Below are 57,671 nucleotides of genomic sequence, written 5' to 3'. Positions count from 1 at the left end.
CGTGCCGATTCGCCCTACCAGAGCATCGACGACCTGCTGGCCGCAGCGCGCAAGCAGGAAGGCGTCGTATCGATGGGCAATGCCGGCAGCGGCACGATCTGGCACCTCGCTGCCGCCGCGGTCGAGCAGAAGACGGGCGTCAAGTTCAACCATGTGCCGTTCCAGGGCGCGGCGCCGAGCGTGCTGGCGCTGGTGGGCGGCCATGTGGACGCCATCACCGTGAGCCCGGCCGAGATCGGACCCCACGTTGCCGTGGGCAAGGTGCGCGTGCTGGCCGCCATGGCCGACAAACGCCTGCCGCCGCCCTACGACAAGGTCGTGACGTTCAAGGAGAAGGGCATCGACCTTGTGCTCGGCACCTGGCGCGGCCTGGGCGTGCCGCTCAACACGCCGCCGGAGATCGTGAAGTACCTGCGCGACGCCACCCGCAAGACGGCGCAGGACCCGGCGTTCAGCGATGCGCTGGTGAAGGCCAACCTGCAGCCGGCCTACATGGAGGGCGAGCAGTTCCAGGCCTTCATGAACAGCCAGGCCGCGTACTTCAAGACGCTGCTGGCAGGCGTCGATCTCAAGAAGTAGCCCGCAGGCGCGAGCCGGTCCGGAGTCGACTACGGCCGGGCCTCGAATACCAGGTTGAACGGCGTCTCGGCCGCGCGCCGGAAGCGGGTGAATCCTCCCTCCTGCACGACGACCTCGCGAAGTCGCTGCTCCCCGGCCTGCGCGCCCAATCCGCGCCCCACTTCCTGCGAAAGAGAACACGGCGTGCAGACCATCGTCGAGGCGGAGTAGAAGATGCGCCCGACCGGGTTCAGGTTGTCCTCCAGCCGATCGTTGGCGAAGGGCTCGACGATCATCCACATGCCGTCCGGCTTCAGCGTCTCGCGCACATGACGCGCCGCACCGACGGGGTCGCCCATGTCGTGGAGGCAGTCGAAAAAGGCCACCAGGTCGAAGTCCTTGCCCGGATAGGTCTTCGCGCCCGCCACTTCGAAGCGCACCCGGTCGCCCACGCCCGCCGCCGCGGCGCGTTCGCGCGCGGCGTTGATCGAAGGCTCGTGGTAGTCGTAGCCGACGAAGGTCGACTTCGGGTACGCCTGCGCCAGCACGATCGTCGAGGCGCCGAAGCCGCAGCCGACATCGGCCACGCTTGCGCCGGCCTGGAGGCGTTCGCGCATGCCGTCGAGCGACGGGATCCAGCTCGGTTCCAGGTTGGCGCTGTAGCCCGCCCGGAAGAAGCGCTCGGTGCCGCTGAACAGGCTCGGATGGTGTTCGTGCCAGCCCAGGCCCGTGCCGTCGCGGAAGCTCTTCTGGACCTTGTCGAGGTCATGGAACAACGATGCCAGGACTTCAAACCCGCCCACCATGAAAGCCGGGCTGCTGTCGTCGGCCAGCACCATGGCCGCCTCGGGCGAGAGCGCAAAGGTCTGCGCCTTCGGGTCGTAGTCGACGAAGCCGCTGGCCGCCTGCGCGCTGAGCCACTCCTGCGCGTAGCGCAATCGCAAGCCCGATTTTTCGCTGAACTGGTCGATCGTGATCGGCCCGGCGCCCGCCATCGCCTTGTACAACCCGAGCCGGTCGCCGAGGATGACCAGTGGCGCGCTCGCCAGCGCACCGAATTCCCCGACCATCCGGCCCATCAGGGCGTTGAGCTTGTCTTCATCGATCTGCATGGCATCACTCCTCTTGTTGGCGTGGCGCTGCATCGCGGTCCGCGAGGACAGTCATGCGCGCGCCGCAGCCCTGGTTGGATCAAACGACAGCGAGGCCAACCCATTCCGCCCTGCATCGTCAGCCGGCCAATGGTCAGCCTGGAAACAGCCCGGTTGCGTCGGCCTGCATTATTCGAGTCGTGATGCCGGGCGGTTACGTCGGATTACATGAATCAACGGGTGCAACGTGCGGTCACGTGGACTCCGGCAGATTGGCGTGCGCGCCGGACTGAAGAGGTCGATGGGAGGTGTGAGGACGGATTCCCTGCACGGACTGGCAGGACTGGACCAAGGCATCCGCACTGTTTGACAGGGGTCACGCAGGCCTGCAACCGGGCAGGACTGAAGCGCCGGATGTTGCGCACCCGGCGCGTTCGGCGACCGGCGCCGGCGGAACGCGATCGTCACGCCGGCGCCGGGATCTTCGACAAGGGAAGGTGTGGTGCCTCAGGGACCTTGCTCGCCCGTGGCGCGGATTTCCACGCGACGGTCCGGCTGCAGGCAGGCGATGAGGTCGGCGCGCTTGCGGGCCTTGCCCTGCGCCTTGCAATCGGCTTCCGTGACCTTGAGTTCCGTCTTGCCGCGGCCCTCGGTCTGGATCACTGTCGCCGGCACGCCGCCGCGGCTCACCATGTAGTCGCGCACGGCATTCGCACGCGCAACCGACAGGCGCTGGTTGTAGTCGACGCTGCCCAGCGGGTCGGTGTAGCCGACGATCTGGATCGAGCGCGGACGGAACCCGACGGACCGGAGTTCCTGCAGCATGGCGTCGATGCGGCTTCGGCCGGTCGCGGTCAGGACCGCCTTGTCGAACTCGAAGGTGCCGTCAGCCGCAAGTTCGAAGTTGCGCACCGGCGGAGGCGGCGGCGGTGGTGGAGGAGGGGCCACCACCACCGGTGCACGCGGGGGCGGTGCCGCCTGCGCTACCTGCGGGACGGGGCCGAGCGGGATCTGCAGGCCCACTGTGACCAGCCAGTCGTCCAGGTGCCCCTGGTTGTTGACGAAGCGGCTGCGGTTGTCGTCGTAGCGGTAGCGCACGTCGGCCGTCAGGCGGCCCCAGGACGCGAAGGGCCAGACGACGCCCACACCCGCATTGGCCATGAAGCTCGTCTTGTTGTCGCTGCCGAATTGCGTGTGCACCTTGTCGTTGATGGCGCCGATGCCAGCGACGAGGTAGGGCTGCACACTGCTCATCGACCAGGCGCGCATGCCCTGCCGGCCCAGGAAGAACCACTGGGCATCGAGCGACGCGCTCCAGTTCTTGTACTTGTAGTTGACGAGGTTGCCCAGGTTGCCAAAGGGCCCCGGATTTCCATCGTACTGTTCGTACCCGCCACGCAGTTCGATGTTCCAGTAGGGACTGATCGGCTTGCCGACGGCGAGGCCTCCGCCCCAGCCATCGTCGGCGAGGCGGCCATTGTCCGTAAAGGTATAGCTGCCGAAGGGCGTGATGTACCAGCGGTTGTCGAAGTACTGGTCCGGTCCGTATGGTGTCTGCGCAATGCAGGCGGCATACGGGGCGGCAAGCACAAGGCAAGCCGCAAGGGTGCGTCGGTCGAGCATAAGAGCCTCACGAAGAAGGGTTGATGAAACCGCAGCGGAGACCCATTGAAGCCCAAAAAACATCAGTGGCCGCTCGCGTTGGTCGGCGACTCGCAACCAAGTGTGTTGCCCTGTGAATGGGAGTGAGCACTTGCGGTTTCAAATCTTGCAGCGTTCGTACCGTGTGAGTCGTGGGGCGGCAACGTTGAATTACGTGGGCTCGGGAAGGAAGTTTCTTGCGCCTGCGCGCGTCTTGGGAGCGAACCGTGGTTGCCGCACCGCGGCCCGCGGCCACGGACGCGCGAGCGCGGCGACGCTTGCGCTGCGCTCCGGATCCGCGAAATACTCGTCGGTATCGCGCGATGCCAGTGGCTCTGCGCAGGCCGGCCTGTGCATCACTTCACTCACCATGCGGGCGACATCCGGTGGATCTCTCACAACGCGTCCTGGGCTTCATTCCGCGCAGCCGCCGCGACCTGCGCCTGGCCAGCGGCCTGGTGCTTTTCACCTATGTGGCGACGCATCTTTGCTGCCACGCGCTGGGACTGGTGTCGCTGGACACCGCGGAGGAAGCGCTGCGCAACACCGTGCGCTTCTGGCACAGCTTGCCAGGCACGGTCCTTCTTTACGCTGCCGCGGCCATCCATGTCTCGCTGGCGCTGTTTGCCGTCTACGAGCGGCGGACTTTCCGCATGCCGCCGGTCCAGGGGATTCGCATCATCCTGGGGCTGGTGATGCCGATCGGATTGATCGCGCACTTCGTGGTCACCCGCTATGCGCATGACAGGTTCGGCCTGTCCGCGGAATACGCGCGCGTCGCGGGAGGACTCTGGGCCGGCGGCGCCTCGGGCCTGGCGCTCGGGCTTCTTGCGCCCGGTTGGATTCACGGATGCCTGGGGCTTCGCTTCGCCTTCGGCCACCGCGTCACGTCGCAGCGCGTCAAGCTCGCGCTGTTCGGCGCGGCGCTGCTGCTTCCGGTGCTGGCCGCGCTGGGATTCATCAACATGGGACGGGAACTGTACGCACCGTCGTCGGGGCATGTCGTCCCGCCACCCTACGGGGACGCCGCGCAGGAAGCCCAACTGGACCGGTCGGGCGGTGACGCGCGCTGGACGTACCTTTCATTGCTGCTGCTGATCCTGGTCGGCCGCATGGCGCGCAGCCTGAACGAGCGCCGGCGCAAGTCGGTGGTCTGGATCTCCTATCCGAGCCGGACCGTCAGCGTGCCGCGCGGCTGGTCGGTGCTGGAGGCGAGCCGGAGTTTCGGCATTCCGCACCAGGCCCTGTGCGGCGGGCGCGCCCGGTGCACGACCTGCCGGGTGCGCGTCGTGGAAGGCGCGTCGCATTGCCCCGATGCGAAGGTGGACGAGGCACGGGCCCTGCACCGGCTGGCCGGGGCGAAGGGGACGATCCGGCTCGCGTGCCAGTTGCGGCCCACGGGCAACGTGGAAGTCGTGCCGATCCTGTCCGGCGCGCGCGCGGGACGGCCGCCCGTGAGCCAGCCGTCATCCGATGCGGCGGAACTGGAGGCGATCCTGCTGCTGCTGGATGTGCGGCTCGACACCGCCTCGGTCGCGCCGAGCGCAGCCGCGCACGACGCGATCTACGCACTCAGCCACTTTCAATCCATCGCGGAAGCGGCAGCGGGCTCGCGCGCCGAAGTCTTCAGGCACGCGGCGTCGAGCTGGATCCTCCTGTTCCGCTGCGGCAGCGACCCGGCGGCGGTCTCGGCCAACGCCTTGTCGGTCGCTCGGCAGATCGACGCCGACGCGGCAAGTCTGTGCCAGGAACTCGCCAGGGACCTGGGACTGCATGCCAGCGCATCGTTGGCCATGCACGCCGGCAGGGTCGTGGTCGGGACGCTGGGCGCCGCGACGATGGCGATCGTCGGCGGGCCGGTCGAGGATCTCGAACGCATCCGCGGCAGACGGTCGGTGGCGAGCGGCAGCTTGCTCGTCTCCGGGAGCGCTGCAAGTGCCGCAAGCATTTCGCGGGAAGGCCTTGCCTGGCATCCGGGTCCACTTGGAGAGGGCGAGCCAACGCGCGGTGAAGCGTGGGCCGAAGTCCGCCTGACGGATCAGTGAAGCTCGACTGCTGTACCTCGAAACTTGACCTCCGCAGGTCCCCTGTGACGGCCAAGCGGCATCGCATTGAACGGCCGGCGCGGCATGTCGCGAACTGGCGTTCGGCCATGGGTGACATCCAAGGTTTCGGATGGATTGCCGCACAACAATCGTCCGACTGACGCCGTTCTTGCAGAGTTCGGCTTCGGGATCACGCATATGTCTTGAAGCGTGCGCACCGACGGGGTGTGCTCCCACAGGAGATGCGCACATCGTGTGGCGTCAGTGGGTGAGCGGGTGGGCCATCGAACCGGATGTCGATGCCGGCGTCGACCTGCAAGAGACGCAGCAAGCAATCGCGCAGACCCAGTCGATCCGCTATCGGGGCATACCCTGAATTGCGTGACGGCGGAACGACAGCTTCGATTTCTAGCATCAAGGCAAGGGCCCGCTCAGCGGCGCCAGTTCAGCAACTACCTGGAGACCTTGAAATGCAAATCACCGGAATGCTTCACGGCGCGCGCCTGCTCGAATTCGCAGGCTTTCCCACCACCGATGTGCTTGGCCCCGCGGCCAGCGAAGAGGAGATCAAGGCCATGCTCGACAAGCACGGCCTGATCTTCATCAAGCCCGTGTTCAAGGGCGGCATCGGCAAGAAGGGCAAGGCGGGCCTGCTGGGCCGCGCGAAGGACCTTCAGACCGCGCTTGCCGAGAAGGAGCGCCTCTACTTCGCCGAGCACCAAGTCGGCCACGTCAAGGCCAAGGCCAACGGCGTGACCTTCGAGGCCGGCGTGCCGGCCAAGCACGAGGTCTATTTCTCGATCAGCGATTCGACGCACTTCCGCGCGCCCACCATGACGCTCACGCACATGGGCGGCATGGACATCGAGGAGCTCGACAAGAGCCAGGTCGCGATGGTGCCCTTCGATCCGCTCACGGGCCTGAAGGCCTTCGTGGTGGCCAACGCGCTCACCGAGATCGGCGCACCCAAGGAAATCATTTCCCCACTGGTGCAACAGTTGCCCAAGCTGTGGGAGCTGTTCCACAACTTCGGCATGACCACGCTGGAGCTCAATCCGATTCGCATGCGAGAAGACAAGAAGGGCCGCCTGACGCCGGTGGCCTGCGACTTCAAGTGCGGCTTCGACCGCGACGACCCGCGCTGGCTGCGCCTGAAATTGCCGCCGCACCTGTTCGCGGCCGACTACTCGAACTTCGAGCAGGAGATCAACACGCTGCGCACCCACCAGGGGCAAAGCGACGTCTACGTTATCAACGACAAGGGCACGGTGCTGGCACCGACCTTCGGCGGCGGCGCCAACTCGCTGGTGACCGAGATGCTGGGCGATGCGGCCATCATCAGCTCCGACTTCGGCGGCAACCCGCCCTACGAGAAGATGAAGGAGGTGGCGCGCATCTGCTTCAAGCACTGGCTCAAGCAGTCCAACGTGCTGTTCATCATCGGCGGCAAGAGCAACAACACCGACATCTTCGAAACCCTGCGCGCGATGGCCGATGCGCTGCGCGAGCACTTCAGCGCGCATGGGCCGACGCCGCTCTACGTGGTGGTGGGACGCGGCGGTCCGAACCTGGTGCGCGGCATGGGCGCGCTGCGCGACACCTGCGATGCGCTGGGCCTGCCCTATCGCCTGTTCGGCTTCGACTCGGACATGAGCGAGGTGATCCAGTTCGCCAAGAAGGTCGACCTGTGGATGCGCGACGGCGGTCGTGAACAGATCGCCAAACGCCTGGGACTGGGTCCCGTCGTCGAAGCCCCTGTCACTGAAATCGCAGCCTGAGGAGAACACGCCATGCAAGCTACATCATTCCAGCGCCAGAGCGTCGGCGGCTTCAAGTACCACGTGGGCGTCAGCTCGCTCACCCAGGTCGCCTCGCGCGACGATCGCGTCTGCGTGCTCAACATCCTGGGCGGTGAATCGAGCGAGGTGACGCCGGTGAGCCACGTCTACTCGGGCGGCAACGTGGTCTGCGGCACTGCACCGGGCAAGGGCGGCGCTGTGCTCGAAACCAGCATCGGCAACATCCCCGTCTACAACAACGTGCGCGAGGCGCTGGCCGCGGGCCACCGCTTCAATTGCGGCGTGGTGTACCTGCCGCCCTCGGCGGCGCGCGACGGCGTGGCCGAGCTGATCCGCGTCAATCCGGAGCTGCGCAAGATCTTCATCATCACCGAGAAGATCTCGGTGCACGACGCGCGCGAGATCCGCGCCATGGGCCAGCAGAACGGCATCGACATCTTCGGCGCCAACGGCCTGGGCGTGGCCGATTCATGGAACCAGGTGCGCATCGGCGGCGCGCTGGGCGGCGACAAGCCGGGGGACTCGCTGCGGCCGGGCTCGATCGCCATCTTCTCCAACTCGGGCGGCTTCTCCACCACCATCGCGCAATACCTGCGCATGGCGGGCTGGGGCACCACCACGGTCGTCTCCAGCGGCAAGGATGTCTACATCCATTACGCAGCCCCCGAGTTCGCCTTCGCCCTTGCCAACGATGCGCGCAGCAAGGCGGCCGTGCTGTACTGCGAGCCGGGTGGCTACTACGAGGACGACGCGACCTTCACCAAGCCTGTCGTGGCCTGCGTGGTGGGTCGCTGGAAGAGCAAGCTCACGCGCGCCGTGGGCCATGCCGGCGCCATGGCCGGCGGCAACGACGACGCGCAGGCCAAGGAGCGCTGGTTCATGAAGAAGTTCGGCGTCGATGCGCTCTTCACGCCGGACAACCCCGTGGTCTCGGCCAAGGGCGCGGTGGTGACCAACATCGCCCACATCCCCGCCGCGCTGACGGCGGTGATGCGCGCCAACGCCACCATGCCGGACTTCGCGCCCGAGGGGAACCTGGCACTCAAGCCGTGGTTCGGCTCGGATGAAGGACTCGACCTGCCAGCAGAGCTTCGCCTGCCCGTGGTCGAGGCGCTGACGCCCTACAACGAACAGGTCGCGCTGCTCAACACGCAGATCGGCGGCGTGGTGCCGCGCCAGACCATGAAGGACGCGTCGGGCGCCTCGCAGATGGACCCCAAGACGCAGGTCAGCAGCCTGCACGGCACCACCATGCTGAACGCCGCGACCTTGTCGCTGGAATCGAACGTGGCGCTGGCCCTGGTGCACGACGCCGGCGGCGAGAACGACCGCAAGCTGATCGCGCCGGCCGTGGCCGCCTACATCAACCTGCACGGCCAACCCGAACTGGCCGCCGCGCAAGCCAGCCGCGAGGCCGGCAATGCGCCCAACGCGGTGCTGGCGACGGCCGCCGGCATCGTCGGGCCGCAGCGCCAGGAAGCGGCGCGTGCGGCGCTCAAGTTCATGATCGAGCGCTTCCACGCGGCCGGGCTGGGCATGGAGTTCGGTGCGTCATTGAGCGAAGACTTCGACATCACCAAGGTCGAAGCCGGCGACCAGGCGGGCCTGACCACCGGCACGCCGGACGCTCGCGCCCAGGCCTTGATGGAAGGCGTCGAGGCGCGCGGTGGCCGCTCGGTGTTCCTGCGCTGGCTCAAGAGCCTGCCCGGCCATCCGACCGAAGCAGCGGCACTGGCCGCAATCTCGGCCACGCTGGCCTGGGGCCCGTTGTCGCGCAAGCGCATCTCGCGCGCCACGGCCGAGAGCTTCCCGTGGTGGCTGCAACTGTTCGGCACGCTGATCGGCGCATCGGCCGACGCGAGCAAGCACGAGCCGGGTCGTTTCTGCGGCATCGAGCAGCAACAGTTGCTCGGACGCCTGAGCCTCGGCGAGATCGCCTTCGCAGCGCTGCTGGGCCACACGCCGGGCGAAGACGACTTGTTCGCCTTCCAGACACTCGTCGGCCTGCTCCTGACCAATGGCCCCGGCGCCATCTCCGCGCAAGGCGCCAAAGGTGCGGTCTCGGCCGACGGACCGGAGCAGCCCGATCGCGTGCAACTCAACAAGGCGCTGATCGGCTTCCTCACGCACACCGGCTATGCGCATGGCGGCAACGGCTACGAGGGCATTGCCTACCTGGTCGACCAGTTCAAGGACAGCGGGCTGAAGGACCCGAGCAGCACCGACCACGGCATCGACCTGCAGGCGCTGGCTGTGAAGGCGGTCGAGCAATATGCGCAGTACAAGACGCAGAAGAAGACGCTGGGCAGCCTCGACATCGCCAAGCTGCCGGGCGTCAATCATCCGGTGTTCAAGGACAAGCCGGTCAACCACGATCCGCGCGAGGTGTTCATCGGCCAGTTGTTCGAGCAGCGCGGAGAGACCAACGTGTTCCACCAGTTCTACCGCGCGCTGGTGCAGCAGCTGTACGAGGCCGGCGTGTCGCGCAACGTCTACTGCGTGAACATCGATGCAGTGATCGCCGCCTTGCTGCTCAAGATGCTGTGGAAACCGCTGCAGGCCGGCAAGATCGGCGAGCGCGATCTCGAGACGGCTGCCTTCACCATCTTCCTGTACCCGCGTATGCTGGGCTGCGCCGCCGAGATCGACGATCACCTGAACCGCGGCCGCAACATGGACACGCGCACGGTGGCTTTCAGCTGCAAGTTCGTGGCCTGACACAGTCTGGAGCCCCACGATGCTGACCGCACTCGCCTACCTGATGATCATCGTCTTCATGGCGCTGATCATGACCAAGCGCCTGTCCGCGATGGTCGCACTGATCCTGGTGCCCATCGTGTTCGGCCTGATCGGAGGATTCGGACTGGGGCTGGGCCCGATGATGCTGGACGGCATCAAGAAGCTCGCGCCGACGGGCGTCATGCTGATGTTCGCCATCCTCTACTTCGGCGTGATGATCGACGCGGGGCTGTTCGATCCAGCCGTGCGGGCGATCCTCAAGGTGGTCGGTGGCGACCCGATGAAGATCGTGGTCGGTACCTTCGTCCTCGCGGTGTTCGTCTCGCTCGACGGGGACGGCTCGACCACCTACATGATCACCTGCGCGGCCATGCTCCCGCTGTACAAGCGACTCGGCATCAGCCGGCTGGTGCTGGCGTGCGTGATCATGATGGCGGGCGGGCTCATGAACATCCTGCCCTGGGGCGGCCCCACGGCGCGAGCCGCGAGCGCGCTGGGTGTGGACGTGGGACTGATCTTCGTGCCGATGATCCTGCCGATGGTCATCACCGGGGCTTGGGGGGTCTTCGTCGCGTACATCCTCGGGCGGCGCGAGCGTACCCGGCTGGGAAGCCTTGCGATGGCGGGGGGCACGCTGGACGAGCCATTGCCGGAGGTCCACGCCGGCGACCCGAGCATCGCCAGACCCAAGCTGCTCTGGGTCAACTTCGCGCTGACCGTCGCGCTGATGGTGTTGCTGATCCTCGGCACCTTCCCCTTGCAGGTGTTGTTCATGGTGGCATCGTCGCTCGCGCTCATGATCAACTACCCCAGCCTCCAGGACCAGAAGGAGCGGCTCACCGCCCATGCCGCCAACATCGTGCCGGTGGTGTCGCTGATCTTTGCCGCGGGCATCTTCGTCGGCATCCTCTCGGGCACCAAGATGGTCGACGCGATTGCCGCCAGCGTCATCAGCGCCGTGCCCGACTGGATGGGCCCCTACCTGGCCATCGTGACGGCTGTGTTGAGCGTGCCGTTCACCTTCTTCATCTCCAACGACGCGTTCTACTTCGGCATCCTGCCCATCCTGGCCAAGGCCGCTGCGGTCTACGGCATCGGTGCGGCCGAGATCGGGCGTGCATCGTTGATCGGCCAGCAGGTGCACCTGTTGAGTCCGCTGGTGGCTTCGACCTATCTGCTCGTCGGGTTGGCGGAAGTCGAGTTCGGTGACCACCAGCGCTACACGCTGCTCTGGGCGCTTTCTGCCGCCCTGGTGATGCTGCTGGCGACCATCGTGCTTGGGGTTGTCCCGATCATGGGTCACGCTGGATAGCCGGAGGTCCGCCATGCCCAACGAGATCAAGACCATCCTCTACGCAGCCGACGTCAGCGACGATTGCGAGCGCGTGCTGGCCTATGCCATCGACATGGCCAACCGCCTGGGCGCCCGGTTGCAGGTGCTCACCGTCCTGCCGGACCAGCGCGAGAAGTCCCTGATCGAAGTCGATTCGCATGTGCCCCAGGATCTGCTCGACCAGTATCACGACGCGCGGGCCGTGCGCGCCAGGCAGCACATCGAGGCCCAGGTGGCGGCCTTCTACGCGGTGCGCGCCGACAAGACACCCCGTCGGCCCATTGCCGAGATCATCGTGAACGAGGGAGACGACGTTGCCGAGTTGATCCTCGACGAAGCCCGCACGGGATCGGCCGACATGATCCTCATGGCCTCTCGCGGTGAGGGGCTCCTGATGGGACTGCTGTTCGGTTCGGTGGTCAACGAGGTGACCCGGAAGAGCCCCGTGCCCCTGCTGCTGGTGCCGATCCGCGAAGAACCGGCAAGCGGAGCGCAGCCATGAAGCGCCTGATGTGCCTGGGGCTGGCGCTGCTGGCCTCGCTCTGCGCGGCCCAGGAATCGGAAGAACTCATGAGCTACGCGCCACGCGCGCAGGCGCCGCGCGGCTACCCGGCAAGCTACGCCGCGACGGTCAGGGCCGCAGAGGACGAAGGCAGGCTGGTGGTCTACGCCACCACCGATACGGCCGTCGCCCGACCGCTGATCGACGATTTCAAGTCGATGTATCCGCGCATCAACATCGAGTACGAGGACTTGACGAGCACCGAACTGCACTACCGTTTCGTCGCCGAGACGCAGTTGGGCGGCGGCTCGGCGGACGTGGTCTGGAGTTCCTCGATGGACTTGCAGTCGTTCCTCGTCAGCAACGGCTATGCGCAGACCTACGAGTCGCCCGAGAGCGCCGGCCTGCCGGCATGGGCGAAGTGGAAAGGCCAGGCCTGGGCCACGACCTTCGAGCCGATCGCGATCGCCTACAACAAGGCCTTGTTGCCAGCCGCCGAGGTGCCGCGCACGCATGCCGACCTGGCAAAGATGTTGAACGGGTCGGCCGAGCGCTTCAAGGGCAAGGTCATGAGTTACGACATCGAGAAGTCGGGCCTCGGCTTCTTCCTGGCCACGCAGGACGTGGGCGTCGCACCCGTGTTCTGGGACATCGCCCAGGGCTTCGGCAAGGTCGACGTACGCTTCGCGTCGACGACCGACGCCATGCTCAAGCAAGTCGCATCCGGGAAGACCACGATCGCCTACAACGTGCTTGGCTCCTACGCCGTGGCGCAGGCGCGCAAGGACCCGAACATCGGCTACGTCTTTCCTTCGGACTACACGCTGGTCATGTCGCGCCTGCAGCTCATCAACAAGAAGGCGGCCCATCCGAACGCCGCCCGGCTGTGGGTCGACTACATCCTCTCGCAGCGCGGCCAGACCGTGATCGCCAACCAGGCAGGCCTTTACTCGGTGCGCGCGGATGTGAACGGCGAAACGACCGCCGCGCGTCTGACGCAGACGCTGGGCAACAGCCTTCGCGCCATCGCGGTCGGGCCGAGCCTCATCGGCTACCTCAACAACCAGAACTATCGCGACTTCATTGTCCAGTGGCGCAAGGCGACCGAGAATGCGGCCGTCAATTCACGTTAATTGACATTTCGCGTCAACAACCAGGAAAAATTAATGAACTACACAAGTCCTGAGTTCTGGATCGCGCTGCTGCAGATCATCGGCGTGAACATCGTGCTGTCTGGCGACAACGCGGTGGTCATCGCCCTGGCCGCGCGCGGATTGCCAGTCGATCAACAGAAGCGCGCCATCCTGTGGGGCAGTGCCGCGGCGGTGGTGATGCGGATCGGCCTGACGATCGTCGCTGTCGAACTGCTGCGGCTGCCCTACCTCAAGCTCGTCGGCGCGGCGCTTCTGCTCTGGATCGCGGTCCAGTTGCTCGTCCCCGAGGAAGAGGGGGAAGGCCATGGCGGCGGCGGCACCAGCCTGGCCGCCGCGATCAAGACCATCCTGCTCGCCGACCTGGTGATGAGCCTGGACAACGTCATCGCGGTGGCAGCGGCGGCCAAGGGCAACACGGTGCTGCTGGTCGTCGGCCTGGCGATCTCGATTCCGCTGGTGGTGTTCGCCAGCCGCCTGCTGCTGACCTTGATGGATCGCTTTCCGGTCATCATCACGCTCGGCGCCGCACTGCTCGGCTGGGTGGCCGGCGACATGGCCGTCACAGACCCGATCGACAAGCCCTGGGTCGACCTGAACGCCGCGTTCCTGCATTGGGGCGCGCCGGCGGTGTGTGCGATCGGGGTGGTGCTGGTCGGCAAATGGCTCGCGGCACGCAAGGCCCCTGCCGTCGTGGAGGCGGCGCATGCGCCGGTCGCGAGGGCTGCCAGCGCCCCGGCGCTGCAGAACGTACTTCTCGCGTCGGACGGCTCGGAAGGCGCCTTGCAGGCCGTGCAGCGGCTCATTGCACTGCGCGGCGATCTGCGCGAGGGCGCAGCACTGAACGTGCATCTGCTCAACGTGCAGCGCCCGGTCTCGGGCGACGTGTCACGCTTCGTTGCCAGCGGCACGCTCGAGGACTATCACCGGGAGCGCAGCGAGAAGGCGCTGGTGCCGGCACGTGCGCTGCTCGATGCCGCAGGCATCAAGTACACGGATCATCGCCGCGTCGGCGATCCGGGGTCGGTCATCGCCGAACTGGCGCGAGCCGAGGCCTGCGACTTGATCCTGATGGGCGCGCGTGGCATCGGAACGAACACCGGGGCGCTGCTCGGCTCGGTGGCGCGCAGCACGGTCGAACTTTCAGCCGTGCCGGTGATGCTGGTCAAGTAGTTCATAGCGTCGCAAGGCAACTATCCGCTCGCCGGATAGCTTGCAGAGGCTTGTGGGAGCGCGATCAAGCCGAGCGACGACCGTACTACCTTGTGTCCGGGCGTAGCTGCCGCGGTCATGTTCACGCTGGGAAGACCGGAACGAGCTCACAGCGCGAGTTCGCCCCGCGCCCGGGAACCACCGCAATCGCTGCGCTGCTTCACCTGGCGGTGCTGCACCTACAGACCGCCATGGCAATAACGCCAGGGCGACAAAGACGCGGCTTGATGCGTCGAACAGCCAGACACTGGACTAATATCGTCCCGGGCCCGCCCTCACGGCAGGCCACGTCGCTCGGACGGTTCCGGGCGCTTACGTGAGAGTTCCAACACATGACTGCTTCTTCCGGCAGGCGCCGCTTTGCGCGCATCGACCGCCTTCCTCCCTACGTCTTCAACATCACGGCCGAGCTCAAGCTCGCGGCGCGGCAACGTGGCGAGGACATCATCGACATGAGCATGGGCAACCCCGATGGCGCGACGCCCGCGCACATCGTGGCCAAGCTCACCGAGGTGGCGAAGCGGCCCGACACGCACGGCTACTCGGCCAGCAAGGGCATCCCCCGCCTGCGCCGTGCGATCTCGCATTGGTACAAGGACCGGTACGGCGTCGACATCGACCCCGACAGCGAGGCCATCGTCACCATCGGCTCCAAGGAAGGCCTGGCGCACCTGATGCTCGCCACGCTCGACCGCGGCGACACCGTGCTGGTGCCCGACCCGAGCTACCCGATCCACATCTACGGCGCGGTCATCGCCGGCGCCGACATCCGCTCGGTGCCGGTGTCGCCCGACGTCGACTTCTTCGCAGAGCTCGAGAAGACCATCCGCGGCAGCTACCCCAAGCCGAAGATGATCGTGTTGGGCTTTCCGTCCAACCCGACGGCGCAGTGCGTAGAGCTCGGCTTCTTCGAGCGCGTCATCGCACTCGCGAAGAAGCACGACATCTTCGTGGTGCACGACCTGGCCTATGCCGACATCGTGTTCGACGGCTGGAAGGCGCCGTCGATCATGCAGGTGCCCGGCTCGAAGGACGTGGCGGTCGAGTTCTTCACGCTGTCCAAGAGCTACAACATGGCCGGCTGGCGCATCGGTTTCATGGTCGGCAATCCGGACCTCGTGGCTGCGCTGGCGCGCATCAAGAGTTACCACGACTACGGCACCTTCACGCCCTTGCAGGTCGCAGCCATCGCGGCGCTGGAAGGCGACCAACAATGCGTGAAGGACATCGCCGCGCAATACCAGCGGCGGCGCGACGTGCTCCACAAGGGCCTGATCGACGCCGGCTGGGAAGTCGACCTGCCCAAGGCCTCGATGTACATCTGGGCGCGCATTCCGCCGCAGTACCGCGAGATGGGCTCGCTGGCCTTCGCGCGCAAGCTGCTGGAAGAGGCCAAGGTCTGCGTCTCGCCGGGCATCGGCTTTGGCGACCATGGCGACGGGCATGTGCGCTTTGCGCTGATCGAGAACGAGGCACGCATCCGACAGGCGGTGCGCGGCATCAAGCACATGCTCAAAGCTGACGCGCAGGCTCTGGCTTGACCACGACCACGCCCGTCATGTACGCGTGCACGGTGCACACGTACTCGTAGCTGCCGGGCTTGTCGACGCGGCGGCTCCACTGCTTGCCGGGCCAAGAGCAGCGGTGCGGCAGGTGCGTTGTCCTTGAAGGCGACGCCATGCGGCGAGCCGTCGTCGTGTCAGCCCTCAATACACTGGCGCACAGCCGACATCTCGCCGGCGCAATTGCCATGACGACATTCCCCACCCTCTCACGCCGCCGCATCCTCGGCAGCGCCCTCGCTGCCACCACGCTCGGCCATCCCTTCCTGCAACTGCATGCGCAGACCTGGCGCGGGCGCGACCCGTTCACGCTGGGCGTGGCATCGGGCTGCCCGCGCCCGGACGGCATGGTGCTGTGGACGCGCCTCGCGCCCGACCCCTTGCAGCCAGGCGGCGGCATGGGCGATGCGCCCGTGGACGTGGCCTGGGAAGTGGCGCAGGACGAGCGCTTCCGTCACGTCGTGCAACGCGGCAAGGTGCTCGCCACGGCGGAATTGGCCCATTCGGTGCGCGTGGAGTTGAAAGGGCTGGCGCCCGGGCGCTTCTACTGGTACCGGTTCACCGCGGACAGTGCGCGCAGCCCCGTCGGCCGCAGCCGCACGGCACCGGCCGAGGACGATACGTCGACGCCCGCGCGCTTCGCCTTCGCCTCGTGCCAGCAGTACGAGCAGGGCTTCTACGCCGCCTACCGCGACATGGCCGCGCAGCCGCTGGACCTGGTGGTGCACCTTGGCGACTACGTCTACGAAAGCTCCTGGGGCTCGCGCCATGTGCGCAAGCACGTCGGCGGCATACCGACCGACTTGCCCGGATTCCGCAGCCGCCACGCCCTCTACAAGACCGACCCCGACCTGCAGGCCGCGCATGCCGCGCATCCGTGGCTCGTGACCTGGGACGACCACGAGGTTGCCAACGACTACACCGACGACATGTCGCCGGTCACTGCCGACCCCGCTGCGTTCCTGGCCATGCGCGCCGCCGCGTACCAGGCCTGGTTCGAGCACATGCCCGTCCCGATGCACATGCGGCCGGACGGTCCTTCGATGACCGTATATGGCCGCTACCGCTTCGGCCAGATGCTCGACGTGCTCCTCATGGACGGGCGCCAGTACAAGTCGCACCATGCCTGCCTGGTCAAGCGCAATCCCCCCCGGGCGACCGATTGTCCCGAACGCGTAGCGCCGGAGCGATCGTTGTTCGGCAAGGCGCAGGAGGCCTGGCTCGCGCGTGAACTGCAGCAAGCGCCGACGCGATGGACCGTGGTCGCGCAGCAGACCCTGATGGCCGAGGTCGATCGCAAGGCGGGGCCGGAGCGCGGCTACTGGATGGATGGTTGGGACGGCTACGCACCCGCGCGCGGCCGTTTGCTCGACGCGCTGGCGGCTGACCCGCGCCGCAATCCGCTGGTGGTCAGCGGCGACGTGCATACCTTCATCGCGGCGGACCTGAATCGCGAGCCCGACGGCAAGCCGGTGGCCACCGAGTTCGTGGGTGGCTCCATCAGCTCCGACGGCCCGAGTGCCGGGGCCATGGCCCCCTTGCTTGCGGAGAACCCGCACCTTCGCTATGGCCGAGGCGACGTTCGCGGCTATGCGCTGATGTCGCTGGATGCGCGCGGCTGCACGGTGGACTTCCGGGCGGTGGATGACGTGAAGCTGGCGGATTCGGCGGTGAAGCGGATCGCGCGTTTTTCAGTGGAGCCCGGTGCGCCCGGCGTGCATGTCGAAACGACCTGAGGACTTTGGCGCGGATGGCGCCGCGGGCCTTGTCCCACGAAAAGCAAAGGACTAGGGTTATTCCCTAGACTCGGGCCTTGCCCGCTCAACACCGGCCGGGCGCCCCCAGGAGGACCCCGGTCTTGAACGCTGCCAACCCCATGCCCGAGGGCGTGGACTCCCCGTCCATTGATCCGGACAAGGTCAATTTCACGCGCGCGATCCTTGCGCTCGGCGTCGGCGGTTTCGCCATCGGCACCGGCGAGTTCGTCATCATGGGCCTGCTGCCCGAAGTCGCCCGCGACATCGGCGTGAGCATCCCGCAGGCCGGCCATGTGATCAGCGCCTATGCGCTGGGCGTGGTCATCGGCGCCCCTGTGCTGGCCGTGGCGGCCGCGAGCTGGCATCGCCGCACCTTGCTGATCGCGCTGATGGCCTTCTTCGCGCTGGGCAATTTCGCGAGTGCGGTGGCGCCGGGGTACTTCTCGCTCAACCTGCTGCGCTTTGCCTCCGGGCTGCCGCACGGCACCTACTTCGGGGTGGCTGCGCTGGTGGCCGCGGCGCTGGCGCCACCCGGAAGGCGCGCGCGGGCGGTGGGGCTGGTCATGCTGGGGCTCACCAGCGCCACGCTCGTTGGCGTGCCCATCGCCGCATGGCTGGGCCAGGTGTTCGGCTGGCGCGCGGCCTTCGTGTTCGTCGGCGTGGTCGCGTTGATCGCGGTGGCGCTGCTGCGGCGTGACATCCCCGACATCCAGCCGGCCATCGGCGCGAGTCCTTGGCGTGAACTCGGCGCGTTGAAGCGCAAGCAGGTCTGGTTCACGCTGGGCATCGGCGCCATCGGGTTCGGCGGCATGTTCTCGGTGTTCAGCTACATCAAGCCGACGCTGACCGAAGTGGCCGGCATGTCGGTGGCCGGTGTGCCCTTCGTGCTGGCCCTGTTCGGGCTGGGCATGGTCACGGGCAACCTGGTGGGTTCGCGGCTGGCGGACAAGTCGCTGTTGAAGACCATCGGCGGGCTGCTGGTGTATGCCTTCTTCGTGCTCGTGGCCTTCACCTTTGCCGCGCACCATGTGGTCTCGGCCGGTATCTGCGTGTTCCTGATCGGCACCACGGTCGCGATCGGGCCGGCGCTGCAGATCCGGCTGATGGACGTGGCGGGCGATGCGCAGACGCTGGCCGCGGCGCTGAACCATTCGGCCTTCAACACCGCGAATGCACTGGGCGCATGGCTCGGTGGGCTGGCCATCAGCGCCGGGTTGGGGTGGACGTCGACGGGATGGGTCGGCGCCTTGCTGGCCGTGGTGGGCATGGGCATCTTCGCGTGGTCGATCACGAGCGCGCGGGCCGCGGCTCGGCCAGTGTCGAAGGCGCCGGCGCACTCCGCCGGTTGATACGACGCTGCAATCCAGCGCATGACCACGCGGGGTGCCGCAGACCGTGCCGTAGCCAAGCGGAACACCGCAGACCGTGCCGTAGCGCGGCAAGGCGATCCGACGCAGTTGGCGCGCTTGGAGGCGCAGTCTTTTAAGCGACACGATCCGGCCGGCATGCCTGCGGCAAGCTGCACGAACGAAAGGCAGAATGCAGCGACCTCACTGACCGGAGTTCCTGCCATGCTTCAAATGCGCCCAGGTTGCGAATGCTGCGACCGGGACCTGCCGCCCGACGATGCGGCCGCCCGCATCTGCTCCTTCGAATGCACCTTCTGCAGCGATTGCGCCGACACGCACCTGGCCGGGCGCTGCCCCAACTGCGGCGGTGAACTCCTGCCGCGCCCCCGCCGGCCGGCCGACAAGCTGGCGAAGTTTCCGGCTGCGACCACGCGTGTGTACAAGCCCCGAAACGAAAGCCCACCCCCAAGCGCCTACGGCGCTCCCCCTTCGAGGGGGCGCACCCAGCGGCCCGGCGAAGCCGGTTCCTCGGGTGCCCACGAACAGGCCTTGCTCGAATTGATATGAACACTCCCTACACGCCACCCTCCGTCTGGACCTGGAACAAGGACAGCGGCGGCCGCTTCGCCAACATCAATCGCCCGATCGCTGGCGCCACGCATGACAAGGACTTGCCGGTCGGCCGCCATCCGCTGCAGCTGTATTCGCTGGCCACGCCCAACGGGGTCAAGGTCACGGTCATGCTGGAGGAACTGCTGGCGCTGGGCCACCAGGGCGCGGAGTACGACGCCTGGCTGATCCGCATCAACGAGGGCGATCAGTTCGGCAGCGGCTTTGTCGCGGTCAATCCCAACTCCAAGATCCCGGCGCTGCTCGACCGCAGCGGGCCGACGCCGGTGCGCGTGTTCGAGTCCGGTGCGATCCTGATGTACCTGGCGGAGAAGTTCGGCGGTGCCTTCATTCCGGCCGGCGGCGCCGCGCGTGCCGAATGCCTCTCCTGGGTGTTCTGGCAGATGGGCGCTGCGCCCTATCTTGGCGGCGGCTTCGGCCACTTCTACGCCTACGCGCCGAGCAAGATCGAGTACGCCATCGACCGCTTCGCGATGGAGACCAAGCGCCAACTCGACGTGCTGGACCGGCGCCTTGCCGAGAGCCCGTACCTGGCCGGCGATGACTACACGATCGCCGACATGGCCGTCTGGCCGTGGTACGGCGCCCTGGCCAAGGGCCAGATCTACGAAGCCGGCGAGTTCCTGCAGGTGCAGGAATACAGGAACGTGCTGCGCTGGACCGACCAGATCGCCAAGCGCCCGGCCGTGCAGCGCGGACGCATGGTCAACCGCACCTGGGGCCAGCCGGCCAGCCAGTTGCACGAGCGCCATGAGGCCTCCGACTTCGACACGCAGACGCAAGACAAGCTGGCCCCACAAGACGCACCATGATCACCCTCTACGACTGTTCCACCGCGCCCAGCCCGCGCCGCGCCCGCATCCTGCTGGCTGAAAAAGGCGTGACGCATGAGACCGTGCAGGTGGACCTGCGAAACGGCGAGCAACTGGGCGAGGCCTTTCGCCAACTGAACCCGCAATGCACCGTGCCCGTGCTGCAAACCGACGACGGACTGCTGCTCACCGACAACGCAGCGATTGCGGCCTGGCTGGAGGCGCGCTTTCCGGAACATCCGCTGATGGGCAGCACGCCGGCGGAAAAAGCCGAGGTCGCAAGCTGGAATTGGCGCGTGGAATTCGAGGGCCTGGTCGCCATCGCGGAGGCCCTGCGCAACAGCGTGCCGGCCATGGCCAACCGGGCCTTGCCCGGGCCGGTGGATTACCAGCAGATCCCCGAGTTGGCGCAGCGTGGCCTGGCGCGCGTGCAGCAGTTCTTCGTCACGCTGAACGAGCGCCTGGCCGGCCGCGAGTTCATCGCCACGGATCGATTCAGCATCGTCGATATCACCGCGGTGGTGGCCGTCGACTTCGCGCGCATCGTGAAGGTCAAGCCGGAGGAACAGCACCCGCATCTGCAGCGATGGCGGGAGGCGATGGCGCAGCGGCCGGCGACTGCGCTTTAAGTGGCGCCGAGAAAAACAAGGCATAGGTCAAGGCCCGCATGACCTGTACGGGCATGGCCCTTGCCCTTGCGTAGACCTGGGTGAACGTTCTATCGAATGCTTGGGATCGCGGCGGGATGGTACGCACTGGCGGCGAGCAAAGCAGGGCTGACAGACAGGCTCATCCAGTGAGCCTGTGGCCGGATAGGTTGAGCTGGTCCTCCAATGAGACTGTCGTCCGGCCTCGTCCATTCTGATCGGCTGCGAGGGTGCGGATCGATCGCTGCGCCGCCGCTCGTTGTACCGTCAATGAAAAGTCTCCCAAGCGGCAATACTTCACGAAGCAATTTGCTCAACTTTTCATTGCGACCTAAAAGGTCGGTAAAATTGCGCACATGGAGCAGCGAGAAGCAGCACCAACAACCCTTCAAAGGACGTAACCCCATGAACTCTTTGACGCCCCCATGACGATCCTCGCGCCCGGCGCCGAAAGTCGGCTTCGATGAGGATCACTCCCCCCATCACCGACTATCGCCCGCCGACGCCACGTGACCTGCAGTTGCTCAAGGAGCAATTTGGTCTTACGGCCTACGAGATGGCGCGTCTTTTCGCGGTCCAACCCGAACAGTGGCGCAAGCACACGGGCGGCCAGACACCTCGGGAAATTGGCGTTGCGCGCGCTTTCTTCATGGCGGCTTTCCAGGTGCTGAGCGACGAAGAGATCGAACGCGTGGTGGCGTACATGGCGAGCTTTGGCGCACGCTGGAACATGGACGCGGAGCCGCCGCCGCGGCCTGAGCCGCGCTACCGCCAGCGCGACGAAGCGTCCTAGGCCCGCGATTCGCTGTTCTTGAAGCGAGCCATTTCGCTAGTCGGTGCGTTGGCGGGGACGACCGTGCGCCACGGCTGGTCGGCCACTGTGTGCCGACCAATACTCCGCCGCCAAGACCTCGGTCGGTGGAAAAAGAAATCAGGGAATCCCGCTAAGCCTCTCGGCATGGCCTGTGGTCATGGCTGCCGGCACTTGCCTGCCGCAGAGAGAGTCGATTGAAAAACCGGACTCAGCTGACTGACGAAATCGCAGTTCAGCTTCGCATCTGAAATTGGAGTTGTTCATGGATTTCGTGGAACTTGCCGCGCAGTATTGGCACGTCGGACTGATCGGCCTGGCTCTATTTGGCTTCTCAGTTCATTTCGTGGCCCGATTCATCATTCCTTCGTTCGAACTGAAGAAGGAGTTGAAGTCCTCAATCGCCGCGTTGAAGGCTTTGCGCACGAATTCCAAGAGTGAACTTGTAGACCTCGAAGTGATCGGGAGAAGCGCCATGTCTGGCGTAACCCTGGACCACCTCTGGCGCGAATACACCAAGACCCTGCATGCGCAGAAGCAAGACGATGGTCTGGGTCAAAGCCGTGTCATGCGCTGGCGCTCAACTGCCCTCGCGGAGACTTTCTTCACCGAGCAGGCCATCGTCGAAAGTCGCCTGGGGACAGAGTTTTTCAAGCACTTGCCGGGCGTCCTCACCGGGCTGGGGATCATCGGAACCTTCAGCGGATTGATCCTGGGGTTGATCCACTTCAAGGTCTCTACGGATGTCGCCGAGACCTCGGCAAAGCTTGGCGAACTGGTGACATCAGTGGGCCACGCGTTCTATGTGTCAGCTGCGGCCATTACCTTAGCGATGCTTTTTACGTGGATCGAGAAGGCGATCGTCGCCGCTCGATACCGCCAGACGGAAGAGTTGCGCGAGCAGATAGACAGCTTGTTCGAGAGCGGCGCCGGCGAGGAGTACCTTGAGCGACTGGTCGCGTCATCGGAAAACGCCGCCACCCAGTCGGCCCAGATCAAGGATGCCCTGGTGGCCGATCTGAAGGTCATCCTGACGACGCTGACCACCCAGCAGATGGAAGCTCAATCAGCGCTGGCCGCTCGGCAGATCGAGACCCAGCAAGCCTTGGCGGCACAGCAAATGGAGGCCCAATCACGCAGTGTTGCCCAGATGTCGACGGACATCAGCCAGGGCGTCGCCAGGAGCCTCGAAGGGCCGATGAATGAGATCAAGAAGGCGGTGACGGGACTTGGCAGCGGTCAAGGCGAGGCCGTCAATGACTTGCTCAAGAACGTGCTTGGCGACTTCACCGCCCAGATTCGCGAAATCTTCGGCAAGGAGATCTCAATCTTGACCGATCGCATGACCTCTGCGAGCACGTCGATGGAGGCTACCGCCACCGAGTTCGCGAAGCTGGCGGCGAACATGAGCACCGCCGGCACTCAGACTGTCGACGCCATGGGCAACAAGCTCGGAGAGGTCCTGGAAATCATCGACCGGCGCCAAGCGGCGATGAACGATCAAATGAATGAGTTCGTGCAGCAGATCAAGACCGTCGTGGACAACTCTCAATCCAGTTCCACAGCGGCCGTTGAAAGCATGCTCGGCAACGTCACGACGAAGATGAACGAAGTCGTGGGCGAACTGAAGCGGCAGGCCGAGGAAGCGGCGCGAACGCATCGCGCCAATCAGGACGTGCTGCAAAAAACGACCCAGACTGTTGCCGATTCATTGTCCAAGCAGATCGCCGATCTGCTCGAGCAGTCCAACAAGACCAACGAGACCCTCCAGGTCACGGTGGAAGGCCTGACCCAGGCAACAACTTCCGCCGTGTCGGGCCTGAACTCCGGCGCCCAAACGCTCCAGTCCGCTGCCACCGAGTTCGCGCGCGCCGGCGACGGTGTGTCGAGCACGATGCAGGCGTCTGCGGAAGCGACGGAGCACATCAAGGTTTCCGCCAACCAACTCGCCCATGCGACCGATGGCGCCAAGGCGGTGCTCGGGGACTACGCGCAAACCCGCGACACCTTCAGGTCAATGGTTCAGGCACTGGAAAGGACGATCGAGAACGCCAGCCGCGAGGCCTCGATGACGTCCGAAATCGTCAACGGCTTCAAGGGCGCCGCGGACCAACTGACTTCGGCGCAGATCGAATCCGAGAAGTACCTCAAGGGCGTGACCGACGTCCTGGTGTCCGCGCACGGGGAGTTCAGCAAGAACCTCACGCGCACACTCAAAGAGGGCAACTCTCAGTTCCACATCGAACTGTCTGGCGCCGTGCAATCACTGTCCAGTGGCATCAAGAATCTGGCGGATGTCCTGGAAGAAATTCCCGCGGCGGCGTAAGCAATCATGTTTGGAATCAAGACCCCAAGGCGGCGCGCGTCCGGCGATGAAGGAGAGAAGCCGTTCTGGATTTCCTTCTCCGATCTGATGACCGCGTTGATGGTGCTCTTTCTGGTGGCCATGGTCGTCGCGCTGATGTCGATCACAAAGCCTCGGCCGTCACCGCCGCCCCCGCAGCCAGGAGTCGATCCGAAGGTTGCCATCGCTGCCTGCGTGGCCGAAGTCACGGCGCTGACGAAGCTCGACGAATTCAAAGGCATAGAAGTTCGAGATCATTCGATCGATTTCAAAACCCTGGTCCGCTTCCAGGACGGCGAGCACAAATTCGAGAAGGCTGGCGACGAGCAGTTCGTGCGCAAGTTCGTTCCGCGCGTGCTCACGATTGCACGCTCGGGCCAATGCGATGGATGGCTCAAGCGCGTGGTGGTCGAAGGCTTCGCGAGCAACACGGGTGACTACCTGTTCAACCTCAACCTGAGCTACCTGCGTTCTCAGCGCATCTTGTGCACCTTGCTCACTTCGCAGACACCGGACGCACTGTCGCTGGTCGATCGCAAGCTGGTCCAGACCCTCTTTCTGGCCGGTGGATCGTCCTTCAACACGACCTTCGGCACGCCGGCGCAGATGCGGCGAGTAGAGCTGAAGCTGGAGTTCTGGGACAACCCCACCCATGATCGGCCGGCGGAAATCCCCTTGGACCCGGGCCTTCGATGCCCCAACGACCGATGAATGACTCAGTCCTCCAACTGCGCGAGGGACTCGCGCGGACCTTCTGGCCCGCATCCGCACCGTTCGAATGGGATCTGCCGCTGGATGTCATCGAGAAGGCGCGAGAGTTCGTCGAGAAGATGCATGGCGACTCCGCCATCCCCCAGATCGCGACAGAAACAATCCTCGAAGCCATCAAGCGGTTCCGCGATTCGGGCCGCATCGAAGGCTTTCGTGAACTCAGGAACATCTGCCTTGGCGTCGGGGCCGTCAACGCCGCCGGCTTGTGCGTGTTGTCCGATCCGACACTGAGCGACACCGTATTCCGGGCGGCGGAGGGACAATCGAATCCCCGCCGGAGAGTGCGTGCGTTTCAGGCATTGCTGTTCGCCTATTGGACCTTTCCGGTTCACGCGAGCGGCACCAGTGAAGCCGCTCTGGGAGGGTGGCGCGGGCTGCGAACCTGGCTCGAGAGTGAATACCGACGCATTACGCGACGCGCGGACTCCATGCCATCGTGGTTGGTGGCGCTGTCGCGCCATCGAAACCTCCTGACCGACAGGCCTTGCGACAAGTACGGCGCGGAGCTATTGAATGGCAATGCCTCGGGCTTGGAAAGCGCACGCAAGGAGCTTTCCATTCCTGTGGATTCGTGGGTTTTCGAGGAAGTGCTCCTTGCTCAAATGAGGGCGGCATCGGCGCTTCGCGATGCGGCATTCAAAGCCACCCTGACCCGACTCATTCTCCTGGCCACGGGCAAGGCGGAGATGTCTGTCAGCGAGCCGCTCAGGATCAAGTGCGTCGCGATTCTGGTCTCGCGCTACTCGCGCTGCGCCGACACCTCCGAGGACGTCGACCTGCGTGACGCCGCGACGACGACGATCGGCAATCCCTGGGTTCATCGCCTCAAGTGGCAAGCATGGGTGCGTGACGACGAGGGGCCCGACGAAGGGGCTCGAGAGATGGTGCTGGGCTGGCTCAGCAAGCGCTTGATCACCGACTTCTTCGAATTGCTGAGTGCCGACGGGATGAACGAGCGTAGGCGCTTGACCTATTGGCTCCGATTTGCGGAGCACATCAAGGGCGGAATGTGGTTCGCTCTTGGCTCTTCGACGCACATGCGACTCGCCACGCAGTTCACCGATTTCTACAAGCGGGCAAAGGATCACATCCTGAGGCTCGACGGCGGCGGAGCCGACAACAACGCATTCCTCATGCGTATCGGAGACTATCTCGCCGTCGAGTTCGGCGAGAGTGGCAATGCCTTCTACCTGTACCGCTGGGATTCCCTGAGTCCTAGTCTCGTCAAGATGCTCGGCTCGGGAGGCGCGCGCGCCGGGGCGAACATCAGCGACCTCAAGAACAAGAGCGCGAGCTTGGACAACCTGAGCCACATGGACGCCCCGGTAGCCTTGAAAAGCTGGGAGCAAAAGTTCGAAGACGTGCTGGTGCCCCTGCTTGGCTGGGCACCGGAGCAGCGCCCCGCCTGCGTTCCCGCCCTGGAGGCTGCGATCGGCGCGACCGTGGATGTCAAGGATTTGCGCCGGGACGGCGGCGCGCTGTGGATCAAGGAGCTTGACGGCGCGTCGACACGCGGGCGCAGGCTGCAAAAAATGGGATTCAAATTTCGCGCCGGACGCGGTTGGGCAAAGGACTAAACAATGTTCTGGACGAAACTCAAATCGAAAGTGGGCACGCCGAGAGCCGCGGCCCCTGACGCAGCCACCATTTCCGTCTCCTGGGATGAGGAGGGTGCACATTTTTCGCCTTCCGCACCGCGAGACGACTTCCTATCGGTACCCACGGAATTCGGCCTGCACGAAGAACGCGTCCTGGCGTTGCGCCAGCTGGAAGAGGAAGGCATCGCCAACAAGACGAGCGGCGGCGTCTTTCTTCCCTGGTCAGACTTCTACAAGGTCCAGGGGTCGCCCGAGCATGGCGACCTGACGGAACTTCTCGGATTGCCGGCAGAGGAGTCGTGGAAGCCCGTACTGTCGAGCGTCGACACGCTGGCCGATTCGACTTTCGGCGTGAGCCTTCGGGAATGGATCGGTCCGAATGGCAGCCGGCCCCGGGGAAATGTCGTCGTGAATGGCGCGGTATTGACCAGCCAAGGGCATTCCGCTGTGCTGCCAGTCGCGTCCTGGCGCACCGTGCAAGCGGTCGTCGAACAACGTCGTCGTCCGGTCGACTCGCGCACGCCGGATACGAACAAGCGTGATTGGTCGAGCATCCGGCGCGAGGCCATTCGTGCCGGCGCGGACCTCAGCGACTACTTGCGCAAGACCGTCGTGCTGACGCCTGCTCAATTGCGAATCGAAATGCGAAGGGGAGACCGCGCGCTCGGTGAACTGGTCGAGGTGATGCCGGGGTTCGAAGGTCAACCCGAGCGATGGCTGGAGATGTTCGACCGGTTCGACGCCGTACCGGAGCGCTACGAAATACCCGACGGCAATGGCCTGGTTCATGTGCTGTTGTCGCCCGAGGTTCGCACCGTGCTGCGCGAGATCCGCCGCATGCCCAACCGGCGCATCGCGGGTGACAGGGCGGAGGCGTTCGTGCGCAACCCCTTCGCGACACTGGGGCCGGATGCTGCCAAGGTGATAGATCCAGCGCAGTTTGAAAGCGCCCGCCTGAAAGCGGGAATCTCTTTCGCGCGTTTCACCGCCAAGGTTGTCCGTGACGACAACGATCGCCTCCGTGAGGTCGCGTTGACCATTGAAGAGCCACTGGCCGATGAAGTTCGTACCGAGGAAGTGAGCTTCGAGAATCCGCAGGCGCTGGAGCGCTTCCTCAAGAAGCTCCAGAGCCGGATGGACGCGGGATCCGAATGCTGCCATTGGGAGGGCTTCGACCTCGAGATACTGGGAGACACGCCGGATCAAGCCGAGCGTTTGCGTGCGGCGCTGGACGCATGGTTGCGCCCGGCCAGGATCAACTCCGCCGACATCTTCGACCTGAGCAAATACTCGGATCGAATCATCGGATTTGGCGATGAAAAGCCCTACTACTCGCCCTTCATCGCCAGGAAGGACGACGACGAGGGCTGGTATCCCGAGAACGTGGACCTGGGCCTTTGCTTCACGCCCGAGGACGGTGGCGAAACGATTGCGGTGGCACTGGATGCGAAGAACCTGAAGCACTTTCGCAAGGAGTTGGAACGCGCCGTCCAGGAGAAGCGGGAGGAGTTTTCGTTTCCCGGTTTCCCCAAGCCGGTGCCGGTGAAGTGGGCGAACGAAGCGATGCAAACCCTCGGTCAGGTGCAAGACGACTTAGAGCGCCGCGTCTTCGACCCGGAGAAGGCCAAGCGCGCGTCACCATCCGGATATCGCAAGGGCCTGGTGGTCAAGGCCAACGTCGATGCCATTGACTATGAACAGCGGCGCGGCCTGCTCGAGGCCTGCGACATGCCGGCCGTGCTGCCGTCGGCATTGCGGGGTCATATCCGACTCAAGGATCATCAACTTCAGGGCGTGGCATGGCTGCAGCACTTGTGGCGGCATTCGCCCGACGCTTGTCGAGGCGCCTTGCTGGCGGACGACATGGGTTTGGGCAAGACCATTCAGTTGCTGTCGTTCATGGCGGCGGCCATCGAGCAAGATCCAGACATTGATCCACTCCTCGTGGTGGCTCCCGTTTCGCTGCTTGACAACTGGCGGGATGAGATCGACAAGTTCTTCACGCCCGGGGCCATGGAAGTGCTGACGCTCTACGGGCCGGCGCTGGCTTCCAAGCGCGCCCCCAGGAGTGCATTGGACGACGAGCTCGTCCAATCGGGAGCGCCGAAGTTGTTGCTTCCAGGATGGCTGGGTTCGGCCAAGGTCGTTTTGACGACGTACGAGACGCTCCGCGACCTGGAGTTTTCCTTGGCTGCGCAACGTTGGTCCATCATGATTTGCGACGAGGCCCAGAAGATCAAGAACCCGAATGCCATGGTGACGCGGGCCGCGAAGAAGCAGAACGTGCGGCTCAAGATCGCGTGCACCGGGACGCCGGTGGAAAACACGCTGACCGATCTGTGGTGCCTGTTCGACTTCATCCAGCCAGGGTTGCTGGGATCGCTCAAGGACTTCGGCGGCAAATACCGCAAGCCTATTGAAGCGGAGACGGACGAGGAGAAAGAGCGCGTCAACGAGCTGCGGGCGTTGATCGAACCGCAGAAGCTCAGGCGCACCAAAGCCGAAGTCGCCAAGGACCTTCCCAGAAAGATTGAATCCAGGGGTTGCAGGCAACTGCCGATGTCGCCTCGACAGCGAGCGCTATACGCCAACGCCGTCGCCCAGTTCCGTTCGCGCGGAAGCGGTCAACCTAGCGTCGGGCTTCAGTCCCCGCTGGGCTTGCTGCAGTACATCCGCAGGATCTGCTCCGATCCCAGAGCGCCTGGCCACATCGCCACCGATGCGGAGCCCATCGCGGATATCGTGGCGCACTCGCCAAAGATGGCCTGGATGCTGCGCCAACTGCAGGAGATCAGGATCGGCGGAGAGAAAGCAATCGTCTTCTGCGAGTTCAGGGACTTGCAGCGAACCTTGCAGCGAGCCATCTCCGAGCGATTCGACTTCGTCCCGGACGTCATCAACGGTGACACCTCGACTGCTTCGGCCAGCGCGAACAACCGTCAGAAGCGGATCAAGGCCTTTCAGGACAAGCCAGGGTTTGGCGTGATCATCCTGTCGCCCCTGGCGGTTGGATTTGGCGTGAACATTCAAAAGGCCAATCATGTCATTCACTTCACCCGCACGTGGAATCCGGCAAAGGAAGACCAGGCCACGGACCGTGCCTACCGGATCGGCCAGGAGAAGGACGTGCATGTCTACTATCCCGTGGTGGTGGCCGACGACTTCATGACCTTCGACGTAAAGCTCGACAAGCTGCTGGAAAGAAGGCGCGCCCTTTCCGCCGACATGCTCAATGGTTCAGGAGACGCCGGCCCCGAGGACTTCGGCGACCTGGAGGCTCCGGATGGCGGCAATGCCTTTGGCAACGATGCCCTTCGCGCGGACGATATCGAATCACTCGATCCCGCCGCTTTCGAAGCCTTCTGCGCGCTGATGTGGAGCAAACTGGGATACACCAAGACCATACGAACTCAGGGTTCCGGGGACGGCGGCGTTGATGTCGTGGCAATTCGAGGCACCGAGGGCGCGCTGATCCAATGCAAGAGCTCCTCGGTCGAAGGCAAGGAGCTCGGATGGGAGGCAGTGAAGGATGTCGCGGCGGGCGCCGCCGCCTACAAGACTCGCTTTCCCGGTGTCGACTTTTCGATGATCGCGGTGACCAACAGGCGATTCAACGGGACCGCGCGGCAGCAGGCTCAGGCGTTGAATGTTGAGTTGATGGAAGGTGACGACCTGGAGGCGCTGCTGGCGCGCCACCCCATGAAACAGGGCGAACTGGTGCGATTTTTGATGTCCAGTTGGGCTACTACGCCTTATTAGTGCAATGCAGCTCGCGCCAGCGGCGGCCGACAATGACAACGTCAAGTCATCAGCGCGAAGGCGCCCGCCCTGGCCCGGCCCGACGATCCAGGAAGCGACCACGGCGCCCGCGCCGAAGCAAGCGCCCTGCGGAATGCCGCTGACGAAGCGTGCGAGCGTGAACATGCCCCAGCCCGTGGCGGTGGCCGACATGACATTGCCAAGGACGAAGATCGCCATCAGGACCAGCAGCAGGTGCTTGCGGTTCAGCTTCGCGGCCAGGATGTCACGGCAGGACCTCCGAGCAACGACGCCGAAGGCATAGGCCTCGATGGCATGCGTGGCGGTGGAAATGTCCAGGTCCAAGCTGGCGGCGAACAGCTGAAGAATGCCCATGCTTACATCTCGGACGTCCCGATGCAGAAGGGTGCCGAGTGCAAGCGCCAGCAAGGTCAGCTTGCGACGACGCGATTGTCGCGTGTCGGCGCAATGAGTCTCCACCGAGGCGCACTGCGGTTGTCCAACGAGTTAACGCGCCTGCGCACCATGCTGCAGGACCTGCTGTTCATCTGGAAGCGCTACGGCATGCGGCCCGCGCCGAAGGCCGAAGCGCTGGCGCCGGCGCGGACATCGGCACTGGCTGCGCTGGACGCCGTGGTGCTCGGCCAGCAGGCCTTCGACCCGTCGCGCGCCGATCATCTGGTCACGATCGCGCCGAACAGCTACGTGGAGTTCGAGTTCGTGCCCGCCCTGACGGCGCGGCTGCGCGAGCTGGCGCCGGGGATTCGCCTGCGCACCTTGCCCTTCGGCGCCGACATCGCCGCGACGGGGGTCACTTCCGGTACCACGGCGATGGTGCTCGGCCGCATCACCGATGCGCCGGACAACCTGGTCTTGCAGCACATCGCGGAGGACGGCCTGGCCTGCGTGGTGCGTGCCGACCATCCGAAGGTCGGCACGAAGATCACCAAGGCGCAATACGAGCGCATGAAGCACGTGAACCTGCTGCCCGCGGGACGGCGCCTGCGCGCGGGGCTGTTCCAGGCGCTGGAGCGGGGAGGGCTCAAGCTGGACGTCGCGGTGACGGTCACCCACTTCATGTCGATCCCCGAAATCGTGGCGGCCACGGACTACCGCGCGACGCTGCCGAAACTAATCTGCCGGCGCATGGCTAGCGATTCGAGGTTGAAGGTGCTGCCGGCGCCGGTCGACTTGGCCACGTTTCCGATGCAGATGGCCTGGCACGCCGCCACGACCCCAGCGCATGTCTGGCTGCGCAACCTGGTCACTGAACGTGGCTGCATCAGTGTGAGCGAAACCCTTTCGTTGATGCGGACCTTCCCTACTCCGGCAGCGCATTCAGCACGTAGATGGCTTCGACCAGAGCCGACGGCGCGGCGCCAGGCGGAAAGCTCTGGCGGAACACCTTGGCGATCTCGCCACTGCGGTAGGTCTCGGCCAGGGCGCGGTTGACCGCCAGCCGCATGTCCGGGTCGCGTCGCATCATCAGCGAATAGCTTTCCATCGACAGGTAGTCCTCGCTGAGCCGCAGGGTCGCACCCGCCGGGCCGCCCGTGACTTCACCCACGAGGATCAGGCTGTCGGTGGCGAAGGCATCAGCCCGTCCGTCGCGCACCGCGGCAATGCCGTCGGAGCTGGTCTGCACCGCGACCAAGACCGGCACGATGCCACGCGAAGACAGCCCCTTGAGCACCTGTTCCGTGGTGGTGCCAGGGATGACAGCCACCCGCTTTGCGTTCAGGTCCACCGCACGGCCAATCGACGAGGATGCCAGCGAAACGAAGGAGCTTCCCTCGACCCAGATGGGATTGCTGAAGTCGACCTGCCGCTCACGACCCAGCGTGCGCGAAGTGCTGCCGCATTCCAGGTCGACGCTGCCGTCGTTGACGGCCTGCATCCGTGTCGATGCCGTCACAGGCACCCACTGCACGTCCAGTTTGGCAAGCTTGAGCTGGGATTGCAGGGAAGTCGCCACGCGCTTGCACAGTTCCACCGAATAGCCTGCCGGTGCACCGTCAGCGCCCTTGAACGAGAACGGCTTGGCATCCTCGCGATAGCCCAGCTTGAGGGTCTGGGACTGGCCGATGCGGGCGAGCGAGTCTCGGGGCACGGAGCCAGGCCCGCTGGCGCAGGCCGCGAGCAACGCGGACACCAGGAGTGGCGCCACCAGCGTCAGAAGTCGTGAATGCATGCGTGGTCCTCAGGCAATCAATAGTTGCGTGCCGACAAGTCCAGGCCGACACATTCGCTGGACTCGACAACCCGCGTTGCAAAGCCGGCGGATTGTGAGGCCCGCTACCGCTGTTGGCAACCGGAGCCGCTCGAGCACGCCAATGAGCTTGCCGAAATCATCGCTTTCGCGCGTCGTCCATGTTGTCAAGGGCGATGCGCAGCGCCTGAACGCCACGGCGACCACCAATCCGGTCAGAATGATTCCGCACACGCCGATCAAGACCGCGACCACCCGCGTGGAGCCCGCCTTGGGAACGAGGTCGCCATAGCCAATGGTCAGTCCGGTGATGAAGGGGAAGTACAACCCGTCGCTCAGTGGCCAACCTTCCAGCCTCGCGACGAGCACGCCCAGCAATGCCGTGATCATGAGCAGCACCGACAATATCGGCCAGAGGATGCCCGGGCCGCGCGAAAGTTCATGAACAAAACGACGTCTCAGAATCCTCGGTCTGGTCATTTGGAACGCGCTGGCTGGCGGTGGAAATAGGGACGCTCACGGTGGCTCGGAAAGCAGGGATCGACGTCCATCACCTGTTTTCTGGTTCATCAAGGCACTGCGGGCCTCGGTGACGGAGGGTTCATCCTCGTCAATCCATAGGTCGAAAGGTCCTTTGCAGAGAGCCAGGTCACACGATCCGATGGTGTTTGCATCATCCGGTCATGCAGGGACGTTGGCAGGTTCATCTCTTCGAGGTATTGCCTTGCCTGGACATTGACGCCCGCGTACTGGGCCTTCGTTGCCCGGGCGGAGGTCACCCCGTCGTTTTGAAGGTAGGGGCGATGAACGCCGACGCGACCGCCAACGTATCGCGCTTGCCCCGCAGCCAGCAGATACACACAGGCGCTGACACATGTAGCGCCGACCTCCACGCGCGTCGTGAAAGCGTACTTCCTGATGGTCCTGCCAATGGACATTGCGACCCAGACATTGCCGCCGGGACTGTCAAGGGCCACATTGACAGATCCCATGCGAGGCGGCGACGTGCGCATGCCACGGCTCGCACTGAAGGTCACTGCCTCCTGTCGCGCGGTGTCGGCAATGGCGGTGAATGCATCGAGATCCGCCTGGACAATTTCGCCATTGATCGAGATTTGCGGAGGCCGATTGCCAGCGGCGGGCCGATACAGAACGCGCGACGAGGCGGGGAGCAAGTGGGCGCAAGCGCCCAACAAGCAGATGGCGGCGCGCCAGATCCTGTATCCGTGCATGACAGTGAGATTCCCAACCGTGACGCACCGGATTCGGCAACACAATCCCGCACGAGTCAATCGGCCTGGATGGCTGGGAAACACCCTTCCTACTTCACCCTTGGTCGACAGCAAGCGGCCTCACAGCGTGAGATCGTCGAGCGACCCGCAAAGACGGCAAACGCTGCCGACTGGCCACCCGACAGCGCCGTGCAAGCCCGAACTCGATCGACATGTGCCGCTACGCTGGGAGCAGTTCCCCAGAAGCGCCAGCCCGATGACGGCGCAATGCGCCCTCCATCGAGTCGCACTGCGGTGCATAGGCTTCGTTCAGCATGTCCTGCTGTCCTCCATAGCCCCCAGGGCCGGGCCATGCCCAGCCCGCCCTCAGCGGGGGATTGAGTCGAGATGGCGAAGCCACCTCGACTCAAGAGTGATGCGTGCCGGGCTCAGATGCCGTGGGGCAGCGGCGCTTCCGCATTCACGAGACTGGCCCGTCGCAGCTCACGCCAGAAGTCCTCCGGCACCACCGCTTCAAGCGCGGCGCGGTCCTCCGCGATGCGACCCGGCTGGCTGGCCCCGGGGATGACGGCAGCCACCGCGGGATGCGCCAGGGAGAACTGCAGCCCTGCAGCCTTCATCGTCACGCCGTGGCGATCGGCGATCGCCTTGATGGCCTTGACCTTGGCAAGGATCTCCGGCGTGGCCGGCGCGTATTCGAAGTTCGGTCCGCCGACCAAGGCGCCCGAGCTATAGGGACCGCCGACGACGATGCCCAGGCCGCGCGCCGCCACCTGCGGCATCACGCGTTGGAGTGCCCGCGCGTGGTCGAGCAGCGTGTAGCGGCCGGCGAGCAGGAAGCCATCCGGACTCGGCCCTTCAAGGCCCAGCAGCAGTTCGATCGGTTCCACCCGGTTCACGCCCAGGCCCCAGGCACCGATCACGCCTTCGTCGCGCAGCCGGTCCAGCGCCTTGAAAGCGCCCTTGCGCGCCGTCTCGAACACGCCGAGCCACTCGTCACCGTAGAAGTCCTGGGCGACGTCATGGACCCAGGCGATGTCGATGCGGTCGGTCTTGAGGCGCTTCAGGCTGTCTTCGATCGAGCGCAGCGTCGCGTCTTCCGAATAGTCGTTCACGATCCGGTTGGCGCGGCCATGCCTGAACACATCGCCCTTCTCGCCGAGGTCGCGCGCGCTGACGTCTTCCACCTCGTCGAGGATCAGGCGGCCGACCTTGGTGCTGATGACGAACTCGTTACGGTTGCGCCCCGCCAGCGCCTCGCCCAGTCGGGCTTCCGCCAGGCCTGCGCCATAGAACGGCGCGGTGTCGAAGAAGCGGATGCCGTCGTTCCACGCGGCGTCCACGGTGGCGCGCGCTTCCTCCTCGGGAATGGCGCGGAACATGTTGCCCAAGGGGGCGGTACCGAATCCCAGGTTGCCGGGAAGAAGGCTCTTCAATGTCATGGTGATCTCCTGTGAATGACGCAATGATGGGCGCCCTCAAGAAATTGATCCAATGTATTTCCTCCATTCCAGATTTATCGATCACAATATTTCTGGATGCGATACGACCTGAACCTCTTGCCCATCTTCGTCACCCTGCTGGAAGAGCGCAGCGTGACCCGCGCGGCGGATCGCCTGGGCATGACCCAATCGGCGCTGTCCAACGCGTTGACGCGCCTGCGCACCATGCTGCAGGACCCGCTGTTCATCCGGGAGCGCTACGGCATGCGGCCCACGCCAAAGGCCGAAGCGCTGGCACCGGCGCTGACATCGGCACTGGCTGCGCTGGACGCGGTGGTGCTCGGCCAGCAGGCCTTCGACCCGTCGCGTGCCGATCACCTGGTCACGATCGCGCCGAACAGCTACGTGGAGTTCGTGTTCGTGCCCGCGCTGACGGCGCGGCTGCGCGAACTGGCGCCGGGCATTCGCCTGCGCACCTTGCCCTTCGGCGCCGACATCGCCGCGACGGGGGTCACGTCCGGTACCACGGCAATGGTGCTCGGCCGCATCACCGATGCGCCGGACAACCTGGTCGTGCAGCACATCGCGGAGGACGGCCTGGCCTGTGTGGTGCGTGCCGACCATCCGAAGGTCGGCACGAAGATCACCAAGGCGCAATACGAGCGGATGAAGCACGTGAACCTGCTGCCGGCGGGCGGGCGCCTGCGCGCGGGGCTGTTCCAGGCGCTGGAGCGGGGAGGGCTCAAGCGGGACGTCGCGGTGACCGTCACCCACTTCATGTCGATCCCCGAGATCGTGGCCGCGACGGACTACTGCGCGACGCTGCCGAAGCTGATCTGCCGGCGCCTGGCCGGCGATGCGAGGTTGAAGGTGCTGCCGGCGCCGGTGGATCTGGGCACTTTTCCGATGCAGATGGCCTGGCATGTGCGCTATCGCGATGACCCCGCGCATGTTTGGTTGCGTGGCCTTGTTGCGGAGGTCGCTGCCTCTTTGTGAGTGAGGGAGAAATCTGCACTGCCGGTCAGGAGCGCGGAGCCGTCGGAGTGGCACGCTTCGCCGGCCGGACGCTGCTTCGAGCAAGGGCGACCTGGGTGAACTTGGCATGAAGACTGCTTGCTGACTCTCGCGCGGACCCCGAACGGCAAGGCGTGGCCCATTGCTGCCTATCGGCGGCGCAAGCCGAACGTCGAGGATGCGGACGATAGCGCTGACAGTGGGGTTCATGTCGCCGCGTCCTCTGGGCTGCAAGCGCTGCGCCCGAATTCAGCGCGTATGAAACCCGCTTGGTCAATGAAATTGCGCAGGACCCGGTAGAACCCGGGTTCTGCACGATCGTGAACTGCAATTTTTGACTTCAGTTACCTTGAAGATGTTGATCTGCGATTCCCGGCACCTTGACCACGCTCCCACTCAATCCAGTTGTAGATGGGTTGTCTCTATCGGCTGTTGAAAAGAAGTGGTGGTTTGGCGAAGCTACGCGCCTGGCCCTCACATGCGGTCAGGCAATCTGCAGCGTGACCCTATAGCGCTGCGCGCGCTCGGCATAGTCTTGAGCGTTGCTCGACAGGCCGGCAACTTCCTCCGCCCGCAGTTCTCGCAGGACCTTGGCCGGACACCCAACGATGAGTACGTTGTCCGGAAACACCTTGCCTTCGGTGACCACGGCGCCGGCGCCGACGATGCTGTTGCGTCCGATCTCGGCGCCGTTCATGACGATGGCCTGGATGCCGATCAGCGAGCCATCGCCGACCTGGCAACCGTGGAGCATCGCTTGGTGGCCGATGCTCACACGCCGGCCGATGCGCAACGGAAAGCCGATGTCGGTGTGAAGCACCGCACCCTCCTGCACATTGCTGTCCTCGCCGACCTCGATGCGCTCGTTGTCACCGCGGATGACCGCGTTGAACCAGACGCTTGCGCGGCGCCCGAGCGTGACGCAACCGATGACCGCGGCGCCAGGCGCGACCCAGGCGCCTTCGTCGATCTTCGTTTCATAAGGGGGCAGGCCGTAAATGGTCATGGTGTCTTTCTGTTCCTGCACTAGGCAGTGGGATAAGTGCCCGCTACCAGGATGCGGCGGTCCACGTTGCGGATGTCCGTATGGCCGCAGAAGGCCATGCTGACGTCGAGTTCCTTGTGAATCATCTGGAGCATGCGCGTGACACCCGCCTCGCCCATCGCACCCAGGCCATACGCCATAGCTCGCCCGACGAGGGTGCCGCGAGCGCCCAGCGCCCAGGCCTTGAGCACGTCCTGGCCGGAACGGATGCCGCCATCCATCCAGACCTCGGTGCGGGCACCGACAGCATCGACGATGGCGGGCAGCGCGCGGATGGAGGATGACGCACCGTCGAGCTGCCGTCCGCCATGGTTGCTGACGACGATCGCGTCGGCGCCGGCCTTCACCGCCAGCCCGGCGTCTTCGGCTTCCATGATGCCCTTGAGGATCAGTTTGCCGTCCCAGCGCTCACGCACCCACGCCACGTCGGCCCACGACAGGCGCGGGTCGAACTGCTCGTGCGTCCAGGCCGACAGGGAGCGCATGTCGCTCACCCCATCGACATGACCCACCAGGTTGCGGAAGGTGTGGCGCTTCGTGCGCGCCATGCCCAGGCACCAGCCGGGCTTGGTGGCCAGGTTGACCAGGTTGCCGAAGGTGGGCCGCGGCGGCGCGGTCAGCCCGTTCTTCAGGTCCTTGTGGCGCTGGCCGATCACCTGCAGGTCGAGCGTCAGCACCAGCGCGCTGCAGCGTGCGGCCTTGGCGCGTTCCATCATCCTCTCCATGGCCGCGCGGTCGCGCATCATGTAGAGCTGGAACCAGAACGGCGCGCTCGTGTTCTCCGCGATGTCCTCGATCGAACAGATGCTCATCGTCGAGAGGGTGAAGGGGACGCCGAACTTTTCGGCCGCCTTGGCCGCCAGGATCTCGCCGTCCGCATGCTGCATGCCGGTGAGTCCCACGGGCGCGATCGCCACCGGCATGCGGGCTGCCTGGCCCGCCATCGTGGTGGCAGTGGAGCGGTTCTCCATGTTCACGGCCACGCGCTGGCGCAACTGGATCGACTGGAAGTCGCTCTCGTTGCGACGATAGGTTTCCTCGGTCCACGAGCCTGAATCGGCGTAGTCGTAGAACATCCGGGGTACGCGCCGCTTCGCGAGCACGCGAAGGTCTTCCACGCAGGTGATGACGCTCATGTGGCCGCCGTATTCAAAGGAAACCGATGGACAGCCACGGCACCGCCGCGACGAGGATCGTGCCCACGAGCAACGCCAGCATGTAGGCGATGATGGGACGAATGCCCTTGTCGGGATGGACCCTCCCGATGGCGCATGCCGCGTAGTAGCCCACGCCCAGCGGTGGTGCGAACAAGCCCAGGCCCATCGACAGCACGACCACCATCGAGTAGTGCACCTCGTGGATGCCAAGCTGGCGCGCAATCGGGAACAGCAGCGGCCCGAACAGCACGATGGCCGGGATGCCTTCAAGCACCGAGCCGAGGATCACGAAGGTGACCAGCGAGACGGCCAGGAAAATCGGCGCGCCGCCCGGCAACCCGCCCATGATCTGCGCCAGCGAACTGGAGAAGCCCGACTGCGTCAACCCCCATGCCATGGCCGTGGCGGTGCCGATGATCAACAGGATGGCACCCGAAAGGGACGCGGTGGCCACCAGCATCGGCCCGACGCGCTTCCAGTCGAACTGGCGGTACACCAGCAGGCCCGACAACACGGCGTAGACGATGCCGATGGTCGAAACCTCGGTGGCTGTGGCGACGCCTTCGACGACTGCCGCTCGGATGATGAAAGGCAATGCCAATGCCGGCACCGCGATCGCCGCCAGCTTGGCCACCTGGCCCCAGGAAGGCCGGACCACATGGCTGAGATCCTCACCCCGGGCGCGGAACCAGACGACGACGCACAGCGTGAGCCCCAGCACTACCGCGGGCAGCAGGCCGCCGGTGAACAGCGCCGCGATCGAGACGCCGGTCACCGAGCCGATGGTGATGAGCACCAGGCTCGGCGGCACCGTCTCGGTCTGCGCGCCGGTGGCCGACAGCAACGCCACGAGGTCGCCTTCGCTGGCGCCGCGATTCTTCATTTCGGGGAAGAGCGCCGGCGCCACCGCCGCCATGTCGGCAGCCTTGGACCCCGAGATGCCGGAGACCAGGTACATCGCGCCGACCAGCACATACTGCAGGCCGCCGCGCACGTGACCCAGCAGTCCCGCGAGGAAGGCAATCATGGCCTTGGCCATGCCCGTCATCTCGATCAACAGCCCGAGGAACACGAAGAGCGGCACGGCGAGCAGGATCAGGTGGGACATGCCTTCGTCCATGCGGCCGACGATCACGGGCAGCGCGGTGTCCGTTCCCAGTGCCAGGTAGCCCATGGTGCCGAGACCGAACGCGAAGGCGATGGGAATGCCGCTGAACACGCTCGCCGCCACCACACCCACGAAGAAGATCAGCAGGTTGAGCCGGCCCAGGTTCTCGAACACACCGTGGCCGAGTGCGAAGGCGCCGACCAGGATCGCCACGATGGCAAGTGCCTTGGTGCTCATGCGCCAGTTCGCATCCTTGAACAGCCGCAGTACCGAGAACAGCATCATCAAGGCGATGCCGACCGGCAGTGCGCCTGCCCGCCAGGCGTTGGAGACCTCCAGCGCCGGCGTGGTGATGAAGCGTTCTTCCGACGCGTACTCCCACGCCGGCCACGCCACCATCGCCAGGAAGGCCAGCGATGCGCACGTGCTGATGGATTCAAGCAACTGCTGGCGAGCGGGCGTCTGCCGCGAGACCACCGCCGTCATGCGCATGTGCTCGCCACGCCGCAGCGCGACCACGGCCCCGAGCATGGCCAGCCAGATGAAGAGCATCGAGGCGAGTTCGTCGGACCAGATGAGCGGCTTGTGGAACACGAAGCGCGCCACGACGCCGGCCAGCAGCACGGCGATGTCCGCCAGTACGAGCCCGCCTGCAGCGAACTCAACGGCGCGGCCCAGCATGCGATCCAGGCGCGCGGCCGGCGAAGAAGGGTTCAGCAGCGACGCCACCTGCAGGCCGTGACCGTGCGCGTGCGGAGGGGCCGCTTCGGTGGCAGGCCGGGTGTCCGGCGGGACATCGTGTCCCGCCCGTGCGGCGTTGGTCACGGTGCTCATGCCAGCTTGCCGACGGAGCGTTCGAGCAGGGACCAGGCCTCGTCGCCGTACTTGCCCTTCCACTCGGCGTAGAAGCCAGCCTTGCGAAGCTGGTCGCGAAAGGCGACGGGGTCCGGCTGATTGAAAGCCATGCCCTTCGTGGCGAGGTCCTTCTGCAACCCGGTATTCAGCTGTGCCACGTCGTCGCGCTCCTTGAGCGCGGCAGCATTGATGTGCTTGGCAACGATGGTGCGCAGGTCCGGTGGCAGCTTCTCCCAGGCCTTTCGGCTGGCCAGGAACCAGAACCCGTCCCACATGTGGTTGGACAGCGAGCAATACTTCTGCACTTCGAAGAGCTTGGCCGTCGAGATGATGGCCAGGGGGTTCTCCTGGCCGTCGACGATCTTCGTCTGGAGCGCGGAATAGACCTCCGCGAAGTTGATCGATGCCGGCGCCGCGTCGAGCGCCTTGAACATCGAAGTCCACAGCGGCGACACCGGCACCCGGATCTTGAAGCCCTTGAGATCGGTGGGTGTCGCGATGGGCTTGCTGGACGACGTGATCTGGCGGAAGCCGTTGTCCCAGATCTTTTCCATCGGCACGATGCCGGCCTTGGTGATCTGTGCGCGGATGTAGGCGCCCAGGTCGCCGTCCATTGCCTTCCACACGCTGGGGTAGTCGTTGAACGCGAAACCGACGCCGCTGATCGATGCGGCAGGCACCAGCGTCGACAGGATCAAGCCGGAAAGGGTGAAGAACTCGACGCCGCCCGAGCGCAACTGGCTCAGAACATCGGTGTCGGAGCCGAGCTGGTTGTTCGGAAAGATCTGGATGTCGACTCGCCCATTGGTCTCGGTGCGGATGGCGTCAGCCATCTCCTTGGCCCGCAGGTTCATCGGATGCGTGACCGGCAGGTTGTTCGCATACTTGTAGGTGAACTCGGCCTTGGCCTGCGAGAAGGCGCTGCGCAGCGGGGCTGCGACAACTGCGGCCGCAGCGGCGCTGCGAAGGATGGTGCGTCGTGAAATGTTCATGTCTTGTCTCCGTTATGGGGTGGTGTAGCGATGGAATTCGGTGTCAGGCGTGGACTGCAGGCTGCAGTTCGCCGCGTTCGATGAGGCGCGTGCGAATGTCTTTCTTCGTGACCTTGCCGTAGCCGGATTTGGGCAACGAATCCCAGAAGAGGAAATGACGTGGCCAGCGGTACTTGGCGCAGCGCCCGTCCAGGTGCGCGAGCAAGGCCTCGGCGGTGAGGCCGGAATGGCTTGCGACGATGACTGCGACGCCGATCTCGCCCCACTTCTCGTCGGGCATACCGAGCACGGCGACTTCGGCCACGCCTGGATGCGTGAGCAGGACTTCTTCCACTTCGCGCGGGTAGACGTTGGAGCCGCCCGAGATGTACATGTCGGACTCGCGTCCGGTGATGTAGAGCAAGCCCCTGTCGTCCATGCGGCCGAGGTCGCCGGTGTGGAACCAACCGCCGCGCAAGGCCTTTTCGGTGGCTTCGGGGTTGTTGAAGTAGCCCGCGAATACCGCAGGGCCGCGACAGCAGATCTCGCCGACCGTGCCTGCGGGCACCGGCTGCATCTGGTCGTCGAGGATGGCAACCTGCATGCCGGTGCGCGGGCGTCCGCAGGAGCCGACGTTGGCGTTCGGATCCGTGTCTTCGGCGGCGTGCATGGAGGGCGGCAGCACCGTGATGCAACCCGTGACCTCGCCCAGGCCGAAGTACTGCACCAGCACCTTGCCGAGCTTTTGCAGTGCGCGCTTCTGGTCGGCCCGGTACATGGGCGCGCCGGCGTAGATCATGTAGCGCAGCGAGCTGTGGTCGTAGCGGTCGACGGCCGGATCTTCGACCAGCATCTTGACGATGGTCGGAACCGTGAAGACGTTGCTGACGCGGTGCGCTTCGACCAGTTGCCAGAAGATCTCGGGCTCGAGCTTGTCGGAGGGCAGCAGCACGGTTGCAGCGCCGCGTGCGACGTTCAGCAAGGCGTGGATGCCTGCGCCATGCGACAGCGGTGCGACCGCGATGGAGCGATCGTTCTCGTCGGTGCCGGGGATCAGGTCGGCGAGGTGGTTGGTCACCACGAAGGCCATCTGACCGTGGGTCAGCATCGCGGCTTTCGGGCGGCCGGTGGTGCCGGAGGTGTAGAAGTACCAGAGCGGTGTGTCGGCTTCGACTTCCGCGGCCTCATGCGGTGCACCGAGGTTCGCCGCGACCAGGCTTTCGTAGCCGATCTCGCCATCGCGTGCCTTGCCGATCGTGACGACGTGCCGCAGGCGCGAAGAAGCCTCCTGCACCGCGTCGACGTGACTAGCGAAACAGTCCTCTGCGAGCATCACGGTCGCTTCGCTCGAACTGCCCAGATAGGCGATCTCGGGTGGCGTGAGCCGAAAGTTGGTCGGCACCCAGACCGCGCCGAGGCGGAAGGCGGCCCAGCAGCTTTCGAACAGCGCCGCGTTGTTGCGCGACTGGACGAGCATCTTGTCGCCGGCTTTCACGCCCAGCGAGCGCAGCCCCTGCACCAGCGCATTGACGCGGGCGTCGATCTCGCGCCACGTCCAGACACGCTCGCCCTGGATGAGCCCTGCGCGTTCAGGGAACAGCGCCGCCGTTTGCGAAAGCAGCGACGCAAGGTTCGCGACCTGGTGATGGCTCACACGGCCTCCAGCACACTGAGATAGTTCGCGACCGCGGCGCCGCCCATGTTGAACACCGCGCCGAGCTTGGGATTGCCGACCTGCATGTCGCCTGCCGTGCCGGAGAGTTGCATCGCCGCCATGACGTGTTGCGACACACCGGTGGCGCCGATCGGGTGGCCACGCGATTTCAAGCCACCCGAAAGATTGACCGGAAGCTTGCCGTCGCGGCGCGTCACGCCATCGAGGATCACCCGTGCGCCTTGGCCGTGCGGCGCGAGGCCCATGGCTTCGTACTCGAGCAGTTCGGCCACGGTGAAGCAGTCGTGCGTCTCGACGAAGCCCAGGTCGTCGAGCTTGGCCCGCGCTGCGTCCATGCCGCGTTGCCATGCGAGCGCGGCCCCCTCGAAGCGCGTCGGGTCGCGTCGCGAAAGCGGCAGGAATTCATTGACCTGCGTGTGCGAGCGCCAGCGGATCGGCGTGACGGTGGCATTGCCATTGGGCTCTGCCGAGATGACCAGGGCAGCCGCGCCATCGGACACGAGCGAACAGTCCGAGCGCTTGAGCGGGCCGGCCACGAACGGATTCTTGTCGGACTCGTTGCGGCAGAAGTCGAAACCCAGGTCGCGGCGCATGTGCGCGTAGGGGTTGTGCATGCCGTTCGCGTGGTTCTTGGCGGCGATGGAGGCCAGCGCGTCGCTCTGGTCACCGAAGCGCTCGAAGTAGCTGCCGGCGATCTTGCCGAACACGCCGGCAAAACCGGAGGGCGTCTCGCCTTCTTCCTTGACGTAGGAGCAGCGCAGCAGGGTCTCGGCCACCTTCGGCGTGGGAACCGCGTTCATGATCTCGAATCCCACCACCAGCGCGCGCTTGACGCGCCCCGCTTGCACGGCATCCAGCGCGGCCCAGATGGCGGAGGAGCCGGTGGCGCATGCGTTCTCGGTGCGTGTGGCCGGCACGTGGCGCAGTTCAGGGAAGGCCAGCGCAACGAGCGAACTGGTGAAGTCCTGCGGCAGGAAGCCACCGTTGAAATGCCCGACGAAGATGCCGTCGATGTCGCCCGCTTGCAGGCCCGCCGTCTGCAAGGCCGGCTCGACGGCATCGCGGATGAGTTGCTCGGCGTCGACGGCGTCAAGCTTGCCGAAGCGCGTGTGGCCCCAGCCGATGATGTGCGGTTGCTGTGTCATGTCTTGGATCCTTGGGTGTTGCTGCGGATGTGAGTGGATTCAGGCCAGCGCATAGGCGGGTTCAGCCTCGGTCTTGCGCTGGCGCAGCGTGGGAAGGCCGACGCCTGCGGCGTCGAAGCCGCCGTCGACAGCCACGACCTGGCCGTTGACGAAGCTGGCACCCGGGCTGCACAGGAAGCCGACGACCTCCGCCATCTCCTCGGTGGTGCCATAGCGGTTCAGGGGAATCGCGTCGTAGTAGTCGGAGCGGATCGCCACGCTGTGCACGAGCTTTGCCATCTCGGTCTCGACCGGGCCGGGGGCGATGACGTTCACGCGCACGCCCGCATTGCCGAGTTCGACCGCGTGCTGCTTGGTCATGTGGATGAGGGCGGCCTTGCTGGTGCCGTAAGCCACGCGCAGCGTGCTGGCCCGAAGGCCCGAGATCGAGGCGACGTTGACGATGGCGCCGCCGCCGTTCTTTGCCATCATCGCGCCGAAAGCCTGCGTGCAGAGAAACGCGCCATCGAGGTTGGTCGCCATCACTTCGCGCCATTCCTTGAAGGACGTTTCCAGCGCCGGCTTGAAGACGGCCACGCCTGCGTTGTTGACCAGCGCATCCACACGGCCGAAGCGGCCTGTGATGGTCGTCACGGCGCGGTCGACCTGAGAGGGGTCGGAGACGTCGCAATGGAGGCCGACGACGTCGTCAGGACGTGCGATTTCGGCGATCGCGCTGTCGAGTGTGGCGCTGTCGCGGTCGAGCAGTACGACCTTGTAATCGTGGCGGAGAAACCATTCGCCGACAGCGCGGCCGATGCCGCGGGCACCTCCGGTGACGACGGCGACGGGGGCTTGTGATGTTGTACTCATGATGATGTGTGTCGTTGGGTTTAAAGAAGGATTCAGGATTCGGAAGCCGGCAGCCACTCTTCGAGCGTCACCTCGAAGGTCACGCAGACCGGGTTGGCGCCGGGGACAAAGGGACCGCCGTAAACCAGGCCGTCGGCGTCGACGACAACGCCCGTCAGGGACGCCTGCAGCGAGCCGTCTTCCTGGGCACGGACCTCGCCGGCCAGGCTCACGATCTCGGCCGCAGGTCCGCGGATCACCTGACAGGAGCCGTCGGTATTGGCGAGGCAGGCGTCGATCAGGCTGCCCAGCGCGCCACGCACGAAGGCGTTGCGAAAGCCCTGGGCCAGGCAGAGCTTTTCCACGCTCTGGACCAGGTCCTCGTTGGGGGCGATGCGGCCATAGGCCACGCGCCCCATCTGGCCGCTCTCGATCAGTCGAATGTCAGGCATGTTGGATCTCCGTCTTGGGGCGCATCAATGGCATGTGGGTTTCCTCGTCGTAGCTGATGCGCAGGTCGAAGCCATCGAGGGAGGTGGCGACGACCGTCACGGGGTGCGCGCCGACGATGCATTGCTCGGTCAGCAGATGGCCGCCGCGCACCTTGCCGTCCGCCATGCGAAAGACCGCGTGACAGTGCACGACCGGCGCACCGGAAGGGGACTTGCCGAGCGTCGCGTTGCCGAAGATGAAGCGCGCGCCGCGCACCGAGTGCGGCTTGGTGTACGCGGCAACCACCCGCTTGGTGGCATCGGCGCGTGCCAGGCAGAAGCTCATCACATCGAGATCGCCGTCGATCAGCGTCATCGAAGCGTTGTGCACGGCGACCCTGGCCAACGCATCGACGATGCCGTCATGGAGCGAGGCGCCAGATGGAAGCGCAAGCCGGAAGTGACGGCCCTGGCTGGCGCACAGCGTCTCGATGCGCACGGCGCCGAAGGGGCCGGGATGAACGAAGGTGCGGGCCCGCGGCGGGGCCTGCATACGGTCTGACATGAATTTTGTCTCCTGCTACTTGTGGAAGCTTTTCCGGCAACGCCTGGTTTGCATGTCCGGTATGGGTGCAGTCTAGGTTTGCCGTTTCATTCAGAGAAATTTAGAATTCAGATCGATCGATACACAGGGCAAATCAATGGACATGCGTCACCTGCGCTGCTTCGTCGCCGTTTCGGAGGAAATGCACTTCGGGCGCGCGGCCGAGCGACTGCACCTCACCCAGCCGCCTGTGAGCCTGGCGATCAAGGAACTGGAGGAGGAACTGGGCGTCACCCTGCTGGAGCGAACCTCGCGCCGCATCGCCCTGACCCGAGCCGGGGAAGACGCACTGCGCGACGCGCGCGCCGTGCTTGCCGCGGCCGACACCATGCGCAAGCGCGCTCGGGAAGCCGCACAGGGATTGCTGGGCTCGCTCTCGCTCGGCTTCATCAGCCTGCCGGCCTATTCATTCCTTCCGCCGACGCTGCGCAACTTCACCGAGGACTACCAGCGCGTGAAAGTCTCGCTGCAGGAGGGCACGACCGACCAGATCATTGACGACGTCGAAAGCGGCCGACTCGATGTCGGCCTGGTGTTCAGGACGCCAGACCTGCCTGCGGCATTGAGCGCCCGGCTGGTTCACACGGAACCGCTGGTCGTCGCGTTGCCTGCTTCACATCCCATGGCCGGTGACAGTCGCATCGCACTGGAGAAACTGTCGAACGAACGCTTCCTCGGCTTCGAGCGTCACCTGGGGCCGATGATGTTCGACGCAATCGTTGCCACCTGCATGCGGCACGGCTTCAGTCCCAAGCTCTTCCCGGCGCGGCAGATGCACACCATCGTGAGCCTGGTCTCGGGAGGCATCGGCGTTGCCCTCGTCCCCGGCAGCGTGCAGGCCCTGCATCGCGAGGGGGTCGTCTACCGCGGCATGAAGGGCGAGAAAACCTTCGTCGAGACAGTCGTCGTCTGGCGCAAGTCCGACGACTCACCACTAGTGAGGGCGTTTGCGAGCTACCTCCCGAAGATCAAACAACAGGGACGATGATGACCAAGCAGTTGAGACGGGCGGCCCCAATGTCAGCAAGGAAGCCTGGACCGGGCAGCGACCAGGTACCGGGCGGCGGTTGCTGGCCGATCTGAGTCAGTCGCCAACGCCAGGTCTATGACCGCAATCGCTGCAAATTTGACGGAAGCGCTTGGTCGCGCTAGCCCGGCATCGCCAGATCTCCAAAGTACTTGCGGAAAGCTGGAGCATCACCCAGATTTGGACATGCCTCCTTCACTTCTCGAAGTAGCTCAGTTGCGAGATTCTTCGACGACTCTATCGATGTCTGTCTGAGTGTCTGAATAACTTTACTGCGGCAATTCTGGCGACGGCCATCAGCAAGCACTGCTCCGCATGTCACAATTTTTTCAATCAAGCCCGACTCCAGCATCGACCGAGAGGACTGCCGGCATTTCTCCAGATGCCGATTCCATCTCGATTCCCGATGCAGACACCGCGCATGATGCGATCAACCGACCAACGTTGCCGCCATGCGATGCCTGAGTTCCAAAAAGTTCGCGCGGACCGCATCGGCGAGCATGGGCAAGATCGGATTCGAATCGGCCTTTCGTTGCAACAACACGAGGAATTCGCCTGCGCTGGCACCCCGAAGGCTGCGAAACGAAACACCCGCCACGCCAAGCAGCGCGCATGAAGAGGGCACGAGCGCCACGCCAAGGCCTGCGCCCACCAGGTCGAGCACGCCATGCACGGTGCTCGCTTCATACCGAATGCGCGGGCTGAAGCCCGCCTTGGCGCACAGGTAGATCGACTGGTCGAAGTACGCCGGCCCCCGGTGCCGCGTGAAAGCGACGAAATCGTGATTCGCAAAGCTGCGCAGTTCCACCGGGTTGCCGGCGCGGCGGGCCTCTTGTGGCGTCAGCGCCAGGCAGAAGGGATCGGACATCTCGGCTGCGACCATCAGACGCGGATGGTGCGGCTTGGTGCGCGCGATCCCGGCATCGAGATGCCCCGCAGCTATCGCCTCGGCCTGTTCGCTGCTGATCATCTCGCGTAGCTCGATATGAAGGGCCGGATGCGCCTTCTTCAGAAGCCGGATGAGCTTCGGCAGCACGGTGCTGCTGGCGGAGGGCACAAAGCCGAGTGCCAAGTGGCCGCTGCTCGCGCTTCCCGTCACAGACTCCTTCATGCGTGAAGCCCGATCGAGCAGGTAGCGCGCTTCCGGTAGCAGGGATTCGCCCGCTGCTGTGAGGCGAACACCCTTGGGATGGCGCACAAAGAGCGCAGTGCCCATTTCCTCTTCAAGCTGCCGGATTTGCACGGACAGCGGCGGCTGCGCGATGAACAGCTTTTCGGCGGCCCGGCTCAGGTTGCCGGTCTCGGCCACGGCGACGAAATAGCGCAAGTGCCTCAGTTCCATCGTCATGTCGACTCCATATCCACAAGGTATAGAAACCATAGCTTATCGGTGTTTGGAATATCGAAGCTACGCGCCCAGAATTCGTTCATTCCTGGCGCTGATGCGCCGCCCACCCAACGGAGACACACAGATGAAGAAAACTTTTGCCCTGCTTGCGGGATGCGCATTTGGCCTGGCCGCCTCGGCCCAAAGCTGGCCCACCAAGCCGGTCAAGCTCGTCGTGCCGGCGCCGGCCGGCAGCTCGCTCGACTTCATCGCCCGCACGCTGGGCGACAAGCTGCGCGAACGTTGGAAACAGCCGGTGCTGGTTGAAAACAAGGCCGGCGCTGGCGGCATGCTGGGCATGACCGCGGTCGCCAAGGCCCCGGCCGACGGCTACACCCTGGGCATCGGCTTCAACGGGCCGATCGCCTTCGGCCCGCACATGTACAAGAAGATGGCATACGACCCCGCCAAGGATCTGCTGCCCATCGTGCTGACATCGTCCCAGCCCAATGTACTGGCGGTGGCGGCGAGCCACCCCGCGAAGACACTGCCTGAATTCGTTTCATGGGCGAAGAAGCAGGGCAACAAGATCAACTACGCCTCCGTCGGCGCAGGCAGCTCCTCGCACTTGACCATGGAATTGTTCAAGAGCACTGCGGGATTCGAGGCGACGCATGTGCCGTTTGCCGGTTCGCCACCGGCCGGCATTTCGGTGGCATCCGAAGAGACACAAGCGCTGTTCACCGTCGCCCCGGCGCTGCTGCCGCTGATCCAGGGCGGGCGCATCCGCCTGTTGGCGGCAACCAGCCTGAAGCGTACCGAGACCATGAAGGACCTGCCGACGGTCGCCGAGTCGGGCTATCCCGGCTTCGAAGCCTTGGCCTGGAACGGCCTCTTCACGGCCGCCGGCACGTCTCCGGATCTGGTGCGCCGGATCAATGCGGACGTCAACGAGGTGATGAAGGAGAAGGGCGTGCGCGAAGCCTTCGCCAAACAGGGCTTGATCATCGGCGGCGGCTCGCCCGATGAGTTCAAGACCTTCATAGCGGCCGAGAGCCTCAAGTGGGGCGCCATCATCACGAAGGTCGGCATCAGCATCGACTGATTCCGGAATCCACATCATGCAAGCCTTGCGCAAGACGCGCCCGGAAGCGGGCCTCGAACTGGTGGATGTTCCGGCGCCGCTGCTGGACGCGGGATCCACCGACGTGCTGGTGAAAGTCAGCGCCACTGGCATCTGCGGCAGCGACCTGCACGTGGACGACTGGACGCCCAGCTACGCCTTCATCACCCAGAGCATTCCGGTCACGATTGGGCACGAGTTCGTCGGCGTGGCGCAATCCGGGCCCCTCGCAGGCCAGCGCGTCGTGGTGCGTCCTTCGGTGACGTGCGGCGTGTGCGCCGCTTGCGAGGCAGGCGACCCTGATGGTTGTGAAAAGCGACGCGGCATCGGGATGACGCGCGATGGTGCCTTTGCACCCTGGGTCAAGGTACCGCTGCGCAACTGCGTACCCGTGCCCGACAGCGTGAGCGACGAGCTCGCAGCGCTCACCGAGCCGCTCACCATTTCCATGCAGGCGCTTCGCATCGCTGGCGACGTCGCCGGCAAGCGCGTGCTCGTCATGGGTCCCGGGACCATCGGCCAAGGCATCGCGGCGCTGGCGCGGCGGGCGGGGGCCAGGCAGGTGGTCGTCAGTGGCTTCGACGACGCTGCCCGATTCGATGCATTGCGTCGCATGGGCTTCGCAGCCTTGGTCGATGTGGCGAGGCAATCGCTCGCCGAAGGCTGCCGTGAGCACACGGCCGGAGAGTCATTCGACGTGATCTTTGAAGCGACGGGCGTGCCCGAGACCGTCACGGAATGCCTGGCGCTTCTGAGGCGAAATGGCATCGTCGTTGTGACTGGCATTCACGCTCGCCCGCTGGCGCTCGACCTCACGCCGATGGTGCGCAACCAGCAGCAATTGCGCGGCTCCTTCCGTCCACCCGAGTCCGATTGGCCGCTGGCCCTTGAACTGATCGGCGAGATGGATGAGGTCATGCGCCCGATGGTCAGTCATGTCTTGCCCTTGTCGCAAGCCGCAGAGGGGTTCGCACTGGCGCATGCCAAGTCAGCGAGCAAAGTGCTGCTGAAGCCGGGTCCATGCGATGAATGAGATCGTGGCCGCCGCAGGTGCCGTCCTGGCACTCTGGAACGACGTTGCGCCCGAGTTGGATGCGGAATACAACGCCTGGCATGCCGACGAACACGTGCCTGAACGCCTGACTGTGCCGGGGATGCTGTGGGGCCGGCGCTATCGCCGCCTGGGCGATGGCATTGCACCGCGCTACCTGACGATCTATGGCATGCGGGATGCGCGTGTGGTGGAGAGCGAGGCCTACCGTGCACTGCTGAGCGACCCAACGCCCATGAGCGCTCGCATGCGTCCACATCTTTGCAACTTGTCGCGTTGGGTCTGCGACGTTCGCGAGTCGCAAGCGTTCGGTTCGTCCACCAACATGGCGGTGTGGACCGTCCATGCGGAATCCGTCGCGCGCTTGCGCGCGGCAGATCGCGCTTCCAACGATGGTTTGCTGCTCGCCCGGAGGTCGCGCGATGCAGCACCCCTGCCGTGGCTTCAAGGCGGCCAGGCGCATGCGATCGAGGGCAGTTGGCTCGTGGCGGTCGGCCTGCCAGGCGAAGCCGTGGCTGTACCGGCACCGGTCCCGGACGCGACCTTGTACAGCCTCCTTCGACCGCCTCAATCGGCGCTATGAAAGGCTCGCCAACTCGCCGGCCACCAGTTCGAGAAATGTCTGTCCGAGTTGCGAGGGTGGCCGGTTGACGTTGGTCACGCTGTAGATCGCGAAATTCGGCGCGTCCGGGATCTTGAGCAACTCAAGATTCTCGGAGCGATGCGCGCGTGCAGACAAGTTGTCCACGAATGCGACGCCCGCTCCGCTGGCGGCCATGGCGCAGGCCGCATAGCCCGAGCGCACCTCCACCGCCACCTGCCGTGCGATGCCGAACTTTTCAAGCCAGGCATCGATGACGCGGCTCTGCGGTGCTTCAGGGCTGTAGACGACCAGGCGCTGCTGCAAGGCCGTGGCCAGGTCGAACTTCCTGGCCAGCAAGGCGTGGCCCTTGGGCACGACACACTGGAGCGTCCAACGCCCGATCTCGCGGACATCCAGAACCGGGTGGTCCAGCGGAGCGCTCGAGATCGCAACGTCTGCCTCTTCGGCAACCAGCGTCTGCACGATCTCGCGGGTCGGCAGGGACTCGAAGAACACCTTGGAATGGCTGAATCGCTCGAGCAGCTTCGCCGTAGCAACCGGGACGAGCTGGAGCGCCGTATTGGCGCTCGACAACACCCGCAGCGTGGCATGGTCGCCAAAGCGCAAGTGGGTCGCCACGTTCTGCACATGCAGGACGCCGCGGTACACCTTGTCGACTTCAGCTTGCAAGGTATGCGCCTCCGGCGTTGCGACGAGGCGCGAGTTGCGACGTTCGAAGAGTGTCACGCCCAACTGGATTTCAAGGTGCCGGATGAGCCGGCTGACCCCCGGCTGAGAGACGTGCAGCAGCCTGGCCGCGTTGGTTGTTGAGCCGGTTGTCATCACGGCGCGAAAGACTTCGATCTGGCGCAGATTCACGCTTGGCACCTACTACATGTTGTTCGGTGAAAACCCTGTGCAAGAACACCATGTTATAGCCTGCGCCCTGATTGGTATTGGACCCGCGCGGCATGAATTCCTAGCATCGATGCCATTCACAACATCCTTGCAAAGAGACAGACCATGACTCCGATCCTCCGCCCCTTGTCCAAAGGCCTCTTCGTCGCGGCTGCCGCGTTGGCACTGTGCACCGCGCAAGCACAGACCTATCCCACCAAGCCCGTGTCCCTGGTCGTCGGCTTTGCGGCGGGCGGCTCGGCCGACAACCTCGCGCGACTGCTGGCGCAAAAGCTCGGCAGCGCGCTCGGGCAACCGGTGATCGTCGACAACAAGCCGGGCGCGGGCGGCACCATTGCAACGGCGGCGGTCGCTGCGTCGAAGCCGGATGGGTACACGCTGCTGATGGTCACCAGCGGCCATGCAGGCAGTGCAGCGCTGTACCCCAAGCTCAGCTATGACACGCAGAAGAGCTTTGAGCCCGTCGCCAAGGTCGGCGCATCGCCCGTCGTGATCGTGGCTCCGGCATCGGCGCCCTACAAGCAATTGAAGGACGTGATCGATGCGGCTCGCAAGAGTCCCGGCAAGCTCAACTACGCAGCCGGTGGTGGCGGCGCGACGACCACCAGCCTCGCGGCAGAATTCTTGAAGAACGAAGCGAAGATCGACATGGTCATGGTGCCGTACAAGGGCTCCGGCCCGGCGCTGACGGCGCTTCTGTCGGGCGAGGTCGATCTGGGCTTCGACATTCCGTCCAGCGCACTGCCCCACATCAAGGCAGGGAAGCTGCGTCCGCTTGCGGTGACCACGAAAACGCGCTCGAGCGTGCTGCCCGATGTGCCCACGGTTGCGGAGCAGGGCATGTCGGGGTTCGAGGTGACCGGTTGGTTTGGCGTCCTCGCGCCCGCCGGCACGCCCACCGCGGTGGTGGCGCGCCTGAACAAGGAAATCAACGCGGTACTGAGCGATCCGGAGACGAAGACCAAGCTGCAAGCTATGGGCGTCGAAGGCGCTCCGGGCAGCCCCGCCGAGTTCGGCAAGCTGATCGCCAGCGAGACGCAGCGCTACGGCGACGCGATCCGCAAGCTCGGCATCAAGGCGGAGTGAGCCGCAACATGAACGCCACTGAACGAAGCGCCGATGTCGTCATCATCGGCGGCGGCCTGGGCGGCGTGTCCGCCACGCTGGCGGCCGCACGGCTGGGGTCGAAGGTCATCCTGGTGGAGGAGCTCGATTGGCTCGGCGGCCAGTTGACTTCGCAAGCTGTTCCGCCCGACGAATATCCCTGGATCGAGTACCTGACGGCCTCGCAGAGCTACGCCACGTTTCGCGAGACGATCCGCAACTACTACCGGCGACACATGCCGCTGACGGATGCAGCGCGCATGCGCGTCCGGCTCAACCCCGGGCAAGGCAACGTCAGTTCGCTGTGCCACGAACCGTGGGTTGCGGTGAAGGCGATCGACGAATTGCTGGCGCCGCACGTTGCGGCCGGCCGCGTGACCGTGCTGCGCAAGCATCGCCTGCTCAAGGCCGAGACCGATGGAGATCGCATCCGCGCTGTGCATGTGCGCGACCTGGATGCCGACACGGAGCTTGTGCTGATCGCCCCCATCTTTGTCGATGCCACGGAGATCGGCGACCTGGTCGAGATGGCCAAGGTCGAACATGTGTTCGGTGCGGAAGCGCAGTCGCGGACGAACGAACTGCACGCGTTGCCCGAAGCGGATCCGTTCGACCAGCAGGCCATCACCTGGTGCCTCGCCGCAGACTACCTGCCCGACGAGGACCATACGATCGAAAAGCCCGCCGATTACGAACGGCTCAAGACACTGCAACTCGATTGCTGGCCGGGCCCGCAGTTGAGCTGGACACTGAGTGACTTCGTCACGCACCAGCCGCGGGAGCGGCCCCTATTCGTCGGACCCACCGACACCGACTCGCTCTACGACCTGTGGCATGCGCGGCGCATTGCCTATCGGCAGAACTTCGAGACTGGCAGCTACACCAGCGACATCACGCTGGCGAACTGGCCTCAGATGGACTATTGGGAGAAGCCGGTCGTTGGCGTGTCGCCCGAGGCGCAGGCCCTGGCCCTGGAAGAATCGCGGCAGTTCAGCCTGGCCTTCTTTTACTGGATGCAGACCGATGCACCGCGCCACGACGGCGGCCATGGCTACCGTGGATTGAGGTTGCGTGGAGACGTCCTGGGCACGGCAGACGGATTGGCCAAGCAGGCCTACTACCGCGAAGGGCGCCGCATCAACGCGGAGTTCACGGTGCTGGAACAGCACATCGGCGTGGCGGCGCGACCGCGAGAGACTGGTGCGGAGCGGTTTGCAGACAGCGTGGGCATCGGCGCCTATCGCATCGACCTGCACCCGAGTACGCGAGGACGCAACACGGTCGACATCGACTCGTTCCCTTTCCAGATCCCACTCGGCGCGTTGTTGCCGGTGCGGGTCGAGAACCTGTTGCCCGCCTGCAAGAACCTGGGAACCACGCGCATCACGAACGGCGCGTACCGTGAGCATGCGACCGAATGGAGCATCGGCGAAGCAGCCGGCACATTGGCGGCGTTCTCCCTCGCGCGCAAGCAACCGTTGCGCGCAGTGCGCGCCGACAAGGACATGCTCGGGGACTTCCAGCGCACGCTTGAACTGCAAGGTGTACTGCTGGCGTGGCCAAGTTTCGGTGCGTTGACGCCAGTTCAGCGCGTGGGCTACAAGCATGCCGATCGCTGACGTTCCAGGCCTCGCCACGCGCAGCTTGGAGGAGTCCGAGCGCGAGGCCTCGAACGACTGCTTTGGCCAGCATTGCAGAAGGCGTCAATCGCGAGTCGAAATTCTGCTCAAGGCCGTGACCCTGCTTGCATGGTTCAAGTGAGCTGACTTTTAGTCAACGCAAGTTCGATCGCCTGCTCGCGCGTGATTTGCGCTCCCGCGTTGCATTCGTGCTTGAAAGCAGAGTCGCCCAGCGCAGCCCGAATGCGCAAGAACGCCGCTTCGTAGGCTCGCTGCACGCGGCCGGACAGTTCGGGCAGCACCACGGCAGGTGCGCCTTCGGCACGGGTGCCATTGAGCGCGCCCGCCAACCGAGCCGCGATCGTCCATTGCTCGCACGCGACGTAGGCGATCAAGAGGTTGGCCAGGCCGCTGGTGATCCATCGAGACGTCGGGTAGTTGCGATGCAGCGACAGGCTCTCCCTGAAGAGCTCGAGCGCCCGGATAGCGTCGCCCTGATGGAGCGCCAGGTAGCCCAGTTGAACCAGACTGCCAGCGATGTCGAATTTCGCATCGATGGCGCGGTACAGGGCCAGGCTTTCGGCCAGCAACTTGCCGGCCCGCTCATGCTGGCCGCGCCGGCTTGCGACTTTTCCCAACAGGGCATGGCAGTGGCCGCTGTACCTGCGGCTATGGCCGAGCCTGGCGTTCGCCGCTTCACAGTCGCGCACCATCGCCTCGACCGCGTCGTCACGCCCCATCAGCATCTCGTAGCCGGCATGGCAGATCAGGCATTGGATGGTCAGCATCGCCTGTTCCCAGGGGTCCTGGATGCCGCGTCCGATACGCAGGCTTTCGGTGAACAACTCGGCCGTGGCGGGGTCGCGCTTGCGGCTGTCCACGTAGGCCAGCCCCGTCAGCGCCCAGGCCACGCCGCTGTCGGAGTCCAGCGCGCGCGACGTGGCCAGGCACTCTTCGAAGTGTCGCCGCGCCGCGGGTGGATCGAAGTTGCTCAGCAGCATCCCGGCGACGTAGAGCGAGTGGGCACGCTGCAAGGCGGCAGATCCGTCCTCGCCGGCCTGCATCGACAAGCGTTCGATCCAGCCAATGATCTCTTTCCAGTGCAGGTTGTGATACCAGAAGCCGTGCAAGGCATTGACAAGACGCAGCCCAAGTTCGGCATGGCCCGGTTCGAGCGAACAGGTCAACGCGGCGCGGAGGTTGTCGAGTTCGGATTCGGCCCGGGCATTCCATTGCCGCTCCTCAAGACCCACCAACTTGCTGCGGATGGCTTCGGCAAACCCGACGAAATGTTGGAGATGCCGCCGGCGAAGCGCAGCGGCCTCGCCGGAAGCGAGCAGTTTCTCCAGCCCATACTGGCGAATCGTCTCCAGCATCCGGTAGCGCGGCCCGCTCGATGGGTCATCGAACGCCACCAGCGACTTTTCGACCAGTTGCGTCAGCAGGTCCAGGATGTCTTCGATTGCCAGGCCGTCCCCGCTGCACGTCGCTTCGGCGGCTTCCAGGGTCCAGCCGCCGGCAAATACCGAGAGCCGCCTCAGCAACGCGCGTTCGGGCTCCGTCAGAAGATCGTGGCTCCAGTCGATGAGTGAGCGCAGCGCCTGGTGTCTCGGCGGTGCGGTTCGGTTGCCGCGCGTCAGAAGCCCGAAGCGGTCGCGCAGCCGCTCAGCCACCTGCTCCACGCGCATCGCTGCCACGCGCGCCGCCGCGAGTTCCAGCGCCAACGGGATGCCGTCGAGTTGATGACACAGCAGCGCCACCGCGGCGGCGTTTTCCGATATCAACCGGAACGCTGGAGACGCGGCAGTGGCGCGTTGCACGAACAGGCGGGTCGCGGGATAGTCCATCAGCTCATCGGGCGATGGTTCGGCATCGGGCACCGCCGCGCGCAGCGAGGGCATGCGCCAGACCCGTTCGCCATCGATGCCTAAGGCTTCCCGGCTGGTCGCCAGCGTCCGCGTTCTGGCGCTGGTGCGCAGCACCGTATCCGACCACTGCGCACAGGCGTCGATGACGTGTTCGCAGTTGTCCAGCACGATCAGCAGTTCGCGATGGCGCAGGAAGTCGAGCAAGGTGTCGATGAGCGGACGGCCGGGTTCCTCATGCACGCCGAGCACGCCGGCCACCGTGCGCGTCACCAGCGACGGGTCGGCGACAGGCGCCAGCGCCACGAACCACACGCCATCCTTGAAGTTCCCAAGGACGGTGTCGGCGACTTCGAGGGCAAATCGCGTCTTGCCGACACCACCGGCGCCTACCAGCGTGAGGAGGTGAGTACCCGCCAGCAGGTCCAGCACCGTGGCGAGTTCAGCTTCGCGCCCGATCAGGGCGGTGGGGCTCAGTGGCAGGTTGTGCTGCAGGCCGGTGCGCGCGGCGAGCGCCGGTGGCGCGATCGTTTCGCCGTCCAGCACCATGGCAAACCGATAGCCACGCCCCGGCACCGTTGCGACCACCGCAGCGCCGAGCACCTTGCGCAGCGCCGCGACCTGCTGGCGCAGGTTGTTCTCCTCCACGACGAGGCCAGGCCAGACGAGATCGAACAGTTCGTCCCGGCTCACCACGCGGTCACGCCGCTCGATCAGCGCGACCAGCGTGTCGAATGCACGGGCGCCGATGTTGGCGTCCTCGCCGTCGGCCAGCAATAGACGTTGCGCGGGCCGCACCTCGAATCGGCCGAATCGAAAGCGCTGGACGGTGGAATTCATCGGTTGAAGCGGTTGAGTGCTGCCTCACAACCCGGTCGAGATTCACAAGGATTCACGCCGGCTTCATCGCGTCGGCGGCGCGGGCACAAGACACTGAAGTTCATCCCGGCAGCAAAGCCCGGCCAACCCACAGAGGAGAACGACATGACCGCCAACTTCGACCAGGCTTTCGTGGAACTGGACCGCGATTTGTTCGTCCGCATTGTGGATGCTGTCGGCTCCAGCGTCACGTGCATCAGCGGGTGCCTCTGGATCACCCGGGACGGTTCCCTCAAGGACGTCGAACTCGAGCCTGGCGAACGGTATCTCGTGGAGGACGCGGCCAGGGTCATCGTGACGGGATTCGGCCCCAGTCTGGCGCGGTTGTCGCACCCGCAGGTGCAA

General features: G+C 65.0%; 46 protein-coding genes and 4 pseudogenes (2 of these 50 cut by a window edge). 30 read left to right on the top strand and 20 right to left on the bottom strand.

Going from position 1 to position 57,671, the window contains the following annotated elements:
* Positions 1-579, top strand: partial view of a tripartite tricarboxylate transporter substrate binding protein gene (locus WKW82_RS18270; RefSeq protein ID WP_340343739.1) — the 3' portion only. Its footprint begins 390 nt before the window's first position; 579 of the gene's 969 nt are visible here — the last part of the coding sequence; the start codon falls outside the window, past its left edge; it ends in the stop codon at positions 577-579.
* Between the two features lie 29 nt (positions 580-608).
* Here WKW82_RS18270 and WKW82_RS18265 read toward each other — a convergent pair whose 3' ends face one another.
* Positions 609-1,670 carry a class I SAM-dependent methyltransferase gene (locus WKW82_RS18265; RefSeq protein ID WP_340343738.1) on the bottom strand — a complete coding sequence of 354 codons (1,062 nt, stop codon included), beginning with the start codon at positions 1,668-1,670 and terminating at the stop codon, positions 609-611.
* A gap of 486 nt (positions 1,671-2,156) precedes the next feature.
* On the bottom strand, positions 2,157-3,272 hold the full coding sequence (locus tag WKW82_RS18260; protein WP_340343737.1) for an OmpA family protein: 1,116 nt from the start codon (positions 3,270-3,272) through the stop codon (positions 2,157-2,159).
* A gap of 404 nt (positions 3,273-3,676) precedes the next feature.
* Here WKW82_RS18260 and WKW82_RS18255 point away from each other — a divergent pair, with 404 nt between their 5' ends.
* The 10 genes and pseudogenes from WKW82_RS18255 (at position 3,677) to alaC (ending at position 15,612) form a co-directional block, all read left to right on the top strand.
* Positions 3,677-5,335 (top strand): 2Fe-2S iron-sulfur cluster-binding protein, encoded by a 1,659-nt coding sequence (locus WKW82_RS18255; protein ID WP_340343736.1) that lies wholly within the window; start codon positions 3,677-3,679, stop codon positions 5,333-5,335.
* A 253-nt stretch (positions 5,336-5,588) separates the two neighbouring features.
* Positions 5,589-5,711, top strand: a complete 123-nt coding sequence (locus tag WKW82_RS18250) for a hypothetical protein (protein ID WP_340343735.1) — start codon at positions 5,589-5,591, stop codon at positions 5,709-5,711.
* A 94-nt stretch (positions 5,712-5,805) separates the two neighbouring features.
* Positions 5,806-7,113 carry an ATP citrate lyase citrate-binding domain-containing protein gene (locus WKW82_RS18245; protein ID WP_340343734.1) on the top strand — a complete coding sequence of 436 codons (1,308 nt, stop codon included), beginning with the start codon at positions 5,806-5,808 and terminating at the stop codon, positions 7,111-7,113.
* A gap of 12 nt (positions 7,114-7,125) precedes the next feature.
* Complete coding sequence (locus WKW82_RS18240) at positions 7,126-9,852, top strand: CoA-binding protein (protein ID WP_340343733.1); 2,727 nt, start codon at positions 7,126-7,128, stop codon at positions 9,850-9,852.
* A gap of 19 nt (positions 9,853-9,871) precedes the next feature.
* Positions 9,872-11,185 carry a CitMHS family transporter gene (locus WKW82_RS18235; RefSeq protein ID WP_340343732.1) on the top strand — a complete coding sequence of 438 codons (1,314 nt, stop codon included), beginning with the start codon at positions 9,872-9,874 and terminating at the stop codon, positions 11,183-11,185.
* Positions 11,186-11,198: 13 nt separating this feature from the next.
* Entirely contained in the window at positions 11,199-11,708 is a 510-nt protein-coding gene (locus tag WKW82_RS18230; RefSeq protein ID WP_340343731.1) for a universal stress protein, read from the top strand.
* On the top strand, positions 11,705-12,841 hold the full coding sequence (locus WKW82_RS18225) for an ABC transporter substrate-binding protein (RefSeq protein ID WP_340343730.1): 1,137 nt from the start codon (positions 11,705-11,707) through the stop codon (positions 12,839-12,841). The genes WKW82_RS18230 and WKW82_RS18225 overlap by 4 nt, the downstream gene beginning before the upstream one ends.
* A gap of 33 nt (positions 12,842-12,874) precedes the next feature.
* Positions 12,875-13,540, top strand: a pseudogene (locus tag WKW82_RS18220) (TerC family protein); the annotation flags it as partial.
* 12 nt (positions 13,541-13,552) lie between these two features.
* Positions 13,553-14,032, top strand: a complete 480-nt coding sequence (locus WKW82_RS18215; RefSeq protein WP_340343978.1) for a universal stress protein — start codon at positions 13,553-13,555, stop codon at positions 14,030-14,032.
* 371 nt (positions 14,033-14,403) lie between these two features.
* Positions 14,404-15,612 (top strand): alanine transaminase, encoded by a 1,209-nt coding sequence (gene alaC, locus WKW82_RS18210; protein ID WP_340343729.1) that lies wholly within the window; start codon positions 14,404-14,406, stop codon positions 15,610-15,612.
* Here the strand turns inward: alaC and WKW82_RS18205 are convergent.
* Positions 15,584-15,751, bottom strand: a complete 168-nt coding sequence (locus WKW82_RS18205) for a cupredoxin domain-containing protein (RefSeq protein ID WP_340343728.1) — start codon at positions 15,749-15,751, stop codon at positions 15,584-15,586. The genes alaC and WKW82_RS18205 overlap by 29 nt on opposite strands.
* A gap of 70 nt (positions 15,752-15,821) precedes the next feature.
* On the opposite strand from WKW82_RS18205, the gene WKW82_RS18200 reads away from it, so the two are divergent.
* The 10 genes and pseudogenes from WKW82_RS18200 (at position 15,822) to WKW82_RS18155 (ending at position 30,111) form a co-directional block, all read left to right on the top strand.
* A complete protein-coding gene (locus WKW82_RS18200; protein WP_340343727.1) occupies positions 15,822-17,369 on the top strand; it encodes an alkaline phosphatase D family protein in 1,548 nt (515 codons plus the stop codon).
* Positions 17,370-17,509: 140 nt separating this feature from the next.
* Positions 17,510-18,739 carry an MFS transporter gene (locus WKW82_RS18195; protein ID WP_340343977.1) on the top strand — a complete coding sequence of 410 codons (1,230 nt, stop codon included), beginning with the start codon at positions 17,510-17,512 and terminating at the stop codon, positions 18,737-18,739.
* 222 nt (positions 18,740-18,961) lie between these two features.
* Positions 18,962-19,186, top strand: a pseudogene (locus WKW82_RS18190) (DUF1272 domain-containing protein); the annotation flags it as partial.
* Positions 19,187-19,302: 116 nt separating this feature from the next.
* Positions 19,303-20,181: a glutathione-dependent disulfide-bond oxidoreductase gene (gene yghU, locus WKW82_RS18185; protein ID WP_422823510.1), complete on the top strand. Its 879-nt coding sequence runs from the start codon at positions 19,303-19,305 to the stop codon at positions 20,179-20,181.
* Positions 20,178-20,810 (top strand): glutathione S-transferase family protein, encoded by a 633-nt coding sequence (locus WKW82_RS18180; protein WP_340343726.1) that lies wholly within the window; start codon positions 20,178-20,180, stop codon positions 20,808-20,810. Before yghU ends, WKW82_RS18180 begins: the two co-directional genes overlap by 4 nt.
* A 481-nt stretch (positions 20,811-21,291) precedes the next feature.
* Positions 21,292-21,621, top strand: a complete 330-nt coding sequence (locus WKW82_RS18175; protein ID WP_340343725.1) for an XRE family transcriptional regulator — start codon at positions 21,292-21,294, stop codon at positions 21,619-21,621.
* A gap of 283 nt (positions 21,622-21,904) precedes the next feature.
* Complete coding sequence (gene zorA / locus WKW82_RS18170; RefSeq protein ID WP_340343724.1) at positions 21,905-23,965, top strand: anti-phage ZorAB system protein ZorA; 2,061 nt, start codon at positions 21,905-21,907, stop codon at positions 23,963-23,965.
* 6 nt (positions 23,966-23,971) lie between these two features.
* Entirely contained in the window at positions 23,972-24,694 is a 723-nt protein-coding gene (locus tag WKW82_RS18165; RefSeq protein ID WP_340343723.1) for a flagellar motor protein MotB, read from the top strand.
* Complete coding sequence (locus WKW82_RS18160) at positions 24,691-26,331, top strand: EH signature domain-containing protein (RefSeq protein ID WP_340343722.1); 1,641 nt, start codon at positions 24,691-24,693, stop codon at positions 26,329-26,331. The genes WKW82_RS18165 and WKW82_RS18160 overlap by 4 nt, the downstream gene beginning before the upstream one ends.
* A gap of 3 nt (positions 26,332-26,334) precedes the next feature.
* The gene (locus WKW82_RS18155; RefSeq protein WP_340343721.1) at positions 26,335-30,111 is read left to right on the top strand and encodes an SNF2-related protein; all 3,777 of its coding nucleotides are present in this window, start codon (positions 26,335-26,337) and stop codon (positions 30,109-30,111) included.
* Between the two features lie 126 nt (positions 30,112-30,237).
* On the opposite strand, the pseudogene WKW82_RS40635 reads toward WKW82_RS18155, so the two are convergent.
* A pseudogene (locus tag WKW82_RS40635) lies at positions 30,238-30,486 on the bottom strand (MFS transporter); the annotation flags it as partial.
* A gap of 120 nt (positions 30,487-30,606) precedes the next feature.
* Here WKW82_RS40635 and WKW82_RS18150 point away from each other — a divergent pair.
* Positions 30,607-31,563, top strand: a complete 957-nt coding sequence (locus WKW82_RS18150) for a LysR substrate-binding domain-containing protein (protein WP_340343720.1) — start codon at positions 30,607-30,609, stop codon at positions 31,561-31,563.
* Here the strand turns inward: WKW82_RS18150 and WKW82_RS18145 are convergent.
* From WKW82_RS18145 to WKW82_RS18135, 4 genes and pseudogenes are all read right to left on the bottom strand, one after another.
* Positions 31,559-32,302: pseudogene (locus tag WKW82_RS18145) on the bottom strand (amino acid ABC transporter substrate-binding protein); the annotation flags it as partial. The gene WKW82_RS18150 and the pseudogene WKW82_RS18145 overlap by 5 nt on opposite strands.
* A gap of 9 nt (positions 32,303-32,311) precedes the next feature.
* Positions 32,312-32,710, bottom strand: a complete 399-nt coding sequence (locus WKW82_RS18140) for a potassium channel family protein (protein WP_340343719.1) — start codon at positions 32,708-32,710, stop codon at positions 32,312-32,314.
* Positions 32,711-32,889: 179 nt separating this feature from the next.
* On the bottom strand, positions 32,890-33,312 hold the full coding sequence (locus tag WKW82_RS40630) for a COG3904 family protein (protein WP_422823523.1): 423 nt from the start codon (positions 33,310-33,312) through the stop codon (positions 32,890-32,892).
* A gap of 668 nt (positions 33,313-33,980) precedes the next feature.
* Positions 33,981-34,994: an aldo/keto reductase gene (locus WKW82_RS18135; protein ID WP_340343718.1), complete on the bottom strand. Its 1,014-nt coding sequence runs from the start codon at positions 34,992-34,994 to the stop codon at positions 33,981-33,983.
* A gap of 96 nt (positions 34,995-35,090) precedes the next feature.
* Between WKW82_RS18135 and WKW82_RS18130 the strand changes: the two genes are divergently transcribed.
* Positions 35,091-35,990 (top strand): LysR family transcriptional regulator, encoded by a 900-nt coding sequence (locus WKW82_RS18130; protein WP_340343717.1) that lies wholly within the window; start codon positions 35,091-35,093, stop codon positions 35,988-35,990.
* A gap of 502 nt (positions 35,991-36,492) precedes the next feature.
* Here the strand turns inward: WKW82_RS18130 and WKW82_RS18125 are convergent.
* From WKW82_RS18125 to WKW82_RS18085, 9 genes are all read right to left on the bottom strand, one after another.
* A complete protein-coding gene (locus tag WKW82_RS18125) occupies positions 36,493-37,014 on the bottom strand; it encodes a gamma carbonic anhydrase family protein (RefSeq protein WP_340343716.1) in 522 nt (173 codons plus the stop codon).
* A gap of 20 nt (positions 37,015-37,034) precedes the next feature.
* Positions 37,035-38,189 (bottom strand): alpha-hydroxy acid oxidase, encoded by a 1,155-nt coding sequence (locus WKW82_RS18120; RefSeq protein WP_340343715.1) that lies wholly within the window; start codon positions 38,187-38,189, stop codon positions 37,035-37,037.
* 13 nt (positions 38,190-38,202) lie between these two features.
* Entirely contained in the window at positions 38,203-39,999 is a 1,797-nt protein-coding gene (locus WKW82_RS18115; RefSeq protein WP_340343975.1) for a TRAP transporter large permease, read from the bottom strand.
* A gap of 149 nt (positions 40,000-40,148) precedes the next feature.
* Positions 40,149-41,165: a TRAP transporter substrate-binding protein gene (locus WKW82_RS18110; RefSeq protein ID WP_340343714.1), complete on the bottom strand. Its 1,017-nt coding sequence runs from the start codon at positions 41,163-41,165 to the stop codon at positions 40,149-40,151.
* Positions 41,166-41,208: 43 nt separating this feature from the next.
* Positions 41,209-42,798, bottom strand: a complete 1,590-nt coding sequence (locus WKW82_RS18105) for an acyl-CoA synthetase (RefSeq protein ID WP_340343713.1) — start codon at positions 42,796-42,798, stop codon at positions 41,209-41,211.
* On the bottom strand, positions 42,795-43,964 hold the full coding sequence (locus tag WKW82_RS18100; protein WP_340343712.1) for an acetyl-CoA acetyltransferase: 1,170 nt from the start codon (positions 43,962-43,964) through the stop codon (positions 42,795-42,797). The genes WKW82_RS18105 and WKW82_RS18100 overlap by 4 nt, the downstream gene beginning before the upstream one ends.
* A gap of 39 nt (positions 43,965-44,003) precedes the next feature.
* Positions 44,004-44,816 carry an SDR family NAD(P)-dependent oxidoreductase gene (locus WKW82_RS18095; RefSeq protein WP_340343711.1) on the bottom strand — a complete coding sequence of 271 codons (813 nt, stop codon included), beginning with the start codon at positions 44,814-44,816 and terminating at the stop codon, positions 44,004-44,006.
* Positions 44,817-44,848: 32 nt separating this feature from the next.
* Positions 44,849-45,247: a PPC domain-containing DNA-binding protein gene (locus WKW82_RS18090; RefSeq protein WP_340343710.1), complete on the bottom strand. Its 399-nt coding sequence runs from the start codon at positions 45,245-45,247 to the stop codon at positions 44,849-44,851.
* Complete coding sequence (locus WKW82_RS18085; protein WP_340343709.1) at positions 45,240-45,791, bottom strand: PCC domain-containing protein; 552 nt, start codon at positions 45,789-45,791, stop codon at positions 45,240-45,242. The genes WKW82_RS18090 and WKW82_RS18085 overlap by 8 nt, the downstream gene beginning before the upstream one ends.
* 136 nt (positions 45,792-45,927) lie before the next feature.
* On the opposite strand from WKW82_RS18085, the gene WKW82_RS18080 reads away from it, so the two are divergent.
* Positions 45,928-46,818, top strand: coding sequence for a LysR family transcriptional regulator (locus WKW82_RS18080; protein WP_340343708.1), 891 nt, complete (start codon positions 45,928-45,930; stop codon positions 46,816-46,818).
* Between the two features lie 469 nt (positions 46,819-47,287).
* Here the strand turns inward: WKW82_RS18080 and WKW82_RS18075 are convergent, their stop codons facing one another.
* Positions 47,288-48,205, bottom strand: a complete 918-nt coding sequence (locus WKW82_RS18075; protein WP_340343707.1) for a LysR family transcriptional regulator — start codon at positions 48,203-48,205, stop codon at positions 47,288-47,290.
* A 124-nt stretch (positions 48,206-48,329) separates the two neighbouring features.
* On the opposite strand from WKW82_RS18075, the gene WKW82_RS18070 reads away from it, so the two are divergent.
* From WKW82_RS18070 to WKW82_RS18060, 3 genes are read left to right on the top strand one after another with little or no spacing between them, the layout of a single operon-like run.
* The gene (locus tag WKW82_RS18070) at positions 48,330-49,289 is read left to right on the top strand and encodes a Bug family tripartite tricarboxylate transporter substrate binding protein (protein WP_340343706.1); all 960 of its coding nucleotides are present in this window, start codon (positions 48,330-48,332) and stop codon (positions 49,287-49,289) included.
* A gap of 16 nt (positions 49,290-49,305) precedes the next feature.
* On the top strand, positions 49,306-50,340 hold the full coding sequence (locus tag WKW82_RS18065) for a zinc-dependent alcohol dehydrogenase (protein WP_340343705.1): 1,035 nt from the start codon (positions 49,306-49,308) through the stop codon (positions 50,338-50,340).
* Positions 50,333-50,941, top strand: a complete 609-nt coding sequence (locus WKW82_RS18060) for a hypothetical protein (RefSeq protein ID WP_340343704.1) — start codon at positions 50,333-50,335, stop codon at positions 50,939-50,941. The genes WKW82_RS18065 and WKW82_RS18060 overlap by 8 nt, the downstream gene beginning before the upstream one ends.
* Here WKW82_RS18060 and WKW82_RS18055 read toward each other — a convergent pair.
* Positions 50,936-51,820 carry a LysR family transcriptional regulator gene (locus tag WKW82_RS18055; protein WP_340343703.1) on the bottom strand — a complete coding sequence of 295 codons (885 nt, stop codon included), beginning with the start codon at positions 51,818-51,820 and terminating at the stop codon, positions 50,936-50,938. The two genes, WKW82_RS18060 and WKW82_RS18055, sit on opposite strands and share 6 nt — an antisense overlap.
* Before the next feature lie 144 nt (positions 51,821-51,964).
* On the opposite strand from WKW82_RS18055, the gene WKW82_RS18050 reads away from it, so the two are divergent.
* Together WKW82_RS18050 and WKW82_RS18045 are read left to right on the top strand one after the other, a co-directional pair.
* The gene (locus WKW82_RS18050; protein ID WP_340343702.1) at positions 51,965-52,945 is read left to right on the top strand and encodes a tripartite tricarboxylate transporter substrate binding protein; all 981 of its coding nucleotides are present in this window, start codon (positions 51,965-51,967) and stop codon (positions 52,943-52,945) included.
* Between the two features lie 8 nt (positions 52,946-52,953).
* Complete coding sequence (locus tag WKW82_RS18045) at positions 52,954-54,582, top strand: FAD-dependent oxidoreductase (protein ID WP_340343701.1); 1,629 nt, start codon at positions 52,954-52,956, stop codon at positions 54,580-54,582.
* Between the two features lie 134 nt (positions 54,583-54,716).
* Here the strand turns inward: WKW82_RS18045 and WKW82_RS18040 are convergent, their stop codons facing one another.
* Positions 54,717-57,287, bottom strand: a complete 2,571-nt coding sequence (locus WKW82_RS18040) for an ATP-binding protein (RefSeq protein WP_340343700.1) — start codon at positions 57,285-57,287, stop codon at positions 54,717-54,719.
* Positions 57,288-57,431: 144 nt separating this feature from the next.
* Between WKW82_RS18040 and WKW82_RS18035 the strand changes: the two genes are divergently transcribed.
* Positions 57,432-57,671, top strand: partial view of a DUF2917 domain-containing protein gene (locus tag WKW82_RS18035; protein ID WP_340343699.1) — the 5' portion only. Its footprint extends 66 nt past the window's final position; 240 of the gene's 306 nt are visible here — the first part of the coding sequence; its start codon is at positions 57,432-57,434; its stop codon lies beyond the right edge, outside the window.

Source organism: Variovorax rhizosphaerae (assembly GCF_037889975.1).
Lineage (GTDB): Bacteria > Pseudomonadota > Gammaproteobacteria > Burkholderiales > Burkholderiaceae_C > Variovorax > Variovorax rhizosphaerae.
This window is presented reverse-complemented; position numbering and strand designations above follow the sequence as displayed.

Excerpts from the sequence above, each read along its gene's own strand:
- WKW82_RS18075 (WP_340343707.1), bottom strand. The coding sequence starts at position 48,205 with ATGACGATGGAACTGAGGCACTTGCGCTATTTCGTCGCCGTGGCCGAG.
- WKW82_RS18205 (WP_340343728.1), bottom strand. The coding sequence starts at position 15,751 with ATGGCGTCGCCTTCAAGGACAACGCACCTGCCGCACCGCTGCTCTTGG.
- WKW82_RS18085 (WP_340343709.1), bottom strand. The coding sequence starts at position 45,791 with ATGTCAGACCGTATGCAGGCCCCGCCGCGGGCCCGCACCTTCGTTCAT.
- WKW82_RS18050 (WP_340343702.1), top strand. The coding sequence starts at position 51,965 with ATGACTCCGATCCTCCGCCCCTTGTCCAAAGGCCTCTTCGTCGCGGCT.
- WKW82_RS18200 (WP_340343727.1), top strand. The coding sequence starts at position 15,822 with ATGACGACATTCCCCACCCTCTCACGCCGCCGCATCCTCGGCAGCGCC.
- WKW82_RS18120 (WP_340343715.1), bottom strand. The coding sequence starts at position 38,189 with ATGAGCGTCATCACCTGCGTGGAAGACCTTCGCGTGCTCGCGAAGCGG.
- WKW82_RS18110 (WP_340343714.1), bottom strand. The coding sequence starts at position 41,165 with ATGAACATTTCACGACGCACCATCCTTCGCAGCGCCGCTGCGGCCGCA.
- WKW82_RS18095 (WP_340343711.1), bottom strand. The coding sequence starts at position 44,816 with ATGAGTACAACATCACAAGCCCCCGTCGCCGTCGTCACCGGAGGTGCC.
- WKW82_RS18125 (WP_340343716.1), bottom strand. The coding sequence starts at position 37,014 with ATGACCATTTACGGCCTGCCCCCTTATGAAACGAAGATCGACGAAGGC.
- WKW82_RS18165 (WP_340343723.1), top strand. The coding sequence starts at position 23,972 with ATGTTTGGAATCAAGACCCCAAGGCGGCGCGCGTCCGGCGATGAAGGA.
- WKW82_RS40630 (WP_422823523.1), bottom strand. The coding sequence starts at position 33,312 with ATGGGATCTGTCAATGTGGCCCTTGACAGTCCCGGCGGCAATGTCTGG.
- WKW82_RS18065 (WP_340343705.1), top strand. The coding sequence starts at position 49,306 with ATGCAAGCCTTGCGCAAGACGCGCCCGGAAGCGGGCCTCGAACTGGTG.
- WKW82_RS18240 (WP_340343733.1), top strand. The coding sequence starts at position 7,126 with ATGCAAGCTACATCATTCCAGCGCCAGAGCGTCGGCGGCTTCAAGTAC.
- WKW82_RS18265 (WP_340343738.1), bottom strand. The coding sequence starts at position 1,670 with ATGCAGATCGATGAAGACAAGCTCAACGCCCTGATGGGCCGGATGGTC.
- WKW82_RS18230 (WP_340343731.1), top strand. The coding sequence starts at position 11,199 with ATGCCCAACGAGATCAAGACCATCCTCTACGCAGCCGACGTCAGCGAC.
- WKW82_RS18090 (WP_340343710.1), bottom strand. The coding sequence starts at position 45,247 with ATGCCTGACATTCGACTGATCGAGAGCGGCCAGATGGGGCGCGTGGCC.
- WKW82_RS18135 (WP_340343718.1), bottom strand. The coding sequence starts at position 34,994 with ATGACATTGAAGAGCCTTCTTCCCGGCAACCTGGGATTCGGTACCGCC.
- WKW82_RS18225 (WP_340343730.1), top strand. The coding sequence starts at position 11,705 with ATGAAGCGCCTGATGTGCCTGGGGCTGGCGCTGCTGGCCTCGCTCTGC.
- WKW82_RS18260 (WP_340343737.1), bottom strand. The coding sequence starts at position 3,272 with ATGCTCGACCGACGCACCCTTGCGGCTTGCCTTGTGCTTGCCGCCCCG.
- WKW82_RS18180 (WP_340343726.1), top strand. The coding sequence starts at position 20,178 with ATGATCACCCTCTACGACTGTTCCACCGCGCCCAGCCCGCGCCGCGCC.
- WKW82_RS18080 (WP_340343708.1), top strand. The coding sequence starts at position 45,928 with ATGGACATGCGTCACCTGCGCTGCTTCGTCGCCGTTTCGGAGGAAATG.
- WKW82_RS18160 (WP_340343722.1), top strand. The coding sequence starts at position 24,691 with ATGAATGACTCAGTCCTCCAACTGCGCGAGGGACTCGCGCGGACCTTC.
- WKW82_RS18070 (WP_340343706.1), top strand. The coding sequence starts at position 48,330 with ATGAAGAAAACTTTTGCCCTGCTTGCGGGATGCGCATTTGGCCTGGCC.
- WKW82_RS18060 (WP_340343704.1), top strand. The coding sequence starts at position 50,333 with ATGAATGAGATCGTGGCCGCCGCAGGTGCCGTCCTGGCACTCTGGAAC.
- WKW82_RS18115 (WP_340343975.1), bottom strand. The coding sequence starts at position 39,999 with ATGCTGGGCCGCGCCGTTGAGTTCGCTGCAGGCGGGCTCGTACTGGCG.
- WKW82_RS18195 (WP_340343977.1), top strand. The coding sequence starts at position 17,510 with ATGCCCGAGGGCGTGGACTCCCCGTCCATTGATCCGGACAAGGTCAAT.
- WKW82_RS18175 (WP_340343725.1), top strand. The coding sequence starts at position 21,292 with ATGAGGATCACTCCCCCCATCACCGACTATCGCCCGCCGACGCCACGT.
- yghU (WP_422823510.1), top strand. The coding sequence starts at position 19,303 with ATGAACACTCCCTACACGCCACCCTCCGTCTGGACCTGGAACAAGGAC.
- WKW82_RS18130 (WP_340343717.1), top strand. The coding sequence starts at position 35,091 with ATGCGATACGACCTGAACCTCTTGCCCATCTTCGTCACCCTGCTGGAA.
- WKW82_RS18155 (WP_340343721.1), top strand. The coding sequence starts at position 26,335 with ATGTTCTGGACGAAACTCAAATCGAAAGTGGGCACGCCGAGAGCCGCG.
- WKW82_RS18100 (WP_340343712.1), bottom strand. The coding sequence starts at position 43,964 with ATGACACAGCAACCGCACATCATCGGCTGGGGCCACACGCGCTTCGGC.
- zorA (WP_340343724.1), top strand. The coding sequence starts at position 21,905 with ATGGATTTCGTGGAACTTGCCGCGCAGTATTGGCACGTCGGACTGATC.
- WKW82_RS18245 (WP_340343734.1), top strand. The coding sequence starts at position 5,806 with ATGCAAATCACCGGAATGCTTCACGGCGCGCGCCTGCTCGAATTCGCA.
- WKW82_RS18040 (WP_340343700.1), bottom strand. The coding sequence starts at position 57,287 with ATGAATTCCACCGTCCAGCGCTTTCGATTCGGCCGATTCGAGGTGCGG.
- alaC (WP_340343729.1), top strand. The coding sequence starts at position 14,404 with ATGACTGCTTCTTCCGGCAGGCGCCGCTTTGCGCGCATCGACCGCCTT.
- WKW82_RS18045 (WP_340343701.1), top strand. The coding sequence starts at position 52,954 with ATGAACGCCACTGAACGAAGCGCCGATGTCGTCATCATCGGCGGCGGC.
- WKW82_RS18140 (WP_340343719.1), bottom strand. The coding sequence starts at position 32,710 with ATGATCACGGCATTGCTGGGCGTGCTCGTCGCGAGGCTGGAAGGTTGG.
- WKW82_RS18235 (WP_340343732.1), top strand. The coding sequence starts at position 9,872 with ATGCTGACCGCACTCGCCTACCTGATGATCATCGTCTTCATGGCGCTG.